Here is a 56,385-nt window from a genome sequence, read left to right as displayed (position 1 = left end):
ATGGCCGAGTTGCAGTACGGGGTGATCCCGGACCTGGAGCGCAGCCTGCAAATGGTCGACCAGCATGGCAAGAGCGAAAACCAGTTGCTGCGCAGCAAGGTAACTGAAGAAGAGATTGCCGAAGTCGTATCGAAATGGACCGGCATCCCGGTGTCGAAAATGCTCGAGGGTGAGCGCGACAAGCTGATGAAGATGGAAAGCCTGTTGCACCAACGTGTGATCGGCCAGAACGAGGCCGTGGTGGCGGTGGCCAACGCCGTGCGGCGTTCCCGCGCCGGGTTGTCCGACCCCAACCGCCCAAGCGGTTCGTTCATGTTCCTCGGCCCGACTGGCGTGGGCAAGACCGAGCTGTGCAAGGCCCTGGCCGAGTTCTTGTTTGATACGGAAGAGTCGATGGTGCGCATCGATATGTCCGAGTTCATGGAGAAACATTCCGTGGCGCGGCTGATCGGGGCACCACCAGGCTATGTGGGCTACGAGGAGGGCGGTTACCTGACCGAAGCGGTACGTCGCAAGCCGTACTCGGTGATCCTCCTGGACGAGGTCGAGAAGGCCCACCCGGATGTGTTCAACGTATTGCTACAAGTGCTGGAAGACGGTCGCCTGACCGACAGTCACGGACGCACCGTGGATTTCCGTAATACGGTGATCGTCATGACGTCCAACCTGGGGTCGGTACAGATCCAGGAACTGGTGGGTGATCGTGAGGCGCAACGTGCCGCGGTGATGGATGCGGTGTCGACACACTTCCGTCCGGAGTTCATCAACCGGATCGACGAAGTGGTGATCTTCGAGCCCCTGGCCCGTGATCAGATTGCCGGCATCACTGAAATCCAGTTGGGCCGTCTGCGCAGCCGTCTGGCTGAGCGTGAGCTGACGCTGGAACTGAGCAGCGAAGCGTTGGATAAGTTGATCGCGGTGGGTTACGACCCGGTCTATGGCGCACGGCCGCTCAAACGAGCGATCCAGCGCTGGATCGAAAACCCGTTGGCCCAGCTGATTCTGTCGGGCAGCTTCCTGCCAGGCACCAGCGTAACGGCCACCGTGGTGAACGACGAAATCGTCTTCAACTAAGGCGTGATTGCTGCAAAAGAGCAAAGGCCTCGCATTGCGGGGCCTTTTTTTTCACAGGGTGTTGAACTGTAAGGAAAAGGCTTGTAAAGTGCGCCCCGCAGTAAGTCGCTCCAAGGGTTTCCACTCCCCAAGTAGAAATCTGAAATAAGTTGCAAATCATTGTCTTGAAAGCAATTTAGGGGGTTGACAGAGGTGTTTAAGGTTGTAGAATAGCGCGCCTCAGACACACGAACGCAGCGATGCGAACGGGTCGAAGAGAACGCAGTAAAGCTTCAAATGTTGTGATTGAAATGTGTAGTTCCGTGATAGCTCAGTCGGTAGAGCAAATGACTGTTAATCATTGGGTCCCAGGTTCGAGTCCTGGTCACGGAGCCAATTTCAAACCGGGGTATAGCGCAGTCCGGTAGCGCGCCTGCTTTGGGAGCAGGATGTCAGGAGTTCGAATCCCCTTACCCCGACCATTTTTGGGTCGTTAGCTCAGTTGGTAGAGCAGTTGGCTTTTAACCAATTGGTCGTAGGTTCGAATCCCACACGACCCACCATTTTTGAAACCAGTTAACGCTGGAATCGAATCTTAAGATCAGAGGCCAAAAGCGCTGATCGAAGAAGGCGACTTGTAAAGGTCGCCTTTTTTTTACCGGGGTATAGCGCAGTCCGGTAGCGCGCCTGCTTTGGGAGCAGGATGTCAGGAGTTCGAATCCCCTTACCCCGACCATATTAAAAATCCTCGTATCGAAAGATACGGGGATTTTTTTTGTCTGTTGAAAATTCAAGCACTGCAAAACCAATGTGGGAGCGAGCCGCTCGCTCCCACAGGTGTTACATCAGTGAAGTTTCAGGCGTGGCTCGGTGCCGCGTCCAATCTTGCTGCCCAGCATCAGCATCGCCGTGCGAAACGGCCCGTACAACGCCACCTGGTGCATGCGGTACAGCGACACGTAGAACATCCGCGCCAGCCAGCCCTCCAGCATCACGCTGCCAGTCAGGTTACCCATCAAGTTACCCACAGCCGAAAACCGCGACAGCGAGATCAGCGAGCCGTAATCGGTGTACTTGTAGGACGGCAGTGGTTTGCCTTCGATCCGCAGTTTCAACGATTTGGCCAGTAGCGAGGCCTGCTGGTGCGCCGCCTGGGCGCGCGGCGGCACATTGCGATCACTTCCGGGCTGTGGGCAGGCGGCGCAATCGCCGAAGGCGAAGATGTTTTCGTCGCGGGTGGTCTGCAGGGTCGGCAATACCTGCAGCTGGTTGATGCGGTTGGTTTCCAGGCCGTCGATATCCTTGAGGAAACCCGGTGCGCGGATCCCGGCCGCCCAGACTTTCAAGCTGGCCTTGATCACATTGCCATCGGCGGTGATCAGGCTGTCGGCCGTCACTTCGCTGACCGCCGCGTTGGTCATGACATTGACCCCCAGTTTCTCCAGGGTTTTATGCACAGGCCCGCCGATCCGTTCCGGTAGGGCCGGCAGTACCCGGGGGCCAGCCTCGATCAGGGTGATGTGCATGTTTTCCGGCTTGATCCGGTCCAGGCCGTAGGCGGCCAGTTCATGGGCCGCGTTGTGCAGTTCGGCGGCCAGTTCGACACCGGTGGCGCCAGCGCCGACGATGGCCACGCTGATTTGCTCGACCTTATCGGTCTGCCCGGCATGGGCGCGCAGGTAATGGTTGAGCAGTTGCTGGTGGAAACGCTCAGCCTGTTTGCGGGTGTCGAGGAACAGGCAGTGCTGGGCCGCGCCCAGGGTGCCGAAGTCGTTGGTGGTGCTGCCCACCGAGATGACCAGCGAGTCGTAGGCCACTTCACGAGCCGGTACCAGCTCCAGGCCGGCTTCGTCGTAGGTGGCGGCCAGTTGGATTTTCTTCTGCGCGCGATCGAGCCCGCTCATGCGCCCCAGCTGGAACTCGAAGTGGTTCCATTTGGCCTGGGCGACATAGTTGAGTTCGTCTTCGGAAGAGTTCAGCGAACCGGCGGCCACTTCATGCAGCAGCGGTTTCCAGATGTGGGTCAGGTTGGCGTCGACCAGCATCACACTGGCCGTGCCACGCTTGCCCAGAGTCTTACCCAGACGGGTAGCCAACTCCAGACCGCCGGCGCCGCCGCCAACGATGACAATACGATGAGTCATGGGGATATCTCGCAAGGCTAAAAGAAATCGGTGCAGTTACCCGAGCGAGCGCCACGCAGCTCATAGCGTCAGGTAACTGATAAAACGGCTCAGCAGGCCCAGGCCAATGGTCACCGCCAGGACAATCACCAGGAGCATCCACGGCCGAAAAGGCCGGCGCTCGACTTGGTGCTGGGACAGGTGCAGGTACTCTTCGACATGCTGTTGGTCGTCCGGGTTCAGGCGGCTGGTCATATCAAGGCCTCGTCAGGTAGACGTTGCTAAAGGTGTAGAAGCTACAGCGCGCGGCCAAGTCAGCCGTCAGCCCGTATTGAACGGAGCATAGCCGCTCGCTGGCACGGGCTCGACACACAGCCTGTCATCCAGGCGAATGATGCCACTTTGTAGCACCCGCGCGGTAATCCCGCCATGGCCGCGCACAGCCTGGAAAGTCCCTGGGCCGAGGTTCTGTTCGAGCCGGGCGCAGGGCTGGCACCAGCCCGTGGTTTCGAAGATGGCCTGGCCGATCCGGAAGCGCCGGCCCTTGAGGCTGAACAGATTGATCCCGCTGACCACGATGTTGCGGCGCAAGTCCTGGGGGTGTATCGGCTGGTCGGCAGGGCGTTCCATCAGGGAGCTGATCACGGCGAGGTGTTCCCACTGGATCAACGTGACCTGTCGCGCATTGCGCACCCCGGGCCGCGCATGATCACCCGTCAGGCCGGCCTCCAGGCGTGCTTCCACGGCGTCGAGCGCGAGCATCGGCCCGCGCGATTGTGGGCGCACGCCCAGCCAGCGCACCCGGCCTTGTTGCGGCACGGCGGCGATCAGCTCCTGCAACGGGCTCACAGGCTGATCCCGACGTCGAAGACGATGCTGCGCCCCAGGTTGCTGCGCAGGAAGTCTGGGGCATCGGGGTGGGCGAACAGCACGCGGGCGAAGGTCGGGCCGACCAGCGAGAGCGAGCGCCAGCCTTGTCGCAGGTATTCGGTGGGGGGCGGGAAGTGGCTGTTGAGGTCCAGCACTTCACGCTTGAGGCTGGCGAAAGCGATGATGTCCAGTTCACCCAGGTCCATGCCGCGCTCTTTGTAGTTGTGTGCTTTCTTGCGCAGGGTCGGCGCCAGCCTGAGCAAGAACTCGTTGGCCGGAATCCGCTTGGGCTTGGCCTCGCGGCGCACCAACTGGCTCAGGGAGAACGCGCTGCGCCGACGCTGCAGTTCATCGCGCCACTCGTCATTGAGCCGCCGACCTTCGTCGAGAACGAAAAACACTTCGAAATTGGCCTCGCGAAACAGCACGTCGGGCGGCTCGCCGGCGGGGCTGAACTCGTCGGCGCGGTAAGGAATGTTCAAGCCCTGCAACAGGCGTTGACACACCCAACGCTCACGCTCCCATTTGCGGGCATTGGAGAGGAACGCGTTGGCCTGCTCGGCCGCAATGGTCAGCAGGCGTAAGTAATCTGAATCATCCATAGGCCAAGCTTAGCGTTCAAATGCGATCACAAAGAACACAGTTTGTCGGACAGACGCAAACTTTTGATTTCCCGTCAGCCTGGCTGACGGGATGTCCTGGCGCGGCCGTGACGATGCTCTAGGCGGCTACCAGCTCATGCGCACGCCCAGATTGCCGGAGACGCCGTCCAGATCGTTGCTGTCCAGATGGGTGTTGTAGTCGGCGCCCATGTAAACACTGACACTCGAAGACAGCTTCGCCACCAGGCCCACGCCCAGGTCCGCCGATGAGGACTTGTGCTCGCTCTTGATCCGGTCGATGTCGTCATAGGTGACGGTGTCGTAACCACCGAACGTTTTCCACAGGTTGGCCCGCAGATAGGGTTCGAGCGGGATGTCCTGCGCCATGAACCGCCCCTTGAGGCGGGCACCGAGGCGGCCGGTCCAGTAATCCTGGGAGTCGAATGCCACATTGGAGATACCGTCGTTCTGCGAGTCCAGGTCAATCTGCTGGTTGATCACTTGCACCTGGGGTTCCAGCACCCAGTCTTGCGCGACGGCAATTGTGTACCCAGCCTCTACGGACAGCGCCAGCGCATGGCCGTCGGTGTCCATCTTCACGCCGCGATCGGAGCGATTGTCGCCGTCCAGGCTCGACCACATCGCCACGGTATCGAAATACCAGCCGCTGGGGTCGACCAAGGTCCAGTAGGCGCCCACCTGATCGCCGTCGAGCTTGACCCGGCCCGAGCGTCGGTCCTGGAAGCCTTCGGCAAACCCATCGACGTCGCCTTGCAGGTGACTGTGGCCGACAAAAAAACCGAAGCGTTGCAATTGTCCGCCGCTGGTCTGCGAGGCATACAGATCATGACCAATCTGGAAGCCCTGGAGCGAGCCGTCAAAACTCGGGGTCACGGTGCCGGACCAGCTTTTTTGCAGATTACTGCCATACAGACGGCCCCATCCGGCGGGTACGGCTCCGATTTCGCTCAGCAGGCTTTGCTCGCCCTGGCGATCATGGAAGGTGCCCAGGGCTTGCATCGTCAGCAGTTGGGCGGCGGGGATGACCACGGAATACACCGGGACTTCCAGGCGATACAGGGGAATCGGATCGGCGCCGGCCACGGCCTTGGGGATCGGCGGTGTGCTGATGGCCGGTGTCGGCGAAGTCTGGGCCAGGGTTTGTGGCGGCGGCACCTGGTTCGGCTCGACGGGCGCCACCGGTTGCGCGGTCGGTGGTTCGACGGCGGGCTCATCCGGGTCAACCACGGGCGCCGGCTGCTGGATCGGTGGTGGGGCCGGGGGCACGACCGGGGGGACAACGGCGGGTGGAACGGTTGGCGGCGGCACTGCCACCACCGATGAGCGCAGGTACCAGTTGTTCTCGGATCCCGCGGTGACCCCGCCCTTGAACAGGTAGTACTGATAGGCGCCGGCGGACAGCGAGCCCTTCAAGGCAAAGGCATCGCTGCGGCTGATGGCGCCGTTACGTGCCTGCACCACTTCGATCCCGTTCTGGCGAGTCAAACCGCCCAGGCCGCCGAGGTTGGTGATGCCCAGTTGGGTGTTACCGCTGAGGGTGCCTTGGGACACCACCAGCTTGTCACTGGCGGAACTGTCGGTACCCAGCACGGTTTGCAGCAACAGTTGCCCGTTGTTGCCAACGTAGTTGCCATGGACCGTCAGTGAATCGCTGGCACGGCTGCTGCCGCTGGTCATGTCGATGATCCCGGCGTTGCTCAGTGTCGTCAGTTGGCCGGCGGTGTAGGGGCGGATAGCGCCTTGGGTCACGGCCAGGGTACTGCTGCCGTCAATGGCCAATACGCCCGTGGCGCTGGCGCTGTCCCCGAGGAAGAAGTCCCCCGCCAGCGAGAAGCGCGAGTGATTGCCCAGCGTCACCGACTCCCAGCCGACATAACGTGCCGCGCCTGCCGAGGTGCTGTTGTCGAAGCTCAGGCGGTCAGTGCCCAGCCCACCGTCCACAGAGGGGGTGGAGGCGAGTGTGGTCTCGGAGAGATTGCTCAACAGGGCGCTGTCGTCGCCGTCACCCATGAGGATGGCGGAATTGATCTGTCCGCCGTTGCGCCAGGTGAGGCGATCGTTGCCAGCGCTGGCGCGGATCTGCCCGGCAATCACCCCGCCGGAGACGCTGATGATGTCATCGCCACCGCTGGTGCTGATGTTGCCGCCGATCGAGCCCTCCGACACGGTGATGGTATCCAGGCCAAATCCGGTAACCAGGTTGCCGAGAATCCGTCCGCCCGACATATCAAAAATATTGTTATCGAGTTTCATGTCGACGCGGCCGATGGTGCCCCCGGTCATCGTCGCCACATCGCCGTCCTCGAAGGCCCCGACGATGGTGCCCGCGCTCATCAGGAAGCGATCCCGCCCGTCGCCCTGGGCCAGCGACTGGACCTGCCCTCCGGTCATTTTGAACTCATCGATACCGTTGCCCTGGTTAACCGTGCCAGTGATCTGTCCGGCGTTGATCTCCAGGGAGTCGTTGCCATCGCTCTGGTCCAGCGATCCGGTAATGCTGCCGGAATCCATCACTACCCGGTCCACTCCGGCCCCGAACGTGACGTTGCCATTGATCGTGCCGGAGCCGTTGGCCGGGAAGGTCAGGGAGTTGTTGCCCAGGGTGTCGGTGAGTGGGCCGCTGGTGCCACTGTCGCACGTATGGCGGGTATCGCCGGGGCCGGGGAGCAGGGTACAAGCCGCCTGGGCGACGGGACTGGCGAGGAGCAAGAGCGAGGCGCACGGCAGGAGCGTGCTTAGCCTTAGGTGATGGAACATGACGTATCCCTACTGAATGAGTGTTGGCATCGTCCTGATGGCTCTCTCTAAGGCCTGGCTCCACTCATATTCATACTCCACAGGCAGCCGTTGCCCTGACACGCTGAAACTGATCCATCAGATAGGTAAAAGGTGTAGACGGATAATTCCGGAAGTGTGGCTGTTTTCCGACCAGCGGACTGTCGCGGCCTTCGGCCTTGCCCCCAGGGGTGTAATGCAATCGACCCGCTGCACAAAACGGATAACGATCTGCGCAAAGCGGATATTGCTGCGCTGCAGGCCTCCCTACCCTCGGTGATACGCACGCTTATCACGTGACCGATGCTCTTAAAAAAACAACAACAAGAGACAGATGCCATGCGCAAGATCGACGTACATGAGCTGATCGACAACGCTCGTTTCAACCGCTTCCACTGGATGGTGCTGTTCTGGTGCGCCCTGATCATCATCTTCGATGGCTACGACCTGGTGATCTACGGCGTGGTCCTGCCGATGCTGATGAAAGAGTGGGGGCTCAGCCCGTTGCAGGCCGGCGCCCTGGGCAGTTACGCGCTGTTCGGGATGATGTTCGGCGCATTGTTTTTCGGCCCGCTGTCAGACCGGATCGGCCGCAAGAAAGCCATTACCCTGTGCGTGATCCTGTTCAGCGGTTTCACGGTGCTCAACGGGTTTGCCCGCAACCCGACGGAGTTCGGGATCTGCCGGTTCATCGCTGGGCTGGGCATCGGCGGGGTCATGCCCAACGTGGTGGCGCTGATGAACGAATACGCGCCGAAAAAAATCCGCAGCACCCTGGTGGCGATCATGTTCAGCGGCTATTCGGTCGGTGGCATGCTGTCGGCCGGGCTGGGCATTGTGTTGATCCCCAGTTTTGGCTGGCAGTCGGTGTTCTACGTCGCAGTGCTGCCCCTGTTGATGCTGCCGCTGATCATGTACTTCCTGCCCGAGTCGGTGGGTTTCATGCTGCGCCAGGGACGCGATGAAGAGGCACGCAAGGTCCTGGAGCGCGTGGAGCCGACGTACGTTGGCCACAGAAGTGATCAACTGCAGATGAGCGAAGTGAAGGGCACGGGCACCCCGGTGCTGCAGTTGTTTCGCGAAGGTCGGGCGCTGCGCACGCTGATGCTGTGGCTGGCGTTCTTCTGCTGTCTGCTGATGGTCTATGCCTTGAGCTCCTGGCTGCCGAAGTTGATGGCCAACGCCGGGTACAGCCTGGGTTCGAGCCTGTCGTTCCTGCTGGTGCTGAACTTCGGCGCGATCTTCGGCGCCGTCGGTGGCGGCGTGCTGGGCGACAAGCTGAACCTGCCGCGGGTGTTGGCGGTGTTCTTCGCCATGGCGGCGGTGTCGATCACCTTGCTCGGTTTCAACAGCCCGATGCCACTGCTGTATGTGCTGATCGCCATTGCTGGCGCCACCACCATCGGTTCGCAGATCCTGTTGTACGCCTGCGCCGCACAGTTCTACTCCATGACGATCCGCTCCACCGGCCTGGGCTGGGCTTCGGGTATCGGTCGCAACGGTGCTATTGTCGGCCCATTGCTCGGGGGGGCCCTGTTGGGGATCAACCTGCCGCTGCAACTCAACTTCATGGCGTTTGCCCTGCCGGGTGCGGTAGCCGCCATTGCCATGACCGTGTTTGCCATCAGTAGTCAGCGCAGCGCATCGAGCGCTACCAGCGCGCTGTCGCCATCGGGTGTCTGAAGCATGAAAGGGCTATTGCGGGACTTTTCGCTGTCGGCGGCAGTCGCCGGTTTTATTGCCACGGTGATTTCCTATGCCGGCCCCCTGGTGATCATTTTCCAGGCGGCCGACGCCGCAAATCTGTCGCGCGAGGTGCTGTCCTCGTGGGTCTGGGCGATTTCCATTGGCAGTGCGCTGCTGGGCATCGGCTTGAGCCTGCGCTACCGCGTGCCGGTGATCATCGCCTGGTCGGCGCCGGGCTCGGCGCTGCTGGTGGCGCTGTTGCCGGGGATCAGCATGGCGGAAGCGGTGGGGGCGTACCTGGTCAGCAGCCTGATCATCTTTTTGATTGGGGTCTCGGGCGCGTTTGACCGGATCATCAGCAAACTGCCGGCCGCCATTGCCGCCGCCATGCTGGCGGGGATTCTGTTCAGCTTCGGCACGGGCCTGTTCGTGTCGTTGCAGGGCAAGCCGTGGCTGGTGCTGGCGATGTTTGCCACCTACCTGATGTGCAAACGCCTGATGCCGCGTTACGCGGTGTTGATGGTGCTGCTGGTGGGGTGCTCCATGGCCATGCTCGCCGGGGACCTGCGGGTCGACGCGCTGGTGATCGGCCTGGCCACGCCGGTCTGGATAAGCCCGCAATTCAGCCTGAGCGCAACCTTGAACATCGCGTTGCCGCTGGTGATGGTGGCACTGACGGGGCAGTTTGTCCCCGGCATGGCGGTGCTGCGGGCCAGTGGTTACTCGACCCCCGCCAGCCCGATCATTGCCAGCAGCGCGCTGGGCACGGCATTGCTCGCGCCCTTTGGCTGCCACGGCTTGAACCTGGCGGCGATCACCGCGGCGATCTGCACCGGCCGTGAAGCCCACGAGGACCCAGGCAAGCGGTATGTCGCCGGGGTCGTTGGCGGCTTGTGTTACCTGGTGCTGGGGATCTTCGGCGCGACCTTGGTCTCGCTGTTTTCGGCCTTCCCCAAAGAGCTGATCGCGGCCCTTGCGGGGCTGGCGCTGTTCGGGGCGATTGCCGGGGCATTGGCCGGTGCAATGGCGGTGCCCAACGATCGCGAAGCGGCGCTGGTGACCTTTCTGGCGACGGCCTCGGGCATGTCGCTGTTCGGTTTGTCCGCCGCGTTCTGGGGGCTGATCTTCGGCATGCTCACCCACCTGCTGTTGAACGCGCGCCGCGCCGCTCCAGGGACCAAGGCAACGCCTGCCCCGCACACCCTGCGCTGACCACACTGGACTGATTCCTACCCGTTTGACCTTCCCCCGCAGCGCCAGCGCTGCGGGCGGATCACTGCACCCTGTCGATCAATAACAATAAGAGCAAAACGATGAAACAGACTCTCGCCACAACCGCTTCGCTGTTGTCCCTGACGCTCGCCTCGGGTTTTTCCGACCGTGCGCTGGCCGCCGACAATGGCTTTGTAAAAGACACCACTGCGACCTTGCAGGCCCGCAATTATTATTTCAGCCGCGACTTCTCGGACATCGTCGGCGCCAATCAGCAGTCCAAGGCCGAGGAGTGGGCCCAGGGTTTCATTTTCAACCTCAAGTCTGGCTACACCCCGGGCACCCTCGGGGTGGGCGTGGACGTCATTGGCCAGTTGGGCCTCAAGCTCGACAGCAGCCCGGACCGGGTCAACACCGGCCTGCTGCCGGTGCAGGACGATGGCCGCGCGGCCGATGACTACAGTCGCCTGGGGGCGGCGCTGAAAGTGCGCTACTCGAAAACCGAGCTCAAGGTCGGCGAGCTGCAACCCAACTTGCCGGTGCTGGCCTTCAGCGACATCCGCTTGCTGCCGCCCACCTACCAGGGGGTGAGCATCAGCTCCAGCGAGTTCAATGGCCTGACCGTGCAGGGCGGTCACCTGAACTCCACCAGCCTGCGCAACGAGTCCGGAGATGAAAAGATGCAGGCCATGCTCGGTCATGTGCCGCAGCGCCAGGTCAGCAGCGACGGCTTCAACTTTGCCGGGGCCGACTACGGGTTCAATGACAAGCGCAGCTCGCTCAGTGCCTGGTACGGGCAACTGGAAGATATCTACAACCAGCGCTTTCTCGGGCTCAAACACAGTGAGCCGCTGGGGGACTGGACCCTGGGCGCGAACCTGGGCTACTACGACTCACGGCAAGACGGCAAAAAGCTGCTGGGCAACATCGACAACCAGGCGTTCTTCTCCCTGCTGTCGGCCAAGCGTGGCGGCCACACCTTCTACCTGGGTTATCAGGGCATGTTTGGTGACAGTGCCTTCCCGCGCGTCTTTGCCAATATCTCGCCATTGGGCAACGAGGTGCCCACCTACGAGTTTGCCTACACCGATGAACGGTCCTGGCAGGTACGTTACGACTACGACTTTGCGGCGCTCGGTGTACCGGGGCTGACCAGTACCGTGCGTTACATCACCGGCAATAATGTCGACACCGGCAAGGGCTATGAAGGCAAGGATCGCGAGCGCGACCTGGACCTGGGCTATGTGCTGCAGAGCGGCAGCCTCAAGGGCCTGGGGATTCGAGTGCGTAATGTGATGGCGCGGTCCAACTACCGCAGTGACATTGACGAAAACCGCCTGATCCTCAGCTACACCTGGAGCCTGTTATGAGCCGCTGCAGTCGCCCATGACCTGATAAGACACCCGGTGTGTCTGGCCCTGGTGGTCGACATAGACCATGCTCGCCGGCACTACGCCACAGCCGCCGGCGGTGTCGGAGACCGAAACCACCTTGGCGATATCCAGCGGCTGCGCCGGGTCGTAGGGAGTGGCAGGCGGTTCATTACCGGCGGCCAGGGCCGAGGTGGCGACCAGGGCCAGCAACAGGCTGATCAGGCTTTTCATCGTGCGGTACTCCGTGTGGATCTCGATGCCTGAAGTTTAGTCTTCGCCGGCCGCTGAAAAAGGGGGTAAAACCGGATGCAGTCTTGCAGCAGATGTAACAGTCACCGCTCTCGGAGGGCCTGTGGCAGTGCGCCAGGGGGCATCCGGGCGGTGTAGACTGATGGCCTGTTCGGTTTCGCCAAGGAGTCTGACGTGAAGGTCTGCGTAACAGGGTGGATGGAGGTCCCGGCATGATCGGTGCCGAACTGCTGTCACCGTTCACCCTCACCGTGGGGTGGTTGCTTTACGTGCCGGTGTTGCTCTGGGCGATAGCGCGCGCGCCCTGGGTCGAACTGTTCAGCGACAGCCGGCGCCAGCACCTGCTGTTCGGCACGGTGTTCGCGTTGTTCCTGCTCTGGCTGGTGCGGCGTGACTTCGACACCGGCGTGTCCTATCACTTCATCGGCATGACCGCCGTCACCCTGCTGCTGGACTGGCCCCTGGCGATCGTCGGCGGGCTGGTCGCCCAGATCGGCCTGGTGCTGCTGGGGCGCCAGGACCTTGCGGCGATGGGAGTCAACGGTGCCTTGCTGATCCTGCTGCCGGTACTGGTCACCGAAGGCTGCGCCCTGCTGGTGGAGCGCGCGCAACCGCGTAATCCGTTTGTGTATATCTTTTGCTCGGGTTTTTTTGCCGCCGCCTTGTCGGCGCTGCTCTGCCTGTTGCTGGCGTTGGGCGTGCTGTGGTTCGACGAGCGTTTTGCGCTGCCGGAATGGCTTGAGGATTTTGTCGGCTACCTGTGGCTGATCATCTTTCCCGAAGCCTTTATCAACGGCATGGTGATCAGCGCCCTGGTGGTGTTCTGCCCCGAGTGGCTGGAGACCTTCAACCGCACCCGTTACCTGTCGGCGCCGTGGAAAGACGAAGACAAGTCTTGATCTTTATCAACAGGCTGGCGAACAGACGCACCTATGCTCCGAAAAATCCTCAGGAGCAGCGGCATGAGCGTTTACCAGTGGGCGAGGCAAGAGTTGCGCGACAGTCTGGCATCGGCGGAGGCAGCCGGTTTTGAACCGGGGTTGAGCCTGCGCGCCTTGCTCAGCGCGGTGGTCGAGGAGAGCAAGGCGGTGCGCAGTGTCGAGGACCTGGCCGATGAGCTGCAGTTCCTGGCCGAGAACCTCGATGACAGTGCCGACTACAGCTTCATGCGGCCTTAGTGGCGCGGTTCGAAATCTTCACTGAACAGATCGTCTTCGGCGTCCGGGCTGACCGGGATTTTGTGTTCTTCCGAGGCCCAGGCGCCGAGGTCGATGAGTTTGCAGCGGTCCGAGCAAAACGGCCGGAAGGTGCTGCTGGCGCTCCATTCCACGGGGGCGCCGCAGGTTGGGCAGGTGACGACAGGGGGTTGGCTCATGACTGGCCTCCACGCAAAGTTAGGTAAAAGTGATGCAGGCGTTCGACTTCGCTGTGCAGCCAGGCGAGGTCGCGGTCATTGACCACCACATCGTCGGCATGGCGCAGGCGCTCCTGACGGCTGGACTGCGCCTTGAGGATCGCCTGGACCTGCTGTTCGCTGGTCTGGTCGCGCTGCAGGGTGCGTTCGATCTGGAGGTGTTCGGGGGCATCGATCACCAGCACCCGCTGGGTCATGGCGAACTGTCCGGACTCGATCAGCAAGGGTGACACCAGGATCGCGTAGGGGGATTTGGCCCGCGCCAGGTGCGCGGCGATTTCCTCGGCGATCAATGGATGCAGGAGCTTTTCCAGCCAGCGGCGCTCCTCGGGGATTTCGAAGATCAGCTTGCGCAGTGCCGCCCGGTCCAGTTGGCCATCTGCCTGCAAAACGCCGTCACCGAAGTGCTCGGCTATCTGCGCCAGCGCCGGGCGACCGGGCTCGACCACCCAGCGCGCGGCATGATCGGCATCCACCGCATGGATACCGAGGTCGATGAAATGCTGGGCCGCCGCGCTTTTGCCGCTACCGATGCCACCGGTGAGGCCGAGAATCCAGGGTTGTTCCACAGGGGTATTCATTGCAAACCGACAAACTGCCAATAGAAGTCGGTTATTTGACCACCCCAGAGCAAGGCAATCCAGCCGGCAATTGCCAGATAGGGACCGAAGGGGATCGGCGTCGAGGTTTTCGCCCGTTTCCAGCGCAGCCAGAGCAGCCCGCTGACGGCCCCCACCAGCGAGGCCAGCAGGATCGTCAGCGGCAGGATCTGCCAGCCGCCCCAGGCCCCCAGCATCGCCAGGAGCTTGAAGTCGCCATGGCCGATGCCTTCCTTGCCGGTGATCAACCTGAACAGCCAATACACCGTCCACAAGCTCAGGTAGCCGGCCACGGCGCCCCACACGGCGTCCTGCAGTGGCACGAACAGCTCGAACGCGTTGACGATCACCCCCAGCCACAGCAGCGGCATGACCAGTACGTCGGGCAGCAACTGATGGTCGGCGTCGATCAGGCACAGGGCCAACAGGCCCCAGCTCAACACCAGCAGCCCCGCGGTCTGCCAGCCAAAGCCCAGGTGCCAGGCGATGAACCCGCAGAGCAGCGCGCAACTGAGCTCGACCAGCGGGTAACGGGCACTGATGGGGGTTTTGCAACGTGCGCACCGTCCACGCAGTATCAGGTAGCTGAGCAGTGGAATGTTCTCCCAGGCACGCAGAGGATGGCGGCAGTGGGGGCAATGGGAGTGGGGCAGCATCAGGTTGTAGGTGGGGCCGGGGGGCTCGGCGGGTAGTTCGAGGATGTCCCGGGCCTGCTGGCGCCAATCCCGTGCCAGCATCTTTGGCAGGCGCCAGACCAGGACGTTGAGAAAGCTGCCGACCACCAGCCCCAGCCCGAGGGCCAGGACCACGAAGGCCGTCGGGTAGCTGGTGAGAAATTCACTCAAGGGCATGTTCAGATCGCCGTACCAAGTTGGAAAATGGGCAGGTACATGGCAACCACCAGCCCGCCGACGATTACGCCAAGTACCCCCATGATAAGAGGTTCCAGCAGACTGGTCAGGTGATCGACCAGGGACTCGACTTCGCCTTCATAGTAGCCCGCGACGTTGCCGAGCATTTCGTCCAGCGCCCCGGATTCTTCGCCAATCGCGGTCATCTGGATCGCCAGGTTGGGAAATACCCCACTGTTGCGCATCGCCACATGCAACTGCATGCCGGTACACACCTCCTGGCGAATCATCAGCACCGCCTGTTTGAACAGCCGGTTGCCGGTGGCTCCGGCCACCGAATCCAAGGCTTCCAGCAGCGGCACCCCGGCGGCGAAGGTGGTCGATAACGTCCGGGCATAACGAGCGACCGCCGACTTTCGCAGCAGGGGGCCGACAATTGGCAGATCCAGCCAGCGAGTCTGCAGCCAGTCGCGAAACCTCGAGGAGCGGCGTTGGGCCTGGTGCACGCCCAGCGCAGCAGCGAGCAGCCCACCCAGCAGCAGCCACCCGCTGTGCCGCAGGTATTCGGCGAGCCCGATCACGCTGCGGGTCAGTGCGGGAAGTTCGGCGCCAAAACCGTGGAACATCACTTCGAACTGCGGCACCACCTTGAGTAACAGGATGGCGCTGACGATCACGGCCACCAGGAGCACCGCCAGCGGGTAGGTCATGGCTTTGCGCATCCGCGCCTTGAGTCGTTGACTTTTTTCCCGGTCGCTCGCCACCCGCTCCAGCAAGGTGTCGAGGGCGCCTGCCTGTTCGCCGGCGTCAATCAGGTTGCAGTAGAGCTCGTCGAAGTGTTGCGGCTTTTTGCGCAAGGCACTGGTCAGGCTGCTGCCGGCCATCACGTCCTGTTTCAAGCCCTCCAGCAGGCAACGCATACGTGGGTTATCGAAGCCTTCGGCGATGATGTCGAAGGCCTGCAGCAACGGCACCCCGGCCTTGAGCAGGGTCGCCATTTGCCGGGTGAAGAGCGCGATATCCTGGGCCGTGACCCGCTGGCCTGCGCGGAACAGGGGGGCGAACTTTTTCCGTACCTTGCCCGGGATGATGCCGCGTTGGCGCAACCGGGCCTTGATCTGGGCCGGATTCTGCGCGCTCGATTCACCGGACATTTTGCGGCCTGTTCTATCGGTGCCTTGCCAGGCGTACAGGCTGACCTTTGTTGCTTTGAACGGCATGTCTCGATCCTTGATGACCTATCGGCTGCTTGCGCTGCAAGCCTAGCCAAGGGCGGACGTTGTGCGGGCGCGCTGCAGTGACAAATAGTGTCAGTTAGTGCGGTTTTGCAACGCCTTGGATGGGGGGAACCCGGCTTCGCTGCCCGGTCTGCAAGGGCTGACGGACTTGGCATGGGCTGTGCGTTATCCGCTGCCGAGCATGAGCGTTCGCCTCATGCAAAAAGGGAGTTGCAGCCATGAAGGGACAAAGGGGATTTAGCCTGATCGAACTGCTGATCGTGGTGGCGATCATTGGCATTCTGGTCACGGTGGCATTGCCGCTGTATTCCAAATATCAGGCGCGGGCCAAGGTCACGGCCGGACTGGCCGAGATCTCGGCGCTCAGGGTGTCATTCGAAGACGTCATCAATCAGGGGGCCGATCCGACCCTGGAACGACTCGGCGCCAGCGCGACCACCAGCCATTGCACGATCTCGGCGGCGGGCAAGGGCGCTTCCGGGTTAGGCAACCTCGGCTGCACCCTGGTCAACGCGCCAGGCCCGGTGCTCAACCGCACCCTCACCCTGTCGCGTTCCGAAGCGGGCAGCTGGAGTTGCGCGACCACGGTAGCCGCGGACTATTCGCCCAAGGGCTGTACCACCAGTGAGGGCTGATTCCGGCAACTTGCATGTCGAGAATCTCCGGGTCATGCAAATTGCATGATTCCGGTTTTTTGGTGTTTTTATAAGTTGTTGATTATTAAGGATTTATTGCGTTTCCAAAAGTTGGCACAGTGTTCGCACTATTACCGGTAACCCTGCTGAGAAGGCAAACAGCAGACTTTCTGGAAAAACAGGAGTTACCCGTATGAAGAAGTTCGCTATCGCTACCGCAACTGCTACCGCTCTGACCCTGACACTGGCCAACGCAGCGTTTGCGCAGACCACCCAAAACACCCAGTCGCCAATGGTGCTGGCTGCCGGTGAAGTGACCGAGGCGAAGGAAGCGACTTCCGACACCTGGATCACCACCAAAGTGAAGGCTGACCTGGTCACTGAGAAAGGCATTCCGGGTACCGATATCAAAGTAGAAACCAACAAAGGTGTGGTATCGCTGTCTTCCACCACTGCGGTAACCGAGTCGCAGAAAGAAACCGCGGTGAGAATCGCGAAAAACATCAAGGGCGTTCAGGCGGTATCGGCTGACGGCCTGAAAGCCGAGTAAGGCGCAGGCTTCTCGCCTGGACTGGGAGAAGGAGCGGCAGGTGAGCGCAGTCATGCACCTGCCGCGACTCTAGTGTTCATGCGACCGACCACAGGGATGTGGTCTCCACAGGCCCCGACATTCGTGTCGGGGCCTGTTTTATTGGGCGGCGATAAAGTGGCGCGAGCCTTGGCTACTCGGCGTCCAGGTGCAACGGCGTGATGACCCTGCCATCACTTTCGGCCTGGCCCAGGCTGGCGTCGATGAAGTACACCCGGTCATCGGCCAGTTGGCCCTTGTCCACCAGGTAGTCCTTGATGCTGCTGGCGCGGTCCTGGCCCAGTTGACGCAACAGCACATCGCTGCCCGCCCAGAACTTGATGACCCCTTCACGCATTTTTGCGGCGCGCTCTTCCTTGCCCAGGTCCTTCCATTGCGCCGGCGGTTGGGTTTTCAGGCGAGTGCGGTAGATACCTTCGAGCAACGGGGTTTTTTCCCCTTCCGGGACTTCCAGCAACGAAGCCTGGGCCGGTACCTTGTCGCCGCGACGCTGGAGAATCTTGTAGTAGTTGTACTGGTATTCGCGCTCCAGGCGCTGCTCGGCAATCAACGGGCCGTCGCTGCTTTGCGCGGCGGTGCCTTCGATTTCCAGGCGCAGGGCCGGACGCTCCTTGAGGGCACCGGCCAGTTTGATCAGTGCGCCTTCGGCGTCCTTGCTCAACTCACTGGAGCCCGGTGCGAAGGACACGGTGCCCAGGTCTTCGGAACCGCCGCCGGCGACCAACCCGCCGATCAGTTTGAATGGCGCAGCCGCCGCTTTTACGATCAGGTTGCGCAGGGTTTGCCAGACAATCGGCATCACACTGAACTGGGGGTTGTTGAGGTCACCAGTGACCGGCAGTTCGATGGAAATCTTGCCGTCGACGTCCTTGAGCAAGGCCACGGCCAGTTTCAGCGGCAGGCTGACGGCATCCGGGCTGTCGACTTTCTCGCCCAGCTCCAGTTGCTCGACCACCACCTTGTTATCCGCCTTGAGCTGACCCTTGGTGATCCGGTAGTGCAGGTCGAGATTGAGGCGGCCTTTGCGGATCCGGTAGCCGGCGAATTTGCCGGAGTAGGGGGTCAGGGTCGTCAGTTCGACTCGTTTGAAGCTGGTGGCGATATCCAGTGCCGCCATCGGGTCGAACGGATTGACGCTGCCCTTGATGGTCACCGGGGCGTAACGGTCGACTTTGCCTTTGACATCGACCGAGGCCGGCTTGGCCTGGCGGCTGTCGATGGTGCCGATCTGGCCATTGAGTTGCTGGATCGCGGTGGCGAAGTTGGGTGTCAGGCTGAAGTCGGCAAAGTTCGCCGAACCGTCGTTGATCGCAATGCCGCCGATGTGAATGCCCAGCGGCTTGTCCTGGCTGGCAGCAGGTCTGCCCGCCGTGGTTTTCGCCGTGCTGTCGGCCGGTTGCGGGATCAGCAGGTCGTCGATGTTGGTGGTCCGATCATCGTTGATCATGAACCGCACGTAGGGCTGCTGCAGGTTGATTCGATCGATCGACAGGCTGTCGCCGTGCTGATAGTTCAGCCCTTCGACCATGACCTTCTGCCACTTGAGGAAGTCACGGGATTTGAGGGTGTCGAGGGTGTGCAACTGGTCGACCTGGGCCTTGCCGGTGACGTTGAAGGCCAGGGGCTCGGTGCTCTTGAGGTTGACAGCCAGGTCGCTGCCGAGCATCCCGGAGCGCAGCTCCAGCAGAATGAACGGGTTGATGTAGGACTGGGCGACCCGCAGGTCGATGTCCCGGGTCTGTACCTTGAGCCGGGCGCTGACCGGGGCCAGGTTGACTTCGCCATCGGCCATCAGCTTGCCTTGCTTGCCCACGCCGGTATCGAGCTTGAGGGTAAAGGGCGAGCCATTGAGGCTGTCGAAATTTTTCAGGTCCAGGTTCAGCGGACCGACCTCAAGCGCCACCGCCGGTTTGACTTGGCGATCGGCCAGGTGCACCTGGTAGTTGCGCAGCTCGACATCCTTGAGCAGCACCTGCCAGGGTTTGCTCGGCGCAGCGGGCTCGGCTTTAGGTGAGTCGGCCGCGGCCGGCGCATTCACCGCTTGCGGCTTGACCGCCGGCTTGGCGGGCTGGCTGGCGAACAGCTTCTGCCAGTCGAGTTGGCCATCCGCTTCGCGGGCGGCCCAGGTTTCCAGTTTCTGGCTGCGGATCTTGCCGACAATCACTTGTTGTTTGGCCAGGTCGATGCTGGTTTCGCTGATGTCCAGGCGCTCGAGACGGGCCAGCGGCCGGCCATCCGGGGCCTTGATGGCAAAGGGGGCGATGCTGGCCGAGGTGTTGCTCAGCAGCAGTTCGGTTTCCTTGGACAGGTTGAGCTTGTAGTCGGTGCTGAGGCTGACCGTGCCCTCTTCAAGCACCAGTGGCAGGGCGTCGCGCACATAGGGCCAAAAGGCTTTCATCTTGCCGTCGGTGATTTTCAGGCTGCCTTCGGACGCGATGGGCACCAGGCTGATCTTGCCGCTCCAGTCGATCTGGCCGCCGGCCGGACCGATCGCCACCAGGGTCATGTCGGCATTGTCTTCCGGCAGGGTGCTCAGGTGCTTGAGCTCGAAATCCAGTTTGTCGTAGAGGAACTCGATGGGTTCGCTGGGCCGCAGGTCCTGGAAATGGATGTAGCCACGGGCCAGGTCGATACGGTCGATGCGCAGCGGGAAGGGCTTGGCCTCGGGGTCGGCCGGCGTCGGTTCACTGGCGGGCAACTTGAACAGCTGGGTGAGGTTCAGGGTGCCGTCCTTGCTGAACAGCACCGAGGTTTTTGGCTTGTCCAGTTGCACATCGGCCAGGTGCAGGGCGCGGGTCCAGAGACTGTCGATCTGCAGGTCGGCGTACAGACGTTCGAAGCCGACCTGCTCCTTGCCTGGCTCACCGATGTTCAGGCCCCACAAGGTCAGCTCCAGGCTGAAGGGGTTGAACTCGATGCGCTGGATACTGGCCGGCACCGCTGCGTAATGGGCCAATTGTTGATTGGCGATCCGCAAGGCGACACCCGGCAGAATCAGAAAGCCCAGCAAGCTATAGAGGGCCAGAGCAGTCAACAAGGCGCCGATGGCGCGAATCAATCCTTTGGGCATGTGTGGCTTCATCTGTCTGAATCGGAGTGCCTTGGAGTATGGCACGCGATTCTGGTTCCGAAGCAATGACCTCGATCAGGATTATTCAGATTCCGGCGCCGCGACTCAGAGCTGCAGAATCAGGGTTTTGAGCGGTGGTTGCTGATCCATCGAGGGGAAATCGGCGGCCGGCGGCAGCACCGTGCATTCGCGCACCGGGCGCCCGGCTTTTTCCGCGCACCGCAGCACCTGCTCACGCCAGTCGTCCATGCTGACTTTCGCCAGGTTGTTGCAGCAGATCAGTACGCCATTGTCCGCGGTGCTGAGCAGCGCCGGTTTCAGCAGGCTCTGGTAGTCGCGTAGCAGGTCTACGGTGCCGAACGCGCTTTTCGCCCAGGCCGGTGGGTCGAGCAGTACCAGGTCGTATTGGCGTTGTTCCAGGCGCGGGTAGCTGGGCAGCTTTTGTCCACGGCGCTGGCTGATTGGCAGGCCGGCCAATTGACGGATCGCCGGGAAGTAATCGGACTGGACGAACTGCATGCCCGGCAACTGTGGGTTGAGCTGACCGTTCTCCCGGCCGACCGCCAGGTTGCCCTCGGCGAAATCCAGGTTGCACACTTCGCGCGCGCCACCGGCGGCGGCACTCAGGCCGACTCCACAGGTGTAGGCGAACAGGTTCAGCACACTCTTGCCCTGGCTATGTTGCTTGACCCAGCCACGGGCATTGCGCAGGTCGAGAAACAGCAGCGGGTCCTGCCCGGCGTGGCGCCCGCGCACACGGTAGTTCAGGCCCCACTCGTGGCCGACCATGTCTGCCAGCGCGGCCTCGTCGGCGCGGTACACGGTGTCTTCACGGTCGATGCGCGAATTGCCCCGGGAGCGGTCGTTGTAGACCAGCAGGGTGTCGAGGCCCAGCTGTTGATTGACCGTGGCGTGCAACGCCAGCAGGGCGTCGCGCTCCAGCGCCTGGTGAAAACTCTGCACCAGCAACTGCGGGCCGTAACGGTCGACGGTCAGGCCACCGGCACCTTCCTGGCTGCCATGGAACAGGCGATAGCAGTCGGTGCCTTGCTGGTGGAGCTCGGCGAGCAAGTCTTGGCGATGATCGAGGGCGGCGCGCAGCGCCTGATTCAAGGAAGACATGCGTAGCGCCTTGCAGGGGGAATTGGGCGCGAGAGTTTAACAGCTATGGGGCTTCTCTGGAGGGGTGAGCACGTTTGCGCCCGGACCTACAACAGCCCCATACGTCGCTTGGCGCGCTGCACCGAGCCATTACGCACCGCCCAGCGCAGCATCGGCGCACTGCGGTTGATGCTGGCGCGGATCAGTTGCCGTTGCAGCGGGCTCTGGCTGACGTCGAGCATGGCGCTGGCCCAGTCCGGCAACAGGTCGATCCCGGCCTGCATCATCAGCCCGCCAAAGGGTTTGGCGAGACGACTGGGGGCGGGCGCGTTCAACAGCAGGCGCAACACTTCCCGACTGCGTTCGTCGCACAGCAGTTGTGGACGGATCCGTTCCAGGTAATCGGCGACTTGCTGGCGCGAGCGCGGCACCTCACGGGCGCCCAAGCGTTCGGCGATCAGCGCGATCTCGGCGTAATAACGGTCCTGGTCGGCGCCTGAAAGGTGCGGATTGCGGTAGCGCAGGTGAGCGGCGAGGAAGTTGCTGACTTCGGCCACGTGCACCCAGGTCAGCAGGTCCGGGTCGCTGGCGGCGTAGGCGCGGCCATCGGGGGCGGTGCCGACCACTTGCAGGTGGATGGTGCGCACTTTTTCGATCAGCCATTCGGCGTCCTGCCGTGAGCCGAAGGTGGTGCCGGAGATGAACTGCCCGGTGCGACGCAGGCGCCCGAGCATGTCCTGGCGAAAGTTCGAATGGTCCCAGACGCCGGCCAGCGCCAGCGGGTGCAAGGCCTGCAGCATCAAGGCACTGATGCCGCCGATGAGCATGCTGCTGAAGTCACCGTGGACCTGCCAGCTCACCGAGTCGGGGCCGAACAGGCCGGGATCGCCCTTGGGGTTCTCCAGGTCGAGCTTGCCCAGGGACAGTCCGCTCAGGCTCATGATCTGGGTTTCAATGCGGGTACGAATGAATTCCATGACAACTCGTTGGCGACAGCAGAAAAAGGCTGCGGCCCACAGGCCGCAGCGGATTCATTGGTTCAGGCGCTTGTCGATCAGCCCCGCGACCACACTCGGGTCAGCCAGGGTCGAGGTGTCACCGAGGCTGTCGAGCTCATTGCAGGCGATCTTGCGCAAGATGCGGCGCATGATCTTGCCTGAGCGGGTTTTCGGCAAGGCCGGCGCCCACTGGATCAGGTCCGGCTTGGCGAAGCTGCCGATCTCCTTGCTGACATGGGCCAGCAATTGTTGTTTCAGGGCCGCGTCGGGTTCGATGCCGTTCATCGGGGTGACGAAGGCGTAGATGCCCTGGCCTTTGACGTCGTGGGGGTAACCGACCACCGCCGCCTCGGCGATGCTGTCGTGCAGCACCAGGGCGCTTTCGACTTCGGCGGTGCCGATGCGGTGCCCGGAAACGTTGATCACGTCGTCGATGCGCCCGGTGATCCAGTAGTCGCCGTCTTCGTCGCGCCGGGCGCCGTCACCGGTGAAGTAGTAGCCGGGGTAGGGCTTGAAGTAGGTATCGACCATTCGCTGCGGGTCGCCGTAGACGCTGCGGATCTGTGCCGGCCAGCTGGATTTGAGCGCCAGCACGCCACTGCCGGGGCCGGTGATTTCCTGGCCTTGCTCATCGAGCAGCACCGGCTGTACGCCGAACATCGGTTGTGTGGCGCAGCCCGGCTTGATCCGTTGTGCGCTGACCAGGGGGCTGAGCATGATGCCGCCGGTTTCGGTCTGCCACCAGGTGTCGACGATTGGGCAGCGTTGTTCGCCGACTGCATTGAAATACCATTCCCAGGCTTCCGGGTTGATCGGCTCGCCGACGCTGCCCAGCAGGCGCAGGCTGCTGCGCGAGCTGTCCTGCAAGGGACCGGCGCCTTCACGCATCAGGGCCCGCAATGCGGTAGGGGCGGTGTAGAAGATATTGACCTGGTGCTTGTCGATGACGTGCCAGAAGCGCGAGCTGTTGGGGTAGTTGGGCACGCCTTCGAAGATCAGGGTGGTGGCGCCGTTGGCCAGCGGGCCATAGACGATGTAGCTGTGGCCGGTGACCCAGCCGACGTCGGCGGTGCACCAGAACACTTCGCCGTCGCGGTAGTCGAGCACGTACTTGAAGGTCATCGCCGCTTGCAGCAGATAACCACCGGTGGTGTGCAGCACGCCCTTGGGTTTGCCGGTGCTGCCAGAGGTGTAGAGGATGAACAGTGGGTCCTCGGCGTCCATCGGCTGGGGCGCGCACTGCTCGCTGGCACCGCCGACGGCCTGGTGATACCAGAGGTCGCGGCCCTCGTGCCAATTGACCTGGCCCTGGGTGCGTTGGACCACGATCACCGTACTGACCGCCGGGCAACTGAGCAGGGCCTGGTCGACGTTGTGTTTGAGTGGCACGTTTTTGCCGCCGCGCACGCCTTCGTTGGCGGTGATCACCGTGCGGCAGTCGGCATCGAGGATGCGGTCGCGCAGCGAGTCCGGGGAAAAACCGCCGAATACCACCGAATGTACGGCACCGATGCGCGAACAGGCGAGCATCGCATAGGCGGCTTCAGGGATCATCGGCATGTAGATGCACACCCGGTCGCCTTTTTTCACGCCACGGCTTTTCAGTACGTTGGCCAGGCGGCAGACGTGCTGATGCAGTTGCTGATAGGTAATCTGTTGCGAGTCGGCGGGGTTGTCGCCTTCCCAGATGATCGCGGTCTGTTGACTGCGTGTGGCCAGGTGACGGTCGATGCAGTTGTAGCTGACGTTGAGCTGGCCGCCGGCGAACCATTGGGCCTGGCCAGTCTTGATGTCCGAGTGCTGGACGCTCTGCCAGGGGTGGGACCAGTCGAGAAACTGCCTGGCCTGTTCGGCCCAGAAGGTATCGGGATGATCGATGGACTGGCGATACAGGCGTTGATAGTCGTCCTGACTCAATTGCCCAGCCCGGCGGACGGCATCGGCTTTGGGGAACGTGCTGATATCGAACATGACGGTTCCTTATTCTTGTCTTGGCCACAAGAGATAAAGATGCGCCGAGTGATCAGTGGGTTCAAGTCATGGGCTAAAACGACTGTGGGAGCGAACAGACGGAGGACCGCCCGACTCGCTCCCACAGGGTTAGCCGTGTGGCTTCAGATCAACCGCGGTGACGCCCGCGGAAGTAGTTGATCAAGCCCTGGGTCGAGGCATCGTCGGCAGGGGCTTCTTCGCTGCCCACCAGACGGTTGTAGACGCCTTTGCCCAGTTCCTTGCCCAGCTCCACGCCCCATTGGTCGAATGCGTTGATGCCCCAGATCACGCTCTGCACGAAGACCTTGTGCTCGTACATCGCTACCAGTGCGCCGAGGCGCCGTGGGCTGATGCGCTCGACCACCAGGGTGTTGCTCGGACGGTTGCCCGGGATCACCTTGTGCGGTGCGAGTTTCTCGATCTGCTCTTCGCTCATGCCCTTGTCACGCAGCTCGGCTTGCGCTTCGGCCAGGGTCTTGCCCAGCATCAGCGCCTGGCTTTGCGACAGGCAGTTGGCGTACAGCCACTGATGGTGATCCGCTACCGGGTTGAAGCTGACGATCGGCACAATGAAGTCGGCCGGGATCAATTGGGTGCCCTGGTGCAGCAACTGGTGGTAGGCGTGCTGTCCGTTGCACCCCACGCCGCCCCAGATCACCGGGCCGGTATCGGTGGACACGGGCGTGCCGTCCTGGCGCACGCTCTTGCCGTTGGATTCCATGTCCAGTTGTTGCAGGTGCTTGGTGATGTTGCGCAGGTAGTGGTCGTACGGCAGGATCGCGTGGCTCTGTGCGCCCCAGAAGTTGCCGTACCACACGCCCAGCAGGGCCAGGAGCACCGGCATGTTCTGCTCGAACGGCGCGCTCTGGAAGTGCTGGTCCATGGTGTAGGCACCGGACAGCAGTTCCTTGAAGTTGGACATGCCGATCGCCAGGGCAATCGGCAGGCCGATGGCCGACCACAGCGAATAACGACCGCCAACCCAGTCCCACATCGGGAAAATGTTTTCTTCGCGAATACCGAAAGCCACGGCGGCGGCGTTGTTGCTCGAGACCGCGATGAAGTGGCGATACAGCTCGGCTTCCGAGCCACCCTGGGCCAGATACCAGGCGCGAGCGGCCTGGGCGTTTTTCAGGGTTTCCAGGGTGTTGAAGGATTTCGACGAAACGATGAACAGCGTGGTTTCGGCGCGCAGCTTCAGGGCCAACTCGTGGAACTCACTGCCGTCGATGTTCGCCAGGTAGTGGCAGCGTACGCCTTTCTGTGCGTAGGACAGCAGGGCCTCGGAGACCAGCTCCGGGCCGAGGAACGAGCCGCCGATACCGATGTTCACCACGTCGGTGATCGGTTTTTCGGTGTAGCCGCGCCACAGGCCGTCATGGATACGCCCGACCATGTCGGTGATCTGGTTCAGTACCTTGTGCACTTCCGGCATCACGTTGACGCCGTTGACCGACAGCTTGTCGCCCACCGGACGGCGCAGGGCGGTGTGCAGCGCCGGACGGCCTTCGGAGGCGTTGACGATTTCGCCGCTGAACAAGGCCTTGATGGCGTCCTGCAGGCCGGCTTCGTTCGCCAGGTCCACCAGCAGGTTGCGGGTTTGCTCGTTGATCAGGTTTTTCGAATAGTCGAGGAACAGCCCACAGCTGCTCAGGGTGAACTGGGTGAAACGCTGCGGGTCGGCATTGAACGCTTCACGCATGCTGAAATCCTGCATGGCTTGGCGGTGATCATTCAGCGCCTGCCAGGCTGGCAGAGCGGTAACGTCTTGAGGGTTGCGGTAGTACGCCATCGCTGCGGGTTTCCTTTTACTTGAACTGCCTTTAGGACACTGAAAAGCCCGGAACATCCTGCCGGGCGGCAGATATTATCCGGTAATACGACGAAGACACGATTAAAAAACGCAGGCCGATAACAGTAAACCTTGAGGGGGGCATCTGTCTTGGCTTTGTGGTGGGCGCGAGCTTGCTCGCGATGAGGCCGTCAGATTCTACAGCTCATTGACTGACATGCCGTCATCGCGAGCAAGCTCGCTCCTGCAGGGGGGGGCGTGCGGGGTTCAGGCGGGTGTATCGAGGTTCAGGTGCAGGTTGTCGATCAGGCGGGTGGTGCCGAGGAAGGCTGCCACCAGGATCACCAGGTCGCGATCTTCGGGGGTCGCCGGGCGCAGGCTCTGCGCGTGGCGAATCTCCAGGTAGTCAGGACGCAAGCCAGCCGCTTCGAGCTGCTGGATCTGTGCCTGCAGCAACGCCGGGTAATCGCGTCGCCCCTGCACGATGGCATCGGCAATGTTCTTCAGGGTGCGATACACCACGGGGGCCACGGCCCGTTGTTGCTCATCGAGGAAGCCATTGCGCGACGACAGGGCCAGGCCATCGGCGGCGCGAACGGTGGGCTCGCCAATGATCTGGATCGGCATGTTCAGGTCGTGCACCAGCGCGCGGATCACCGCCAGTTGCTGGAAGTCTTTCTGGCCGAACACGGCGAGGTCCGGCTGGACCATGTTGAACAGCTTGCTGACCACCGTCGCCACGCCGTCGAAATGCCCGGGACGGCTGGCGCCGCACAAGCCTTCTGCCAGGTTCGGGACACTGACGCGGGTCTGACTGGCCATGCCGTCGGGGTACATTTGCTCGACGGTCGGCGCGAACAGCAGGTGGCAACCGGCTTGCAGCAGTTGCTCCTGATCGGCGGCCAGGGTCCGCGGGTACTTGTCCAGGTCTTCGCCCGCGCCGAACTGCAACGGGTTGACGAAAATACTCGCGACCACGAAATCCACCCGCTGGGCGGCCTTGGTGATCAGGGCCATGTGGCCGCTGTGCAGGTTGCCCATGGTCGGGACGAAGCCGATGCGCTTGCCTTCGCTGCGCGCGCGGGCAACCGCGGCCCGCAGTTCACGTACGGTCTTGACGGTGTTCATGCAGAAAATCCGTGTTCAGCGCCCGGGAAGGTCACGGCTTTGACTTGCGTGACGTAAGCGCTGAGGGCTGCGTGGATGCTCTCCTGGCCGGCCATGAAGTTCTTCACGAACTTGGGCGCACGGCCGGTGAGCGACAGGCCGAGCATGTCATGCAGGACCAGCACCTGGCCGTCGGTTCCGCTGCCGGCACCGATACCGATTACCGGGATCTTCACCGCCTGGGAGATTTCCAGGGCCAGTTCGCTCGGCACACATTCGAGCAACAGCATCGAGGCACCGGCCTGTTCCAGGGCAATGGCGTCGGCACGCATCTGCCGCGCCTGGTTCTCGTTGCGACCCTGGACCTTATAGCCGCCCAGGATGTTCACCGCCTGTGGAGTCAGTCCCATGTGCGCGCACACCGGAACCCCACGCTCGGCCAGCAAGCGAATCGAATCGGCCAGCCACAGTGCACCTTCGACCTTGACCATGTGTGCGCCGGCCTGCATCAGCTGGGCGCTGTTGATCATGGTTTGCTCGATCGTGGCGTTGGCCATGAACGGCAGGTCGGCGAGGATCAGCGCATCGGTGTTGCCGCGCTTGACGCAGGCCACGTGGTACGCCATCTCGGCCGTCGTGACGGGCAGGGTGCTGTCATGGCCTTGCAACACCATGCCAAGGGAGTCGCCCACCAGTAACACTTCTACACCGGCCTCATTGCAGGCGTGGGCAAACGTGGCGTCGTAGCAGGTCAGCATGGTGATTTTTTCACCTTTCTGCTTGAGGGACTGCAGGGTGGTGAGAGTAATAGCTGGCATGAAAAGGATCCTCGTTCAGGCGCTTGGGAAACTACTGCGAGTAACGCGCGTGATTCTTCATGGACTCAGGCGCACGGTCTTTTGTCGTGCTTGAAAAGCCTGGATTGCGCCCTTGGTGCCGGGTTGGCGGCAGCGGGACGCCTATAGTCGTGATGAGAACTCGGGAAGTCAATTGGATGTGTTACCGCCTGGGTGTTACCGGCGTTACTGATGCGATTCAGCAGAGAGCGGAGTTCTCTGTAGGATTAATCGCCAGTGGCCAGGCGATCCAGGCCGACAAATGGGCAAGCCGCCAGCAGGTCGCTCAAGCGCCGGCCGTCCGCCAGTTCCAACTGGGCGGGCGCCAGTTCGGCCAGGGGGTAGAGCACAAAGGCCCGTTCCTGCATCTGGTAGTGGGGGACTTTGAGGCGAGGCTCGTCAATGAGGCGGTCACCGAACAGCAGGATGTCCAGGTCGAGGGTACGCGGGCCCCAGCGCTCAAGGCGTTCGCGGCCCTGCTGGTTTTCGATGGCTTGCAGCGCATCGAGCAGCTCCAGAGGCGTGAGGGCACTCTCCAGCGCCGCCACGGCGTTGGTGTAGCGGGGCTGGCCCGGCAGCAGGGAGTCGCTTTGATAGAAGGCCGAGACGCCAGTCAGCTGGGTCTTGGGTAACTGCGTCAACGCCTGTACAGCGTTGCGCAGTTGCTCTTGTGGGGCCGCGAGGTTGCTGCCCATGCCGATGTAGATACGTTCCATCGACTTACTCGCCTGAGGCGCTCGTGCTGTCCGCGGAACGTTTGCGCTTGGCGCCACCGGTACGGCGACGTTTGCGTGGGGCGGCGCCGGTCCCTTCATCCTTGCCGCTGAGGTCACGGATCATGTCACGGCGTTCGCTGTCGTTGGCGTCCTGATAGTCCGTCCACCACTCGCCCAGGCCGTTGGTCTGTTCGCCAGCGCTTTCGCGCAGCAGCAGGAAGTCGTAGCCGGCACGGAAGCGCGGGTTGTCCAGCAGCAGGTCGGCGCGTTTGCCACTGCGACGGGGCAGGCGTTCCTGCATGTCCCAGATCTCGCGGATCGGCATGGTGAACCGTTTAGGAATGGCAATCCGCTGGCACTGCTCGGCGATCAGTTCGTGCGCGGCTTCCTGCATGGCCGGGATCGGCGGCATGCCACGGTCTTGCAAGCGCAGGACCCGGGCGGGCAGCGCGGGCCACAGCAGGGCGGCGAACAGGAAGGCCGGGGTCACCGGCTTGTTCTGCTTGATCCGCAGGTCGGTGTTGATCAGCGCTTCACTGATCAGGGTGTGGGTGTAGGTCGGGTTGTGCTCCAGTGCATCGGCGCTGGCCGGGAACAATGGATCGAACAATTGCAGGTCGACCAGCATTTCAAAGGTGTCAGCCGCGTGCCCCGAGAGGAATAGCTTCAACACTTCTTCGAACAGGCGTGCCGACGGGATTTCCCGCAGCATGGGGGCCAGGTCGCGGATCGGCGCAGCCGTGTGCTTCTCGATACCGAAGTTCAGCTTGGCGGCAAACCGCACCGCACGCAGCATGCGTACCGGGTCTTCCTGGTAGCGCTGGGTCGGGTCGCCGATCAGGCGGATCAGGTGGTTGCGAATGTCGTGTACGCCGTTGGCGTAGTCGAGGATGCGTTCACTGACCGGATCGTAGTACAGGGCGTTGATGGTGAAGTCGCGGCGTTGCGCGTCTTCTTCCAGGGTGCCGTAGACGTTGTCGCGCAGAATGCGCCCGCTTTCGTTGCGCGAGGACTGGTTGCTGTCTTCCTCTTCGTCGTTTTGCGGGTGATTGGCGCGGAAGGTCGCCACTTCAATGATTTCACGGCCAAAGTGGATGTGCACCAACTTGAAGCGACGGCCAATGATGCGCGCGTTACGAAACTCGGCGCGAACCTGTTCCGGCGTGGCGCTGGTGGCGACGTCGAAATCCTTGGGGGTGATGCCGAGCAACATGTCACGCACACAGCCACCGACCAGGTAAGCCTGGTAACCGGCGTTCTGCAGGCGCTCGACGATATTCACTGCGTAACGGCTGAATTGGCCCTTTTGCAGCGAATGTTGGCCGCTGTTGAGCACTTCAGGCGTGCTGCGAATGTGTTGCGTATGACGCTTGGGAGAACGGAATGACTGGAACAGCTTCTTCAGCATGGGATGCACTGTTTGAAGGAATGTTCGGCCATAACCAAGAATGACCGCATGATGGGCCGGGATTCTAGCATTTAGTCGAGGGATGGTGTAGGAAGCTGCGCGGTTCTCTGTGGCAGCTGTCGAGCCGTGGGAAGCAGCGTTCGCCGGCGAAGCCGTCGTGAAGGCGGGAACTGCGCAGTCTCAGGCGGCTAAACGCCAGAAACTACAAGGGGAGCCGAAGCTCCCCAAGAAGTAGTTGCATGCTCTATTTTTATTATGGATTTCGGGCTTCTTGTTTTTGTGTCGCGCCCACGTCATGAGGTTTTCCCTGCATGACCCTCCCAATCGGGAGCCAAGAGCAAACGGATTGCTTTGATCGCTGTGCTGCAATGATCTATCGATCCAACCAGTTCAGGCTCTGCCTTAGGGCAGTTTTTGTTGTTCTCGGCCTGGTTGTGGGGCAAGCCCCAAATACAACGCCTCTCCAAAAGAATCAGTTAGCTACGCCTCTCGCCGTCTTGTTTTTATTGTGCGTGAGTCGATTCGTCTTATTTTTATTGTCTTGTGCATTGCTTGTTATTGTTCTTGTACCAAACATATAGCAGAAGCCGTGCCAACTTTTGCGATCCCCAGTAAAACAAGGGGTTAGCCCGGTAGAGGGCTTTCTTCGAGGCGAAAAAAAGCCGGGGCTTCGTTACCTTAAGCCCCGGCTTTTGTTACGAAAAAAGCTGCGGTAACAGTTTTTTCACATTTTCAGCTGTTACCTGCACAGTCGACAGGTAACGTTCAGCCCTCGCTGGTGACCCCGGTCTTGCGCCGCGGGATGCCCAGGCGCTGGCGGCGTTCCCACAGGCATTTGCGGCTGACCCCGAGTTTGCGGGCCAGTTCGGTTTCCGTCATGTGGTCCTGGTGTTCGAGGACGAAGTGCTGGAAGTAATCTTCCAGGGACAGGTCTTCGGTCGGTTCGTGGCTGGCATTGCTGGTGCTGCCCTGATGCGGTGCCAGGCCAATGAATTCGTCCTCTTCCAGGTCACTGAGCTCGATGTCGATGCCCAGCAACTCGGCAGAGATTTCCGGGCTCTCGCACAGGATCACCGCACGCTCGACGGCGTTTTCCAGTTCGCGCACGTTGCCTGGCCAGCTGTAATGACGAATCGCCTGCTCGGCGTCAGGGGCGAACTTCAGGTCGGTACGGTTGACCCGCGCACTCTGCCTGGCAAGGAAGGCATTGGCGATTTCGTTGACGTCGGCACCGCGTTCGCGCAACGCCGGTAGTTTCAGGGCGATCACGTGCAGGCGGTAAAACAGGTCTTCACGGAACTGGCCGATTTTCGCCAGGCTCTTGAGGTCGCGGTGAGTGGCCGCGATCAGGCGCACGTCGACTTTTTGCGATTGCACCGAGCCAACACGGCGGATCTCGCCTTCCTGCAGCACGCGCAGCAAGCGTGCCTGGGCCTCGAGTGGCAGCTCGCCGATCTCGTCGAGGAACAGGGTCCCGCCGTCCGCCGCTTCCACCAGGCCGGCACGCCCGGCGCTGGCGCCGGTAAAGGCGCCTTTCTCGTGGCCGAACAATTCGGACTCGATCAGGCTTTCCGGAATGGCCGCGCAGTTCACCGAGATCATCGGCGCCTTGGCGCGCTTGGACAGGTTGTGCAGGGCGCGGGCCACCAACTCCTTGCCGGTCCCGGACTCACCCTGGATCAGCACATTGGAATCGGTTGGCGCCACTTTACGGATCTTGCCGTAGAGGTCCTGCATCGGTGGGCAGGAGCCGATGATGCCGATCTCGCCGTTGCTGTTGTCCACCCCTGGCTTGTCACTGCCATTGGCGACCTTGCCGGCCGGTCGCTCACTGGGGTTGCTCTGTGCCGTCTGTCGGTCGCGCAGGATCCGTGCGACGGCCTGGAGCATTTCGTCGTGATCGAAAGGCTTGGCGATGTAGTCCACCGCGCCCATCTTCATCGAGTCCACTGCCGAGCGCAGGCTGGCGTAGCTGGTCATGATCAGCACCGGCGTGCCTTGGCCGAGCTTGATCAGTTCAGTCCCCGGAGCGCCGGGCAGGCGCAGGTCGCTGACAATCAGGTCGAACGTGGGGATGCTGAAGCGTTCTTGTGCTTCCTGCACGGAACCGGCTTCGCTGACCTGGTACTGGTTGCGTTCCAGCAGGCGGCGCAAGGCGGAGCGGATAATGGTTTCGTCTTCGACGATCAAAATGTGCGGCATTGATTCGATTCTCTCGACGGTCTCAGTTCACAGCGGACGTCGCTTCGACATGACGCGGTAAGGTCACCCGAATACGGGTGCCGCGCTGGCTTTGGATGTCAGCCGGGCTGTCGATGGTGATTTGTCCATAATGCTCTTCAACGATGGAATAGACCAGTGCAAGGCCCAGACCGGTGCCTTCGCCAGGATCCTTGGTGGTAAAGAAAGGTTCGAACAAGCGGTCCTTGATGTTCGCGGGGATGCCACTGCCTTCGTCTTCCACGATCAGATCGACCGTGTGTTCGCTGGCTTCGCTTTTTACCCGCACCGCACTGCCGGCCGGTGTTGCATCGCGGGCGTTGGATAGCAGGTTGATCAGGACCTGGGCGAGCCGCTGCGGGTCACCCACGACCCAGTGGTCGGGATCGCACAGGTTGAAGAACTGCACTTCGAAGTTGCGTCGGTTCAGTGCCAGCAGGCCAATGGCGTCCTGCGCCACCTCGGCCAGGCACACCGGTTCGTCGTTGTGCTGGTGGCTGCCGGCGTGGGCGAAGCTCATCAGCGACTGTACGATGCGTGACACCCGTTTGGTCTGCTCGAGAATCTGCCCGCTGATTTCTGTCAGCTCGCCATCCTCTTCCCGCTCTTCGCGCAGGTTCTGCGCCAGGCAGGCGATGCCGGTGATCGGGTTGCCAATTTCATGGGCCACGCCGGCCGCCAGGCGACCGATGCTCGCCAGGCGTTCGGAGTGCACCAGCTTGTCTTCGAGCATCTGGGTTTCGGTCAGGTCCTCGACCAGCAACACCAGGCCACTGTTGCCCGGCGCCAGCGGTTCGTCGATGGCCGCCTTGTGCAGGTTCAACCAGCGGGTCTGGCCATCGAGGGCCAGGTGCTGTTTGTGCAAGTGTTCGTCGGGCAGGTTGATGAAACCTTGCAGCAGTTCCTTCCACGGCTCACCCAGGGTACTCAGGCGTGAACCCACCACGCGCTGCGCGGCGATGCCGGTCAGCTCTTCCATGGCTTTGTTCCACATGAGGATTTCCTGGTCCTTGGCCAGCGAGCAGACGCCCATCGGCAATTCTTGCAGGGTCTGGCGGTGATAGCGGCGCAGGGCGTCGAGTTCGGCGGCAAGGCCGGTGAGGCGCGAGTGGTAGTCCTCGAGCCGGCTTTCGATGAAGTGAATGTCTTCGGTGACATAGTTTTCGCCGCCGGCCTTGTAAGGCAGGAAGGTCTCGACCATGTCTTGTGCCACGCTGGGGCCCATCAGGCCGGAGAGGTTGGCTTCGATGCGGTCGCGCAGACGGCGCAAGGCATAGGGCCGACGTTCATCGAACGGCAGGTAGAGGTCGCGCAGCGCTTGCTCGACTTCCTTTTGCGCGGCCTTGGCACCCAGAGGCTTGGCCAGTTGGGTGGCGAACTCCTGGGGGGAGGCGGCATGCAGTTCGCGTCGTTGCGGACGCCGCACGTTGTCCACGGCACAGGCTTCGGCGGCGCTGGCTTCCTCGGTGCTGGCATTGGTGAACAGCGAGATCAGGGTGAACATCAGCACGTTGGCCGCCAGCGAGGCGATGGCTGCCATGTGCCAACTGGTGTCGTCGAGCACGTAGATCATGTTCAGCAGCGGGATATAGAACCCCTGCAGATTGCCCACCAGCGGCAGCAGCATGGTCACCAGCCAGACCAGGATGCCCGCCAGTAATCCGGCGATGAAGCCGCGTCGGTTGGCGGTCGGCCAGTACAGCACCGACAACACGCCCGGCAGGAACTGCAAGGTGGCGACAAAGGCCACAATGCCCAGGTTGGCCAGGTCCTGTTCGGCGCCCAGCAGCAGGTAGAAGCCATAACCGGCCATGATGATCGCGACGATCAGCGCACGGCGGGTCCATTTCAGCCAGCGGTAGATGTTGCCTTCGGCGGGCGGCTGGTACAGCGGCAGCACCAGGTGATTCAGGGCCATCCCGGACAGCGCCAGGGTGGTGACGATGATCAGGCCGCTGGCGGCGGACAGCCCGCCGACATAGGCCAGGAGGGCCAGGGCCTTGCTGTTGGCGGCGATGCCGATCCCGAGGGTGAAGTATTCCGGGTTGGTGGTGGCGCCCAGTTTCAGCCCGGCCCAGAGAATCAGTGGCACGGCCAGGCTCATCAGCAGCAGGAACAGCGGCAAACCCCAGCTGGCACTGACCAGCGAGCGCGGGTTGAGGTTTTCGGTGAAAGTCATGTGGTACATGTGCGGCATCACGATCGCCGAGGCGAAGAACACCAGCAACAGCGTGCGCCATGGACCTTCCTGCAGCGGTGTGTGCAGGGCGGCGAGGGCGGTCTGGTTCTGCAGCAGCCACAATTCAAGCTGTTGCGGGCCGTCGAACACACCGTACAGCGCGTACAGGCCAACACCACCAATGGCGATCAGTTTGATCACCGACTCAAAGGCAATGGCGAACACCAGGCCCTCGTGTTTCTCGCGGGTGGCGATGTGCCGTGAGCCGAAGAAAATCGTGAACAGGGTGATCAGCGCGCAGAAGCTCAGCGCCACGCGATGCTGCACCGGCTCGCGGGTGAGGATGCCAATGGAGTCGGCCACGGCCTGGATCTGCAGGGCCAACAACGGCAGCACGCCGATCAGCATGAAAATGGTGGTCAGCGCGCCGGCCCAGGTACTGCGAAAGCGAAAGGCAAACAGGTCGGCCAGGGACGACAATTGATAGGTGCGGGTGATCTTCAGGATCGGGTACAGCAGCACCGGTGCCAGCAAAAAGGCCCCGGAGACCCCAAGGTAACTGGACAGGAATCCATAGCCGTACTGATAGGCCAGGCCGACCGTGCCGTAGAACGCCCAGGCACTGGCGTAGACCCCAAGCGACAGGGTGTAGGTCAGCGGGTGGCGAATGATCGCCCGTGGGATCATTCCACGTTCGCTGATCCAGGCAACGCCGAACAGCACCGCCAGGTAGGCGGCGCTGATCAGGATCATCTGGGTCAGGCTAAAGCTCATCGGCATCTTTTTGGCTCTGCAGGATGAAGGTCACGACGATCAGGATCAGCCACAGCAGATACGGGCGATACCAGGCGCCAGTGGCGTCGATCCACCAGTCCATGATGGCGGGGGAGAACAGATAGATCCCCACTACCAACAGCAGGACCAAGCGATAGATGTACATCCCGGCCTCTCTTTATTGTGTGCGTGCCCGAAAACGTGCGGCGATGGTAACGGATGGGCGCCAACCTGCAAGCTTAGTCAGCGTAATAACGCTTCGGGCAGTGTCAGCGTGCGTGGGATCAGCGTTGCGTCCCAGTGGGCGCTGCCCCATTTGAGCACTTCGGCGGGTGTCGCATCGTCCAGGTCGGCAGGCGGCGTTTGCCCCAGGGCCCGCAATGCGCGCAGCAGCAAGGGCGTGGCCTGGTCTGCGCGCAGCGGTGGCGAGCGGTAGGATTTGCCGAGCTTGTTGCCATCGGGCTGGGTGATCAGGGGCAGGTGCAGGTAACGCGGTTGGCGCAAGCCGAGCAGTTCCTGCAGGTACAGCTGGCGCGGGGTGGAGTCGAGCAGGTCGGCACCGCGCACGATGTCGGTGATGCCTTGCCAGGCATCGTCGAGCACCACCGCCAATTGATAGGCGTAGAGCCCGTCGCGGCGACGAATCACAAAATCGCCGACCTCACGGCCCAGGTGCTGGCGGTACTGGCCTTGCACGCGGTCATTGAAATGGTATTCCAGCTCGGGTACCCGCAGGCGGATCGCCGCGTCTTCGCCCGGGTGGCCGGCGTTGCGGCACAGGCCCGGGTAGATGCCGTGATAGGGCTCCAGCTGTTTGCGCGAGCAGGTGCAGGCGTAGGCCAGGCCGTGGTTGAACAGTTGGTCGAGAACCTGGGCGTAGGCAGCGTGCCGTTCGCTCTGGCGAATCATCGTGCCGTCCCATTCAAAGCCGTAGCTTTCCAGGGCCTTGAGAATCGCCGCCTGGGCACCGGGTTCTTCCCGGGGCGGGTCAAGGTCTTCCATGCGCAGCAGCCAGCGCCCACCGACCGAACGGGCGTCGAGGTAGGAGGCCAGGGCGGCGACCAGCGAACCGAAGTGCAGGTGGCCACTGGGGGTCGGGGCGAAGCGCCCGATATAGTCGGGGGAGGTGAGGCTGGTCATGAGGGCATTGTTACTTGGTGGGGCTGGCGACAATCACATTGTAGGAGCGGGCTCGCTTGCGAAAAACTCCTGAACACCGCGTGCCTTCAACCAGTGCGCGTTATCGTTGTCGTTCTTCGCGAGCAAGCTCGCGCCTGCACGGAAATCAGAAACAAAAACGGAGCGTTCGCACGCTCCGTTCCTGGTTCAAGTCGAGGCTTATTTGCCGACTTGCTTTTCCTTGATTTCCGCAAGGGTCTTGCAGTCGACGCACATGTCGGCGGTAGGACGTGCTTCGAGACGGCGAATGCCGATTTCGACGCCGCACGACTCGCACCAACCGTATTCTTCGTCTTCGATCAGTTGCAGGGTCTTGTCGATTTTCTTGATCAGCTTGCGCTCGCGGTCGCGGGCGCGCAGTTCGAGGCTGAATTCTTCTTCCTGGCTGGCACGGTCGGCCGGGTCAGGGAAGTTGGCCGCTTCGTCTTTCATGTGGTCAACCGTACGGTCGACTTCCTGCATCAAGTCCTGTTTCCACTTGTTCAGGATCTTGGTGAAGTGAGCGCGCATGGGCTTGCCCATGTACTCCTCGCCCTTGGACTCAACGTAGGGTTCGAAGCCGCTGATCGACTGATTTGCCTGTTGCTTTGCTTGGGTGGGCATGAAATGGACCGCCTCTACTCTTGTAATCCATTGCGCAGGATTGCTCCATCACCGACACCTGCCGGCCCTGCGGCTGCAAGCGGGCGAACTTACCAGATCAAATCAGGCCGCGCTACTCCCTCATGTCGAGGCTGCGGCCCGGAAGGCTTGCAAAGGGTTGCAAAGCCTGGTCTGGCGGCTCTGGAGACCTGATCAAATATTGATTTTAGTCAATCCTGCGCCTCGCGTATGGCTCTATGACACATGAACCTTGGTCTTGTGACCGCATTAGCTTCTCGCTCGTTCCTGGCCTTGGGTAGAATCGTTTCTTTTTTACCCCGTTGAAGGAAGGCTAATGGCTCAGTCCTACAGTGCGCGCAGCCGCGCTATCGAACCTTTCCACGTCATGGCCCTGCTGGCGCGCGCCAACGAGCTGCAAGCCGCCGGGCACGACGTCATCCACCTGGAAATCGGCGAACCGGACTTCACCACTGCCGAACCGATCATCCAGGCTGGCCAGGCGGCGCTGACGGCGGGTAAAACCCGTTACACCGCGGCGCGCGGCATACCTGAGCTGCGTGAGGCCATCAGCGGCTTCTACGAGCAACGCTACGGCTTGAACATCGATCCGCAGCGCATCCTGATCACCCCGGGCGGGTCGGGCGCGCTGTTGCTGGCCAGTGCCTTGCTGGTGGACCCAGGCAAGCACTGGTTGCTGGCCGACCCCGGCTACCCGTGCAACCGCCACTTCCTGCGATTGGTGGAGGGTGCGGCGCAATTGGTGCCGGTCGGGCCGGAGGTGCGTTATCAACTGACCCCGGACCTGGTGCAGCGTTATTGGGACCAGGACAGCGTCGGCGCACTGGTGGCATCCCCGGCCAACCCCACCGGGACCATTCTGACCCGCGACGAACTGGCGGGCCTGTCGACGGCGATCAAGGGGCGCAACGGTCATCTGGTGGTGGACGAGATCTACCACGGCCTGACCTACGGCACCGATGCCGCCAGCGTGCTGGAAGTGGATGACAGTGCCTTTGTCCTGAATAGTTTTTCTAAATATTTCGGCATGACCGGCTGGCGCCTGGGCTGGCTGGTAGCGCCGCAAGGGGCGGTCAGTGAATTGGAGAAGCTCGCCCAGAACCTGTATATCAGCGCACCGAGCATGGCCCAATACGCGGCGTTGGCCTGTTTCGAACCGGCAACCTTGAGCATTCTGGAAGAGCGCCGCGCCGAATTCGGCCGGCGCCGCGATTTCCTCCTGCCGGCATTGCGTGAGCTGGGCTTCGGCATCGCGGTAGAGCCGGAGGGCGCGTTCTATCTGTATGCGGACATCAGCGCCTTTGGCGGCGATGCCTTTGCGTTCTGCCGGCATTTCCTGGAAACCGAACACATCGCCTTTACCCCGGGGCTGGACTTCGGTCGGCACCAGGCCGGGCATCACGTGCGGTTTGCCTACACCCAGAGCCTGCCGCGGTTGCAGGAAGCGGTGGAGCGGATTGCCCGTGGCTTGCGGAGCTGGCAAGGCTGATGCGCTTCGATCCCCCTTTGGAAGAAGGTCGGTTGATCCGACGATACAAGCGTTTTCTTGCCGATATCGAAACCGTTACCGGCGAGATGCTCACCATTCACTGCCCTAACACCGGCTCGATGTTCAATTGCATGGTCGAAGGCGGGCAGGTGTGGTTCAGCCGCTCCAACGACCCCAAGCGCAAATTGCCCGGTACCTGGGAAATCAGCGAAACCCCGCAAGGGCGCCTGGCGTGCGTCAACACGGCGCGGGCCAACCCGTTGATCGAGGAAGCGCTGCGCGCCGGGTTGATCAGCGAGCTGGCCGGCTTTACCGGGCTCAAGCGGGAAGTGCCGTACGGGCAGGAAAACAGCCGGATCGATTTCCGTCTGGATTACCCCCACGGACCGGCTTTCGTCGAAGTCAAAAGTGTCACCCTGGGGTTCGACGGTTCGGCTGTCGCGGCTTTTCCCGATGCGGTGACTCAGCGCGGGGCCAAACACTTGCGCGAGCTGGCGTGCCTGGCCCGGGATGGGGTTCGCGCCGTGCAGTTGTACTGCGTGAACCTGACCGGCATCGAAGCAGTGCGCCCGGCGGTGGAGATCGATCCGGGCTACGCCGCCGCCCTGGCGGAAGCCAAAGCGTCCGGGGTCGAAGTGTTGGCCTATGGCGTGACCCTGACCGCCGAGGAGGTCAGGGTCGAGCGGCGTCTTGAGGTGCTGCTCGGCGTTTAGCCTTGGACCCAGATGCCTTGGGCGTCTTCGCGGCACTTCAGGGCCGTGAGGGATTGGCCGGCGCAGGGACCGGCCACGCATTCACCGCTCTCGATCAGGAACAGTGCACCATGGGTGGCGCACTGGATCAGGCTGGCGCTGGGGTCGAGGAACTGGTCCGGCTGCCATTCCAGGCCGACGCCACGGTGCGGGCAACGGTTCTGGTAGGCGTAGACCCGGCCTTCGCGGCGCACGGCAAAGACCTTTTGTCCGGCGATGTCGAAGCCACGGCTGCTGGCATCGACCAGTTCGGCGCTGGTACAAAGAAACTTCATGACTATCCTCAGGTGCCGAAGGCGCTGACCTGCGGCGGTTATGGGCTGCGTGCGCTGGTTAGCAAATGTGTCTGTGCTTGACGTGCAAATGCTAACAATTATCAAATGCCGGCTTCGTCCGCGAAGGTGCATAAGCCAAAGCGCCTGGGATTGTGCGGGAAAACGCCTGAAAGGAAACCCTGTTATGCGCCTGAGTACCAGCGCTATCGCGCTCTGTGTCGGACTACTGGTTGCCCGTGGCGCCGCCGCGGTCGAATTGCCGCAACGCTGGGTCAGTGCCGGGGGCGCGCTGTCGGAGTGGGTCAGTGCCCTGGGCGCGCAAGCCAGGCTGGTGGGCGTGGACACCACCAGCCAACACCCGGAGTCACTCAAGGCCTTGCCGAGTATCGGTTATCAACGCCAACTGTCGGCCGAAGGCATTCTGAGCCTGAGTCCGCAGATTCTGATCGGTACCGAAGAAATGGGCCCGCCGCCGGTGTTGTCGCAGATTCGCAGTGCCGGGGTCCAGGTTGAACTGTTCTCGGCCCAGCCGGACTTGCCCACCCTGCAGAACACCTTGCAGCGCCTGGGGCGTTTGCTGGGCAGCGAGGCGCAGGCCACTGCACTGTTCGACGGTTATCAACAGCAACTTGTGCAGCAGCAGGCCTGGGTCAGCCAGGCCCAGACCACGGCCAAGGCGCCGGGTGTGCTGCTGTTGCTCGGCCACGCCGGGGGCAAGCCGTTGATCGCGGGTAAAGACACCGCCGCCGATTGGCTGCTGCAACAGGCCGGCGGGCGTAACCTGGCGACCCACAGTGGCTACAAGCCGTTTTCGGTGGAGTCCCTGGCGGGGCTGACGCCGGATGTCCTGGTGTTTTCGGACCGGGCGTTGACCGGCGATGCCGCACGCGAAGCGTTGTTCAAGCAGAACCCGATCCTCACCTCGACGCCAGCGGCCAAGACCGGCCGCGTACTGGAACTGGACCCGACGCTGCTGGTCGGCGGCCTGGGCCCGCGCTTGCCGCAAAGCCTGGTCAAACTGTCTGCCGGTTTCTATCCCGCTGAATCCGCCAAGGCCACCGCCGCCCAATGAGCACTCTGGTAAAACCGCGCTCGTTGTTTATTGGCCTGGGGCTGCTGTGTGTGTTGGCGACCTGGCTGTCCCTGGCGCTGGGCCCCGTCAGCCTGCCGCTGCTGGACACCTTGCGGGCGGCCCTGCGCATGCTTGGGCTGCCGATTGCCGGTGATGGCCTGGAGCAGGCCGAGCTGATTCTCGGGCAGATCCGTTTGCCGCGCACCCTGCTCGGGCTGGCGGTGGGTGGCGTCCTGGCCCTGTCCGGAGTGGCGATGCAGGGGCTGTTCCGCAACCCACTGGCGGACCCGGGGCTGGTGGGAGTGTCCAGTGGCGCGGCCCTCGGCGCGGCTGTCGCGATTGTCGGGGGTTCGCTGTTCGGCGGTTTGCCGGAGGCGATCGGTCCGTACTTGTTGTCGATCTGCGCCTTTCTCGGCGGCCTGGGGGTGACGGCGCTGGTTTATCGTCTGGGCCGGCGCAATGGCCAGACCAATGTCGCGACCATGTTGCTGGCGGGCATCGCCCTGACGGCCCTGGCGGGTTCTGCGGTGGGCTTGTTCACGTATTTGGCCGACGATGCGACCCTGCGTACCCTGACGTTCTGGAATCTGGGCAGTCTCAATGGCGCCAGCTATGCGCGGCTGTGGCCGTTGCTGCTGGTGACGACCGTGGTGGCGCTGTGGTTGCCGCGTCGGGCCAGGGCCTTGAATGCGCTGCTGCTTGGCGAGTCCGAAGCCAGTCACCTGGGGATCAACGTCGAGCGGCTCAAGCGCGAACTGGTGTTCTGCACCGCGCTGGGGGTTGGCGCCGCCGTCGCGGCGGCGGGGATGATCGGCTTTGTCGGCCTGGTGGTGCCGCACTTGGTGCGGTTGCTGGCCGGGCCCGATCACCGGGTGTTGTTGCCGGCCTCGATCCTGGCGGGTGCCAGCCTGTTGCTGCTGGCCGACCTTGTGGCGCGCCTGGCGCTGGCACCGGCGGAATTGCCGATCGGCATCGTCACCGCGTTCATTGGTGCGCCGTTCTTTCTGTTCCTGTTGTTGCGAGGTCGTGCCTGATGCTGCGAGTGGAAAACCTGCAGATCCGTCGAGGCGGCACTATCGTCCTGGCGGACATCGACCTTGCGCTCAACCCGGGCGAGGTGCTGGGTGTGTTGGGCCCTAACGGTGCTGGCAAAAGCACCTTGCTCGGCGCCCTGTGTGGAGAGCTGCGCGCCGATCATGGACACGTCTGGCTGGACCAGCGCCCCTTGGCTGAATGGGACGGCGCGCGGCGCGCGCAACGCCTGGCCGTGCTGCCGCAAAGTTCGACCCTGGATTTTGCCTTTCGCGTCGAGGAGGTGGTGGGCATGGGTCGCTTGCCCCATCAGACCGGACGCCAGCGAGATGACGAAATTGTCGCCGCCGCCTTGCAGGCCGCAGATGTTGGCCACTTGAGCGGCCGCAGCTACACCGCACTGTCGGGTGGTGAGCGCCAGCGAGTGCACCTGGCGCGGGTGCTGGCGCAACTGTGGCCGGGCGAAGCGGGGCAGACCTTGCTGCTCGATGAGCCGACCTCGATGCTCGACCCCTTGCATCAACACACGACGTTGCAGGCCGTGCGCCAGTTTGCCGATCGCGGCGCGGCGGTGCTGGTGATCCTGCATGACCTGAATCTGGCGGCGCGCTACTGTGACCGCATTCTGCTGCTGGAAAACGGTCGCCCCCATGCCCTGGACACCCCGCAACAGGTGCTGCGCCCCGAGTCGCTGAAGGCGGTGTTTGGCCTGGAGGTGTTGGTGCAGCCGCACCCGGAGCGTGGGCATCCGCTGATCATTGCGCGCTGAGGTGAGTTCATGGGTCGCATCCTGATTGTGCTGTGTCTGCTGCTGGTGGCCTGCCAGAGCGGGGTGCCGACTGGCGTAGGCCAGCCTGCTGGGGAGATTGTCGATCTGCGCAGCGGGCAGGCACTGACCGCCCAGGCGCTGGTCGAGCGGTTGGCGGGAGCGCCTCGGGTGATCGTGGGCGAGCAGCATGACAACCCTGATCACCATCAGGTCCAGCTATGGCTGTTGCAAGCGTTGGCCCAGCGCCGAGTGCAAGGCAGTCTGTTGCTGGAAATGCTCACCCCGCAGCAACAGGCCGCAGTCGATCAACTGCGCGCACGCAGTCCCGGGCAATGGCCGGCCGATCTACCGGCAGCGCTGGCCTGGCAGCCGGGTTGGGACTGGAATCTGTACGGTCCGATCGTGCGTTACGCCTTGGCCCAGCCTTATCCCTTGCTGGCAGCCAATCTTGATGGGCCTGAGGTGCGGCGCCTCTACAAAGAGGCGCCAACCCTGAGCGGTGGGCGCTCGACTGCGGAGGCGGTCAAGGCGCCGTTGCTGGCGCAGATTGCACAATCCCATTGCGGTCTGCTGCCCGAGAGTCAGATGCCCGCGATGCTGGCCGTGCAGCAGCATCGGGATCGGCGAATGGCTGAGCGCCTGATGACCGCGCCGACGCCGGCCATGCTGTTTGCCGGTGGTTATCACGCTCGCCTGGATCTCGGGGTGCCGGTGCACCTGGAGGACCTCGGTGCTCGCCCGCCAGCAGTGGTGCTGATGCTGGCGGAGAAAGGTGAGTCGGTGGCAGCGGCCTCGGCGGATTATGTCTGGTACACGGCCGTTCGGCCGGTGCAGGACTATTGCGCTTCAATGCGTCAGTAAACGGCTGCCTGCGGGCTGATCGACAGGCAAAAAAAGACCCGGCAAGAGCCGGGTCAAATAACCGTGATTAGCCTGATGAGGAGATAATCTGAGAGTCCGAACCAAGGGTCTTTCAGAAGATCGGCTGATCTCGCGACCAGTTGTGGCAATCATAACGATTCTCATTTCGATGTCAACGAATGTTTCTCGAATTCTTTTTCATTTCGCTAAACACGTGTTTGAACCCCCGCAAATCCTGGGGTTGACGGGTGTCTAGGGTGCTCAATTCTTTTGCCGGGACGAGATGGCTTCCAGTTGTTTGTTGAGGGCGTCTTTGCGTTCGGCGGGAATATCGTTCCAGTGCATGTCCATCAGCGCTCCCTCGATCGCGTACAGCAGCACTTTCGATGCGCGGAATCCGCGGGTGCGTACCGCCCTGTATGCATCCACCGCCCCTAATCGGCGCAAATCCGAAGCGCTGTGAATGCCTACGGCATGCAGCCATTGCGCCGACGTCTTGCCAAGATTCTTCAGGTGTTGCAGTTCGTCATTCATCAAGCCTCCTTGCGATGGGCGAAGAGTGCGTTGGGCGGACCTTTGAGGAGTGTAGCGGTCAGTAGGAAAAGCGTGGTTCTTTGGTCGGTTTGAACGCAAAAGCTTCTAAGGCTATGTGCCAGATAGCTCTGCAGGAGGCGGGGGCGGGGAGGCGTGTCGCGAAACGACCCCTGAAGTCCGGCCGTGCGGCGGTGCCGGACTTCAGGGGCGTGAGGGGATCAGCGAGTGCGGTAGCGCAGGCGGGTGCCGAAGTTCATCGACATGAGGATTTCGTCTGCCGAGAGTTCGGGCGGGAAGTAGGCGCCGGAGATTTGCGCATGGGCCAGGCTCGCGCCTTCCAGGGACGCCTGGCGAAAATCGATGCCGCGCAGGTCGGCGGAGCGGAAGTAGGCATCGCTGAAGTCGATGCCTTCGGCGTTCAGTTCGCGCAGGTCGAGGCCACGAAAGTCACCGCCCACCATATCGATGGGGCCGTTCTTTGGGCGTTCGCGGTTGAAGCCCTGAATGTCGTCTTTGTGCAGCAGGGCATAGAGCGGGGTATCGAGTAGTGTGGGCTGGCTCATGGGCGTCACCGTGTTGGATTTATGACGCCAGTATAGTGCCACTAGGCGACTGGCGTGAGGCTGTCACAGCCCCACGTCAGTTGCCCCATGTGCTTACAGGCCCGGCAGGCGTTGGCGAATCTGCGCGACGACGGTGTCCAGGGTCCCGCTTTCGTTGGTTTGGACACGTTTGCTGCAGAGGATTTCTGCAGGCGTCAGGGCTTCGCGATTGGCTTGTTGAGCCGCGATAACGGCCAGGTTGGCGTCGGAGGGATCGTTTTTGTCTGCCTGACGCTGCGCCAGCCAGCTCTCGATCACGGCCTGGGGGGCGTTGCAGTCGAGAATCAGGAAGGGGGCGCCGGTGGCTTCCGCAACGAGCGCCGCACCATCGCGCTGCTCGCGCTTGAGGTACGTGGCGTCGAGCACCACCGGGAAGCCGGCACGCAGGATCACGTCGGCAATCTCATGCAGGCGTGCATAGGTCGCTGCGCTGGCGTCGGCACTGTAGATGCCGGCTTGCGGATCGTTTGGTACCTGCTGCTCGCCGAACAGGCGCTTGCGTTCGACATCGGAACGCAGGCGGATGGCGCCCAGGGCTTCGACCAGACGCATGGCCACGCGGCTTTTGCCGACTGCCGAGACGCCATGGGTGATGGCCAGGAAGCGCGACGGGATGGTGCTGTAGCTCTCCGCCAGGTTGGCGTAGTTGCGGTACTGGCGCAAAGTGGTGGCCCGCTGCACGGGGGTGGCATCGGCAGGCATGCTGAACAGGCTGACCTTGGCGCGCACCAGGGCGCGGTAGGCTTTGTAGAAGTTCAGCAGTTCCAGGCCCTGGTAATCGCCGGTCAGCTCCAGGTATTGGCTCATGAAGCGTCGAGCGAGGCTTTTCAGGCCGCGGTCTTCCAGGTCCATCGCCAGGAAGCCGGTATCGGCATAGACGTCGGTGAAGCGGAATGGCTCGTTGAATTCGATGCAGTCGAAAATCACCACGTTGCCATCGATCACGGTGGCGTTGCCCAGGTGGATATCACCGTGGCATTCGCGGATGAAGCCCTCGGCCTTGCGTTGGGCCAGCAGTGGCTTGAGGCGCTCGAAGCTGCTTTGCGCCCAGGCTTGCAGGGCCTCGAGTTGCAGCAGGTCGGCCTTGTCATTGAGGAACGGGCGAATCTGGTCGAAGTTCTGCAGTACCGGCGCCATGACGCTGTCCGGCGTGCCGGCTTCGTGGTCGGCCGGAACCCGCGGCGCTTCGAGGTGGAAGCGGGCGATCTGTTGGGCCATCGCGTCGATGTGCGCGGTGGTCAGCTCGCCGTTGGCCTGCAGGGTGCTGAGCAGTTGGCTTTGCGGGAACTGGCGCATTTTCAGCGCGTAGTCGAGTACCGGACCGCTGCCGCCCAACTGGGGGGCTTCGGCGCTGCCGGTGATCGGCAAGACTTCCAGGTACAGGTCATTGGTCAGACGCTGGTTGAGGCGCAGCTCCTCGGCGCAGAAGTGCTCGCGAGCTTCAAGCGTGGTGAAGTCGAGGAAGCCGAAGTTCACCGGCTTTTTCACTTTATAGGCGTAGGGGCCGGTGAGCAGCACCCAGGAGATGTGCGTCTCGATGACCTGGAATCCGTCTACCGGATGGGGGTAGAGGGCCGGGTTTTGCAGGGCAGCGATCAGGGATTGGCTCACGGGCGATCCTTCAGAGTCTGGGAAAATTCAAGGGCGCCATTATGGCCGCAAGCGGGGCCAACGCAAACCTCGCGGGGCTCATGTTGATCAGGAATAAAGTGCGTATAATCCGCCGCCATGACTCGTACCCGATCCCCCCGCACTGCAAAAAAACGTCCCTCCAAAGGCCTGAGCCCTTGGCTGGGCTGGGCCCTGAAGCTCAGTCTGGTCGGCCTCGTGGTGCTGGCAGGCTTTGCCGTTTACCTTGATGCCGTGGTCCAGGAGAAGTTCTCCGGCAAGCGCTGGACCATTCCCGCCAAGGTTTATGCCCGTCCGTTGGAGCTGTTCGTCGGACAAAAGCTCAGCAAGGAAGATTTCCTGACGGAACTCGATGCCCTGGGCTATCGCCGCGAAAGCGTGGCCAACGGCCCTGGCGCAGCTGCGGTCAGCGGCAATACCGTGGACCTGAACACCCGTGGTTTCCAGTTCTATGAAGGCATGGAGAAGGCCCAGCCGGTGCGTGTGCGCTTCTCCGGTGACTATGTGGCCGAGCTGTCTGCGCTGAACGGGTCGAAGCTCTCCGTGGTGCGGTTGGAGCCGCTGCTGATCGGCGGGATCTACCCGAAAAATCTCGAAGACCGGATTCTGATCAAGCTCGATCAGGTCCCGCCTTACTTGCTGGAAACCCTGGTCGCGGTTGAAGACCGGGATTTCTATAGCCACTGGGGGGTGTCGCCCAAATCGATTGCCCGGGCCGTCTGGGTCAACACCTCTGGCGGCAAGATGACCCAGGGTGGCAGTACGCTGACCCAGCAATTGGTCAAGAACTTCTACCTGACCAACGAGCGCAGCCTGAGCCGCAAGCTGACGGAAGCCATGATGGCGATGTTGCTTGAGCTGCATTACGACAAACGCGAAATTCTTGAGGCGTACCTCAATGAAGTGTTCGTCGGTCAGGATGGCCAGCGCGCGGTGCACGGTTTTGGCCTGGCCAGTCAGTTCTTCTTCGGCCAGCCGTTGTCCGAGCTGAAACTGCATCAAGTGGCGATGCTGGTGGGCATGGTCAAGGGGCCGTCCTACTACAACCCGCGACGCAACCCCGAGCGGGCGCTGGAGCGGCGCAACCTGGTGCTGGATGTCCTTGAGCAACAGGGCGTGGCCACGGCCGAGCAGGTGGCGGCCGCGAAAAAACTGCCGCTGGGTGTCACTACCCGCGGCAAGCTGGCCGACAGTTCGTTCCCGGGCTTTATCGACCTGGTCAAGCGCCAGTTGCGCGAAGACTACCGCGACGAAGACTTGACCGAAGAGGGCCTGCGGATTTTCACCAGCTTCGACCCGATCCTGCAGATGAAGGCCGAAGCCTCGGTTAACGATACCTTCAAGCGCCTTTCCGGACGCAAGGGCGCGGACGAGGTTGAGGCGGCGATGGTGGTGACCAACCCGGAAACCGGGGAAGTGCAGGCCATGATCGGCAGTCGCCAGGCCGGTTTTGCCGGGTTCAACCGGGCGCTGGATGCGGTGCGGCCGATCGGCTCGCTGATCAAGCCGGCGGTGTACCTGACGGCGCTGGAAAAACCGAGCAAGTACACCCTGACCAGTTGGCTGTCCGACGAGTCGTTCTCGGTGAAGGGCGCCGATGGCCAGGTCTGGAAACCGCAGAACTATGATCGGCGGTCCCACGGCACGGTCTTCCTGTATCAGGGCCTGGCGCACTCCTACAACCTCTCGACCGCGCGCCTGGGTCTGGAAGTCGGGGTGCCGAATGTCCTGAAGACTCTCGGTCGCCTGGGGGTCACCCGGGAGTTCCCGGCCTTCCCGTCGATGTTGTTGGGGGCGGGCGGCTTGACGCCGATCGAAGTGGCAACCATGTACCAGACCCTGGCCAACGGTGGTTTTAATACGCCGATGCGCGGGATTCGCAGCGTGCTGACGGCCGAGGGCGAGCCGCTCAAGCGGTATCCGTTCCAGATTCAGCAGCGTTTTGATCCGGCTTCCATTTATCTGATCCAGAGCGCCATGCAGCGGGTGATGCGTGAGGGTACCGGCAGTTCGGTTTATAACGTGCTGCCCAAGACGTTGACCCTGGCAGGCAAGACCGGCACCAGTAACGATTCTCGCGACAGCTGGTTCGCCGGTTTCAGCCAGGACCTGCTGGCGGTGGTGTGGCTGGGCCGCGATGACAACGGCAAGACGCCGTTCACCGGTGCCACCGGTGCGCTGCAGGTCTGGAGCAGTTTCATGCGCAAGGCCGATCCGCTGCCGCTGGACATGCCGCAGCCGGATAACATCGTGCAGGCGTGGGTCGATTCGCGGACCGGGCAGGGCTCGGATGCCAGTTGCCCAGGCGCGGTGCAGATGCCGTATATTCGCGGCAGCGAACCGCCTCCCGGCGCTGCCTGCGGTGGCACAGACCCCGCGTCAGGCGAATCGGTGATGGACTGGGTCAAGGGCTGGATGAATTAAGCAGAGAGGGTTTCAAGTGAACAAGTGGTTTATTCCAGCGGTAACGCTGACGGCTCTGACTTTGCTCAGTGGTTGCTCGACCGTGCAGCGCGGTTCGATTCCGGTGGTCGATTCGGGCACCGCGGTGTCCAACAGCGAGCGGCTCTCTGCCAACGGCGGCTTTCGCAAGACTACGGTGACCCGCCCTGCACAGGGTCAGGTCCAGGCCATTCCACAGGGTGATACCGGTGTGGTGGTGATGGTGCCAGGTGGCGGCGCCACGACCTCGACGCCGATCAGCACTCAGCCGATCACCCCAGGCCCGATCAGCTCCGGACCGATTACTCCGGGGCCGGTCGACAGTGGTCCGCTTGTGCCGAGCACCAGCTACAGCCTGCCGCCGACGCCAAGCGGCGTGCCTTCTGCCAGTAGCGCGGCCGGTGGTCTGTCGGCTGATGAACAGTTGGACGGCCCGGTACTGGCCTTGCTCACCACGGCCCAGCAGCAACAGGCAGGCGGTGACCTCAATGGCGCCTCGTCGAGCCTGGAGCGGGCCCAGCGGGTAGCCCCGCGTGAGCCGCAAGTGCTCTATCGCCTGGCGCAAGTGCGCATGGCCCAGGGCGATGCCCCTCAGGCGGAGCAGTTCGCCCGTCGCGGCCTGACCCTGGCCAATGGCCGTCCTGACCTGCAGGCCAGCCTGTGGGGGTTGATCGCCCAGGCGCGTGAGCAGCAGGGCGATGCCGCCGGTGCCGCCCAGGCACGGCAGAAGGCCAAGGTTACGCTGTGATGGATCAACGTTTTCCGAAGATTGCCGAGCAGTTGCTGCTGATCGAGCGCGAGTTGCGGGTCCAGGGCTGGTGGGACGAGGTCTCGCCTTCTGCGCAGGCACTGTCCAGTGTGGAGCCGTTCTCGGTCGACACCCTGGACTTCGAGCAGTGGCTGCAATGGATCTTCCTGCCACGGATGAAGTTGATCCTCGAACAGGATCTGCCCTTGCCCAACGCCTCGGGGATTCAGGAGATGGCCGAAATGGTCTTCGCCGCCCGCGATGTCCAGGGCCGGGATCGTCAGTTGCAGGTTCTGCTCAAAGAGTTCGACCAGCTGATCAGCGCTTCCCGTTGATATGATCACTGCCAGCGTCCTGCTGGCAGTGACGCTTAACCCCTCAAGAAAATCCACTCTGTGCGCTGCGACAGGTGCGTTCGTATGCCATTTTCTTGCCAAAACTGCGCAATTGAAATAATCCGACCTGGGGTTTGGCGGTTTTTTCTTGCGTTCTCATGCGCTTAGTTCGAATTAAGCACATTGACGGCTTGACTTGCAGAGGGCGAAACAGAAGAATCCAAAGTCCGCTGTAGAGGGACTGCCAGAAGCAGGCCCGCTCAGCAGATCATGAGGCGCACATCCGCGCCGACCTGTTACACCCGCAACGCGTTACCTCGCGCTGGGTGGGAAAGTCCCGCAACACTTGGGACGCTCCCAATACTTGCTCAGTCAGTGCTGACGTAGTCGGCGACCACCGTCGCTCATGCTCTGCTGAGAAGTAAACCTATTAAGACCCGTCCCCTTATGTGGGCGGTATTCTGGCGTTTTAGAGGTGAACAACGTGGAGCTTTTATCTGGCGGTGAGATGCTCGTCCGCTTTTTGCGTGACGAAGGCGTCAAATATATCTACGGGTACCCGGGTGGTGCTCTCCTTCATGTATACGATGCCCTGTTCAAAGAACCGGAAGTGACTCACATCCTGGTTCGCCACGAACAAGCGGCTACCCATATGGCTGACGGCTACGCCCGTGCCACCGGTAAAGCCGGCGTGGTATTGGTGACTTCCGGTCCAGGCGCCACAAACGCCATCACCGGGATTGCCACCGCCTATATGGACTCGATTCCAATGGTGATCATTTCCGGTCAGGTGCCTAGCACCATGGTCGGCACCGACGCGTTCCAGGAAACCGACATGATCGGTATCTCCCGGCCGATCGTGAAGCACAGCTTCATGATCAAGCACGCTTCGGAAATCCCGGAAGTCATGAAGAAGGCGTTCTACCTGGCGCAATCCGGTCGTCCTGGTCCGGTGGTTGTCGATATTCCAAAAGACATGACCAACCCGGCCGAGAAGTTCGAATACATCTTCCCGAAAAAAGCCAAGCTGCGTTCCTACAGCCCGGCTGTTCGTGGTCACTCCGGGCAAATCCGCAAGGCGGCAGAAATGCTCCTGGCGGCCAAGCGTCCTGTGTTGTACGCAGGTGGCGGCGTGATCCTCGGTGGCGGCTCCGCGCCGCTGACCGAACTGGCCCAGATGCTCAATCTGCCCGTGACCAATACCCTGATGGGCTTGGGTGCCTACCCTGGCACCGACCGTCAGTTCATTGGCATGCTCGGCATGCACGGCAGTTACACCGCCAACCTGGCCATGCACCACGCTGACGTGATCCTGGCGGTCGGCGCCCGTTTCGATGACCGTGTGATCAACGGCCCGGCGAAGTTCTGCCCGAATGCCAAGATCATCCACATCGATATCGACCCGGCTTCGATCTCCAAGACCATCAAGGCCGACGTGCCAATCGTGGGCCCGGTGGAAAGCGTCCTGAACGAAATGGTCGCGATCCTCAAGGAAATCGGCGAGACCCCGAACAAGGAGTCCGTTGCCAGTTGGTGGAAGCAAGTGGACGAGTGGCGCGGTGATCGTGGCCTGTTCCCTTACGACAAGGGTGATGGCAGCGTCATCAAGCCACAGACCGTGATCGAGACCCTGTGCGAAGTGACCAAGGGCGATGCCTTTGTGACCTCCGACGTGGGCCAGCACCAGATGTTCGCGGCGCAGTACTACAAGTTCAACAAGCCAAACCGCTGGATCAACTCTGGCGGCCTGGGCACCATGGGCTTCGGTTTCCCGGCGGCCATGGGCATCAAGTTGAGCTTCCCGGATGTCGATGTTGCCTGCGTCACAGGCGAAGGCAGCATCCAGATGAACATCCAGGAACTGTCCACCTGCCTGCAGTACGGCTTGCCGGTCAAGATCGTGATCCTCAACAACGGTGTGCTGGGCATGGTTCGCCAATGGCAAGACATGAGCTACGGCAGCCGTCATTCGCACTCCTACATGGAGTCGTTGCCTGACTTCGTCAAGCTGGCCGAGGCCTATGGCCACGTCGGCGTGCGCATCACCGACTCGAAAGACCTCAAGTCGAAGATGGAAGAAGCGTTTGCCATGAAGGACCGCCTGGTGGTGATCGATATTTCGGTCGACACCAGCGAGCACGTCTACCCGATGCAGATCAAAGACGGCTCCATGCGCGATATGTGGCTGAGCAAGACGGAGCGTACTTAATCATGCGGCACATTATTTCCTTGCTTCTGGAAAACGAACCGGGCGCTCTGTCTCGTGTGGTCGGGCTGTTCTCGCAGCGTAACTACAACATCGAAAGCCTGACCGTGGCACCTACCGAAGACCCGACCCTGTCGCGTCTGACGCTGACTACCGTGGGGCACGATGAAATCATCGAGCAGATCACCAAGAACCTGAACAAGCTGATCGAAGTGGTCAAGCTGGTCGACCTGTCGGAAAGCGCGCACATCGAGCGCGAGCTGATGCTGGTCAAGGTCAAGGCCACCGGTGCCCAGCGCGCCGAGATCAAACGCACTACCGATATTTATCGTGGGCAGATCGTCGATGTCAGCGCCAGCGTGTATACCGTTCAACTGACCGGTACCAGCGACAAGCTCGACAGCTTCATCCAGTCCATTGGCACCGCCTCGATCCTGGAAACCGTCCGTAGTGGCGTAACCGGTATTGCCCGCGGCGACAAAGTACTCAGCATCTAAACCAAATTAGCGAATGGCCTGAACGGCCTGGATATATAGGGGAATTTCATGAAAGTTTATTACGAAAAAGACTGCGACCTGTCCATCATCCAGGGCAAGAAAGTTGCCATTATCGGTTACGGCTCCCAGGGTCACGCTCAAGCGTGCAACCTGAAAGATTCCGGCGTTGACGTTACCGTTGGCCTGCGTAAAGGTTCGGCTACCGTTGCCAAGGCTGAAGCTCACGGCCTGAAAGTGACTGACGTGGCTTCCGCTGTTGCCGCTGCCGACCTGGTCATGATCCTGACCCCGGACGAGTTCCAATCTGCCCTGTACAAGAACGAAATCGAGCCGAACATCAAGAAAGGCGCCACCCTGGCCTTCTCCCACGGTTTCGCGATCCACTACAACCAGGTTGTGCCGCGCGCTGACCTCGACGTGATCATGATCGCGCCGAAGGCTCCAGGTCACACCGTGCGTTCCGAGTTCGTCAAAGGCGGTGGTATCCCTGACCTGATCGCCATCTACCAGGATGCTTCGGGCAACGCCAAGAACGTTGCACTGTCCTACGCTGCGGGCGTTGGCGGTGGTCGTACCGGCATCATCGAAACCACCTTCAAGGACGAGACCGAAACCGACCTGTTCGGCGAGCAAGCCGTTCTGTGCGGCGGTACCGTTGAACTGGTCAAAGCCGGTTTCGAAACGCTGGTTGAAGCTGGCTACGCGCCAGAAATGGCCTACTTCGAGTGCCTGCACGAACTGAAGTTGATCGTAGACCTCATGTACGAAGGCGGTATCGCCAACATGAACTACTCGATCTCCAACAACGCCGAGTACGGCGAGTACGTGACCGGCCCGGAAGTTATCAACGCCGAATCCCGTCAGGCCATGCGCAACGCCCTGAAACGCATTCAGGACGGCGAGTACGCCAAGATGTTCATCAGCGAAGGTGCTACCGGCTACCCTTCGATGACCGCCAAGCGTCGTAACAACGCTGCGCACGGTATCGAAATCATCGGCGAGCAACTGCGTTCGATGATGCCGTGGATCGGTGCCAACAAGATCGTCGACAAAGCCAAAAACTAAGTCACGACCCTGTACGAAAAACGCGGCTTAGGCCGCGTTTTTTCGTTTGGTGGGCAGGTTCTGGTATAAAGCTGCATCGTTTGTGCTGCGAACCGTTGGCGCAGACACCTGTCGAAACTTTCCACACCGTTGCAAGGTACTGTCCATGAGCGAACGTCCCGAAGAGCCAAACCAGGCTTCTGACGCCGAAAGCCTGCTGCCCATCGATGAACACATCGAAGAAGGGCATGACGCTGAAGGCCGTAAAGTCCGGCATCGTGGTATCTATCTTCTGCCGAATCTGTTCACCACCGCGAACCTGTTCGCGGGGTTCTACTCCATCATCAACTCGATGAGCGCCCAGAGTGCCTTGAGTGCCGGTGATGCTGCCGGCGCGAGCAAGTATTTTGCTTTCGCGGCAATCGCGATCTTTGTTGCCATGGTGCTCGATGGCCTCGATGGTCGGGTGGCGCGGATGACCAACACCCAGAGCGCCTTTGGCGCCGAGTACGACTCGCTGTCGGATATGGTCGCCTTTGGCGTTGCACCGGCGTTGCTGGCCTTCGGCTGGGCCCTGGGCGACATGGGCAAGGTCGGCTGGATGGTTGCCTTCATCTATGTAGCGGGTGCGGCCTTGCGTCTGGCGCGCTTCAACACCCAGGTGGGGACCGCGGACAAGCGTTACTTCATTGGCCTGGCCAGCCCGGCTGCCGCGGGTGTGGTGGCGGGTATTGTCTGGGCGTTCAGCGACTACGGGATCCAGGGCTCAAAAATGTCCTTCCTGGTGGCGCTGATGGTGGCCGCGGCCGGCATGCTGATGGTCAGCAACATCAAGTACAACAGCTTCAAGGAGCTGGACCTGAAGGGGCGCGTGCCTTTTGTGGCGATCCTGGCGGTGGTGCTGGTGTTTGCCGTGGTGTTCAGTGATCCGCCGCGCATCTTGCTGCTGGTGTTCCTCGCCTACGCCGCCTCTGGCCCGGTGCAGTACTTGTTACACCTTCGCCGGCACAAAAAAGCCGAGTGATGTAATTTCCCCCATACTCCGCAGTCTATTGGTGCATCAACCCTCCAATGCTGCGGAGTTGTCATGTTATTCAAATTCCCCAAGTCGTCTGACTGCACTGAGTCGGACGTCACGCCTGAATCCCTCTATCTCTCTCGCCGCAGCGTGCTGGGCAGTGCTGTCGGCGTAATAGCTGCCAGCAGTCTGCCGCGCTGGGCCAGCGCCGATGACGTTGCGCGTTACCCGGGCGTCGAGCCTGGCAAGGCGCCTGCCTGGTTCAACGAGAAACTCCCTGCGACGCGCTGGGGGGCGGTCAATGTCAAGGATGAGTCGATCACGCCCTTCAAGGATGCGACCCACTACAACAACTTCTATGAGTTCGGTACCGACAAGGGGGATCCAGCGGCCAATGCTGGCGCCTTGAAAACCGAACCCTGGAGCGTGGTGGTGGACGGGGAGGTGGGGAAGCCGGGGCGCTATGCCTTGGAAGACTTGATGAAACCCTATCAGTTGGAGGAACGCATTTACCGCCTGCGCTGTGTGGAGGCCTGGTCGATGGTGATCCCCTGGATCGGTTTTCCTCTTTCGGCGTTGCTCAAGCAGGTCGAGCCTACTTCCAAGGCTCGGTACATTCGCTTCGAAACCTTGCAGGATCCTAAGAGTATGCCGGGCCAGCGCTCCGGGTTTGCCCTGATCGACTGGCCTTATATAGAAGGGCTGCGCCTGGATGAGGCGATGAATCCGCTGGCGATACTGGCGGTCGGGATGTACGGGCGCGAATTGCCGAACCAGAACGGTGCGCCATTGCGTCTGGTGGTGCCGTGGAAGTATGGGTTCAAGAGTGTGAAATCCATCGTGCGGATCAGCCTGGTCAGCGAGCAGCCGAAAACCACTTGGCAGAGCATTGCCGCGGATGAGTACGGCTTCTTCGCCAATGTGAACCCCACAGTGGATCATCCGCGTTGGACTCAGGCGCGGGAGCGGCGTTTGCCCAGCGGATTGTTCAAGCCCAATGTGCGCGACACTCAGATGTTCAATGGCTACGCGGATGAAGTCGCCGACCTGTATGCAGGGATGGACTTGAGGACTCACTACTGATGCGCTTTGTGTTTTGGCGCTGTGCCGTCTTTATAGCGGCGGCGGTGTGGCCGCTACTCTGGTTGTATGAGGCCTGGAGTTCGGCGCTGGGGCCGGACCCGGGCAAGGTGTTGGTCGATCGCCTGGGGTTGGGAACCTTGACGCTGCTCTTGATTACCCTGGGTATGACGCCTTTGCAGAGACTGAGCGGGTGGCCGGGCTGGATAGCGGTCAGGCGGCAGCTGGGGTTGTGGAGTTTTGCCTATGCTGCGCTGCATCTGTCTGCCTATCTGGTATTTGTTCTTGGATTGGATTGGTCGCAGTTGGGGGTGGAGCTGAGCAAGCGGCCATACATTATTGTTGGCAGTCTCGGCCTTGTGGGGTTGCTGGTGCTGGCGGTGACTTCCAATCGATACAGTCAGCGACGTTTGGGGGGGCGCTGGAAGAAGTTGCATCGCCTGGTCTACGGGATTCTGGGGCTTGGTTTGCTGCATATGTTGTGGATAGTTCGTGCAGATCTGAAAGAGTGGGCGATCTATGCCTCTATAGGTGCGCTGTTATTAGTCTTGCGTGTACCTGCCATTGCTCGGCGAATTCCGCGTTTAAAGGGCAAAAAGGCACCTTCTGCAACAAAAGCTTAATTAAAGGTTGACGGCAGATTCCAGGTGTCTATAATTCGCCCCACTTCCGGCGCAGTCGAAACGGAAAACTACTTGGTAAACAATGAGTTACGCG

At 61.8% G+C, this 56,385-nt stretch carries 51 protein-coding genes and 4 tRNA genes (1 of these 55 only partly in view); 27 read left to right on the top strand and 28 right to left on the bottom strand.

Features of this window, described 5'->3' with window-relative positions:
• The 5 genes from clpB to H7995_RS20300 all read left to right on the top strand — a co-directional run.
• Nucleotides 1–1,074: the 3' end of an ATP-dependent chaperone ClpB gene (clpB, locus tag H7995_RS20320; protein ID WP_166593097.1), read on the top strand. The gene continues 1,491 nt to the left of window position 1, outside the view; only the last 1,074 of its 2,565 coding nucleotides appear in the window; its start codon lies beyond the left edge, outside the window; it ends in the stop codon at nt 1,072–1,074.
• 299 nt (nt 1,075–1,373) lie between these two features.
• Nucleotides 1,374–1,449: transfer RNA gene (locus H7995_RS20315), tRNA-Asn, on the top strand.
• A gap of 9 nt (nt 1,450–1,458) precedes the next feature.
• Nucleotides 1,459–1,535: transfer RNA gene (locus H7995_RS20310), tRNA-Pro, on the top strand.
• 5 nt (nt 1,536–1,540) lie between these two features.
• Nucleotides 1,541–1,616: transfer RNA gene (locus H7995_RS20305), tRNA-Lys, on the top strand.
• 96 nt (nt 1,617–1,712) lie between these two features.
• Nucleotides 1,713–1,789: transfer RNA gene (locus H7995_RS20300), tRNA-Pro, on the top strand.
• Nucleotides 1,790–1,898: 109 nt separating this feature from the next.
• Here the strand turns inward: H7995_RS20300 and H7995_RS20295 are convergent.
• From H7995_RS20295 to H7995_RS20275, 5 genes are all read right to left on the bottom strand, one after another.
• Nucleotides 1,899–3,197, bottom strand: coding sequence for an NAD(P)/FAD-dependent oxidoreductase (locus tag H7995_RS20295; protein ID WP_182342379.1), 1,299 nt, complete (start codon nt 3,195–3,197; stop codon nt 1,899–1,901).
• A 60-nt stretch (nt 3,198–3,257) separates the two neighbouring features.
• On the bottom strand, nt 3,258–3,431 hold the full coding sequence (locus H7995_RS20290) for a DUF3094 domain-containing protein (protein WP_095166525.1): 174 nt from the start codon (nt 3,429–3,431) through the stop codon (nt 3,258–3,260).
• Between the two features lie 66 nt (nt 3,432–3,497).
• Nucleotides 3,498–4,025 (bottom strand): MOSC domain-containing protein, encoded by a 528-nt coding sequence (locus tag H7995_RS20285; protein ID WP_182342376.1) that lies wholly within the window; start codon nt 4,023–4,025, stop codon nt 3,498–3,500.
• A complete protein-coding gene (locus tag H7995_RS20280; RefSeq protein WP_095166529.1) occupies nt 4,022–4,648 on the bottom strand; it encodes a DUF1780 domain-containing protein in 627 nt (208 codons plus the stop codon). Before H7995_RS20280 ends, H7995_RS20285 begins: the two co-directional genes overlap by 4 nt.
• A gap of 126 nt (nt 4,649–4,774) precedes the next feature.
• The gene (locus H7995_RS20275; protein ID WP_185818775.1) at nt 4,775–7,426 is read right to left on the bottom strand and encodes an autotransporter family protein; all 2,652 of its coding nucleotides are present in this window, start codon (nt 7,424–7,426) and stop codon (nt 4,775–4,777) included.
• A gap of 357 nt (nt 7,427–7,783) precedes the next feature.
• Here H7995_RS20275 and H7995_RS20270 point away from each other — a divergent pair, with 357 nt between their 5' ends.
• The 3 genes from H7995_RS20270 (at nt 7,784) to H7995_RS20260 (ending at nt 11,712) form a co-directional block, all read left to right on the top strand.
• The gene (locus H7995_RS20270) at nt 7,784–9,127 is read left to right on the top strand and encodes an aromatic acid/H+ symport family MFS transporter (RefSeq protein WP_166593121.1); all 1,344 of its coding nucleotides are present in this window, start codon (nt 7,784–7,786) and stop codon (nt 9,125–9,127) included.
• A 3-nt stretch (nt 9,128–9,130) separates the two neighbouring features.
• Nucleotides 9,131–10,342 (top strand): benzoate/H(+) symporter BenE family transporter, encoded by a 1,212-nt coding sequence (locus H7995_RS20265; RefSeq protein WP_185818774.1) that lies wholly within the window; start codon nt 9,131–9,133, stop codon nt 10,340–10,342.
• A gap of 101 nt (nt 10,343–10,443) precedes the next feature.
• Complete coding sequence (locus H7995_RS20260) at nt 10,444–11,712, top strand: OprD family porin (RefSeq protein WP_185818773.1); 1,269 nt, start codon at nt 10,444–10,446, stop codon at nt 11,710–11,712.
• Here the strand turns inward: H7995_RS20260 and H7995_RS20255 are convergent.
• A complete protein-coding gene (locus tag H7995_RS20255; RefSeq protein ID WP_166593124.1) occupies nt 11,707–11,946 on the bottom strand; it encodes a DUF2790 domain-containing protein in 240 nt (79 codons plus the stop codon). The two genes, H7995_RS20260 and H7995_RS20255, sit on opposite strands and share 6 nt — an antisense overlap.
• Before the next feature lie 230 nt (nt 11,947–12,176).
• Here H7995_RS20255 and H7995_RS20250 point away from each other — a divergent pair, with 230 nt between their 5' ends.
• Together H7995_RS20250 and H7995_RS20245 are read left to right on the top strand one after the other, a co-directional pair.
• Entirely contained in the window at nt 12,177–12,863 is a 687-nt protein-coding gene (locus H7995_RS20250; protein WP_166593125.1) for an energy-coupling factor ABC transporter permease, read from the top strand.
• Between the two features lie 63 nt (nt 12,864–12,926).
• Nucleotides 12,927–13,142: a hypothetical protein gene (locus tag H7995_RS20245; protein WP_166593126.1), complete on the top strand. Its 216-nt coding sequence runs from the start codon at nt 12,927–12,929 to the stop codon at nt 13,140–13,142.
• Here H7995_RS20245 and yacG read toward each other — a convergent pair.
• The 4 genes from yacG to H7995_RS20225 are packed head-to-tail and all read right to left on the bottom strand — an operon-like array spanning nt 13,139 to nt 16,048.
• Entirely contained in the window at nt 13,139–13,339 is a 201-nt protein-coding gene (gene yacG, locus H7995_RS20240) for a DNA gyrase inhibitor YacG (RefSeq protein WP_095166544.1), read from the bottom strand. The two genes, H7995_RS20245 and yacG, sit on opposite strands and share 4 nt — an antisense overlap.
• A complete protein-coding gene (gene coaE, locus H7995_RS20235) occupies nt 13,336–13,959 on the bottom strand; it encodes a dephospho-CoA kinase (protein ID WP_166593127.1) in 624 nt (207 codons plus the stop codon). Before coaE ends, yacG begins: the two co-directional genes overlap by 4 nt.
• A complete protein-coding gene (locus tag H7995_RS20230) occupies nt 13,956–14,828 on the bottom strand; it encodes a prepilin peptidase (protein ID WP_185818772.1) in 873 nt (290 codons plus the stop codon). Before H7995_RS20230 ends, coaE begins: the two co-directional genes overlap by 4 nt.
• Before the next feature lie 2 nt (nt 14,829–14,830).
• Nucleotides 14,831–16,048 (bottom strand): type II secretion system F family protein, encoded by a 1,218-nt coding sequence (locus H7995_RS20225; RefSeq protein ID WP_185818771.1) that lies wholly within the window; start codon nt 16,046–16,048, stop codon nt 14,831–14,833.
• Nucleotides 16,049–16,284: 236 nt separating this feature from the next.
• On the opposite strand from H7995_RS20225, the gene H7995_RS20220 reads away from it, so the two are divergent.
• Nucleotides 16,285–16,701: a pilin gene (locus H7995_RS20220; RefSeq protein WP_185818770.1), complete on the top strand. Its 417-nt coding sequence runs from the start codon at nt 16,285–16,287 to the stop codon at nt 16,699–16,701.
• Between the two features lie 193 nt (nt 16,702–16,894).
• Nucleotides 16,895–17,251 carry a BON domain-containing protein gene (locus H7995_RS20215; protein WP_182342362.1) on the top strand — a complete coding sequence of 119 codons (357 nt, stop codon included), beginning with the start codon at nt 16,895–16,897 and terminating at the stop codon, nt 17,249–17,251.
• A 172-nt stretch (nt 17,252–17,423) separates the two neighbouring features.
• On the opposite strand, the gene H7995_RS20210 is transcribed toward H7995_RS20215, so the two are convergent.
• The 14 genes from H7995_RS20210 to dksA all read right to left on the bottom strand — a co-directional run bounded on the left by H7995_RS20210 (nt 17,424) and on the right by dksA (nt 37,265).
• Entirely contained in the window at nt 17,424–20,372 is a 2,949-nt protein-coding gene (locus tag H7995_RS20210) for a DUF748 domain-containing protein (RefSeq protein ID WP_185818769.1), read from the bottom strand.
• A 93-nt stretch (nt 20,373–20,465) separates the two neighbouring features.
• Nucleotides 20,466–21,482, bottom strand: a complete 1,017-nt coding sequence (locus H7995_RS20205; RefSeq protein ID WP_185818768.1) for a class I SAM-dependent rRNA methyltransferase — start codon at nt 21,480–21,482, stop codon at nt 20,466–20,468.
• Nucleotides 21,483–21,568: 86 nt separating this feature from the next.
• On the bottom strand, nt 21,569–22,438 hold the full coding sequence (locus tag H7995_RS20200) for an oxygenase MpaB family protein (protein ID WP_166592409.1): 870 nt from the start codon (nt 22,436–22,438) through the stop codon (nt 21,569–21,571).
• Between the two features lie 54 nt (nt 22,439–22,492).
• The gene (gene acs / locus H7995_RS20195; RefSeq protein WP_166592410.1) at nt 22,493–24,430 is read right to left on the bottom strand and encodes an acetate--CoA ligase; all 1,938 of its coding nucleotides are present in this window, start codon (nt 24,428–24,430) and stop codon (nt 22,493–22,495) included.
• A 148-nt stretch (nt 24,431–24,578) separates the two neighbouring features.
• Nucleotides 24,579–26,243, bottom strand: a complete 1,665-nt coding sequence (gene pgi, locus H7995_RS20190; protein WP_166592411.1) for a glucose-6-phosphate isomerase — start codon at nt 26,241–26,243, stop codon at nt 24,579–24,581.
• A 267-nt stretch (nt 26,244–26,510) separates the two neighbouring features.
• Nucleotides 26,511–27,371 (bottom strand): pantoate--beta-alanine ligase, encoded by an 861-nt coding sequence (gene panC / locus H7995_RS20185; RefSeq protein WP_166592412.1) that lies wholly within the window; start codon nt 27,369–27,371, stop codon nt 26,511–26,513.
• Nucleotides 27,368–28,168, bottom strand: a complete 801-nt coding sequence (panB, locus tag H7995_RS20180; RefSeq protein WP_166592413.1) for a 3-methyl-2-oxobutanoate hydroxymethyltransferase — start codon at nt 28,166–28,168, stop codon at nt 27,368–27,370. The genes panC and panB overlap by 4 nt, the downstream gene beginning before the upstream one ends.
• A 245-nt stretch (nt 28,169–28,413) precedes the next feature.
• Entirely contained in the window at nt 28,414–28,902 is a 489-nt protein-coding gene (gene folK, locus H7995_RS20175) for a 2-amino-4-hydroxy-6-hydroxymethyldihydropteridine diphosphokinase (protein ID WP_166592414.1), read from the bottom strand.
• 4 nt (nt 28,903–28,906) lie between these two features.
• On the bottom strand, nt 28,907–30,310 hold the full coding sequence (locus H7995_RS20170; RefSeq protein WP_166592415.1) for a polynucleotide adenylyltransferase PcnB: 1,404 nt from the start codon (nt 30,308–30,310) through the stop codon (nt 28,907–28,909).
• Nucleotides 30,311–31,075: 765 nt separating this feature from the next.
• Entirely contained in the window at nt 31,076–32,512 is a 1,437-nt protein-coding gene (locus H7995_RS20165; protein ID WP_182342353.1) for a sigma-54-dependent transcriptional regulator, read from the bottom strand.
• Nucleotides 32,513–32,534: 22 nt separating this feature from the next.
• A complete protein-coding gene (locus H7995_RS20160) occupies nt 32,535–35,489 on the bottom strand; it encodes a sensor histidine kinase (RefSeq protein WP_166592417.1) in 2,955 nt (984 codons plus the stop codon).
• Nucleotides 35,473–35,649 carry a hypothetical protein gene (locus tag H7995_RS20155; protein WP_003176118.1) on the bottom strand — a complete coding sequence of 59 codons (177 nt, stop codon included), beginning with the start codon at nt 35,647–35,649 and terminating at the stop codon, nt 35,473–35,475. Before H7995_RS20155 ends, H7995_RS20160 begins: the two co-directional genes overlap by 17 nt.
• A 77-nt stretch (nt 35,650–35,726) precedes the next feature.
• Nucleotides 35,727–36,623, bottom strand: coding sequence for a tRNA glutamyl-Q(34) synthetase GluQRS (gene gluQRS, locus H7995_RS20150; protein ID WP_166592418.1), 897 nt, complete (start codon nt 36,621–36,623; stop codon nt 35,727–35,729).
• A 198-nt stretch (nt 36,624–36,821) separates the two neighbouring features.
• Complete coding sequence (gene dksA, locus H7995_RS20145; protein WP_095166579.1) at nt 36,822–37,265, bottom strand: RNA polymerase-binding protein DksA; 444 nt, start codon at nt 37,263–37,265, stop codon at nt 36,822–36,824.
• 334 nt (nt 37,266–37,599) lie between these two features.
• On the opposite strand from dksA, the gene H7995_RS20140 reads away from it, so the two are divergent.
• Together H7995_RS20140 and sfsA are read left to right on the top strand one after the other, a co-directional pair.
• A complete protein-coding gene (locus H7995_RS20140; protein WP_166592419.1) occupies nt 37,600–38,772 on the top strand; it encodes a pyridoxal phosphate-dependent aminotransferase in 1,173 nt (390 codons plus the stop codon).
• Nucleotides 38,772–39,485 (top strand): DNA/RNA nuclease SfsA, encoded by a 714-nt coding sequence (gene sfsA, locus H7995_RS20135; RefSeq protein ID WP_166592420.1) that lies wholly within the window; start codon nt 38,772–38,774, stop codon nt 39,483–39,485. Before H7995_RS20140 ends, sfsA begins: the two co-directional genes overlap by 1 nt.
• Here the strand turns inward: sfsA and H7995_RS20130 are convergent.
• Entirely contained in the window at nt 39,482–39,799 is a 318-nt protein-coding gene (locus tag H7995_RS20130) for a Rieske (2Fe-2S) protein (protein WP_166592421.1), read from the bottom strand. The genes sfsA and H7995_RS20130 overlap by 4 nt on opposite strands.
• A gap of 184 nt (nt 39,800–39,983) precedes the next feature.
• Between H7995_RS20130 and H7995_RS20125 the strand changes: the two genes are divergently transcribed.
• From H7995_RS20125 to H7995_RS20110, 4 genes are read left to right on the top strand one after another with little or no spacing between them, the layout of a single operon-like run.
• Nucleotides 39,984–40,871 (top strand): heme/hemin ABC transporter substrate-binding protein, encoded by an 888-nt coding sequence (locus tag H7995_RS20125; protein WP_166592422.1) that lies wholly within the window; start codon nt 39,984–39,986, stop codon nt 40,869–40,871.
• Nucleotides 40,872–40,921: 50 nt separating this feature from the next.
• Complete coding sequence (locus H7995_RS20120) at nt 40,922–41,905, top strand: FecCD family ABC transporter permease (protein ID WP_182344810.1); 984 nt, start codon at nt 40,922–40,924, stop codon at nt 41,903–41,905.
• Nucleotides 41,905–42,672, top strand: a complete 768-nt coding sequence (locus H7995_RS20115) for a heme ABC transporter ATP-binding protein (protein WP_182342339.1) — start codon at nt 41,905–41,907, stop codon at nt 42,670–42,672. Before H7995_RS20120 ends, H7995_RS20115 begins: the two co-directional genes overlap by 1 nt.
• Before the next feature lie 9 nt (nt 42,673–42,681).
• Nucleotides 42,682–43,533 carry a ChaN family lipoprotein gene (locus H7995_RS20110; protein WP_182342336.1) on the top strand — a complete coding sequence of 284 codons (852 nt, stop codon included), beginning with the start codon at nt 42,682–42,684 and terminating at the stop codon, nt 43,531–43,533.
• Between the two features lie 261 nt (nt 43,534–43,794).
• Here H7995_RS20110 and H7995_RS20105 read toward each other — a convergent pair whose 3' ends face one another.
• The 3 genes from H7995_RS20105 to H7995_RS20095 all read right to left on the bottom strand — a co-directional run bounded on the left by H7995_RS20105 (nt 43,795) and on the right by H7995_RS20095 (nt 46,280).
• Nucleotides 43,795–44,067 carry a TfoX/Sxy family protein gene (locus tag H7995_RS20105; protein WP_166592425.1) on the bottom strand — a complete coding sequence of 91 codons (273 nt, stop codon included), beginning with the start codon at nt 44,065–44,067 and terminating at the stop codon, nt 43,795–43,797.
• Between the two features lie 218 nt (nt 44,068–44,285).
• Nucleotides 44,286–44,630: a pentapeptide repeat-containing protein gene (locus H7995_RS20100; RefSeq protein WP_166592426.1), complete on the bottom strand. Its 345-nt coding sequence runs from the start codon at nt 44,628–44,630 to the stop codon at nt 44,286–44,288.
• Nucleotides 44,631–44,723: 93 nt separating this feature from the next.
• Complete coding sequence (locus H7995_RS20095) at nt 44,724–46,280, bottom strand: bifunctional aminoglycoside phosphotransferase/ATP-binding protein (protein WP_166592427.1); 1,557 nt, start codon at nt 46,278–46,280, stop codon at nt 44,724–44,726.
• A gap of 117 nt (nt 46,281–46,397) precedes the next feature.
• Here H7995_RS20095 and mrcB point away from each other — a divergent pair, with 117 nt between their 5' ends.
• The 9 genes from mrcB to msrQ all read left to right on the top strand — a co-directional run bounded on the left by mrcB (nt 46,398) and on the right by msrQ (nt 56,291).
• Nucleotides 46,398–48,722, top strand: coding sequence for a penicillin-binding protein 1B (mrcB, locus tag H7995_RS20090; protein WP_182342334.1), 2,325 nt, complete (start codon nt 46,398–46,400; stop codon nt 48,720–48,722).
• Nucleotides 48,723–48,738: 16 nt separating this feature from the next.
• Entirely contained in the window at nt 48,739–49,488 is a 750-nt protein-coding gene (locus tag H7995_RS20085) for a tetratricopeptide repeat protein (protein ID WP_166592429.1), read from the top strand.
• Nucleotides 49,488–49,823 carry a YqcC family protein gene (locus H7995_RS20080; protein WP_095166606.1) on the top strand — a complete coding sequence of 112 codons (336 nt, stop codon included), beginning with the start codon at nt 49,488–49,490 and terminating at the stop codon, nt 49,821–49,823. The genes H7995_RS20085 and H7995_RS20080 overlap by 1 nt, the downstream gene beginning before the upstream one ends.
• Before the next feature lie 484 nt (nt 49,824–50,307).
• A complete protein-coding gene (locus H7995_RS20075) occupies nt 50,308–52,032 on the top strand; it encodes an acetolactate synthase 3 large subunit (protein WP_166592430.1) in 1,725 nt (574 codons plus the stop codon).
• A gap of 2 nt (nt 52,033–52,034) precedes the next feature.
• Complete coding sequence (ilvN, locus tag H7995_RS20070; protein WP_003205610.1) at nt 52,035–52,526, top strand: acetolactate synthase small subunit; 492 nt, start codon at nt 52,035–52,037, stop codon at nt 52,524–52,526.
• A 48-nt stretch (nt 52,527–52,574) separates the two neighbouring features.
• A complete protein-coding gene (gene ilvC, locus H7995_RS20065) occupies nt 52,575–53,591 on the top strand; it encodes a ketol-acid reductoisomerase (protein WP_007948647.1) in 1,017 nt (338 codons plus the stop codon).
• 145 nt (nt 53,592–53,736) lie between these two features.
• Complete coding sequence (pssA, locus tag H7995_RS20060) at nt 53,737–54,594, top strand: CDP-diacylglycerol--serine O-phosphatidyltransferase (RefSeq protein ID WP_095166608.1); 858 nt, start codon at nt 53,737–53,739, stop codon at nt 54,592–54,594.
• A gap of 63 nt (nt 54,595–54,657) precedes the next feature.
• Nucleotides 54,658–55,671, top strand: a complete 1,014-nt coding sequence (gene msrP / locus H7995_RS20055; protein WP_166592431.1) for a protein-methionine-sulfoxide reductase catalytic subunit MsrP — start codon at nt 54,658–54,660, stop codon at nt 55,669–55,671.
• Nucleotides 55,671–56,291, top strand: coding sequence for a protein-methionine-sulfoxide reductase heme-binding subunit MsrQ (gene msrQ, locus H7995_RS20050; RefSeq protein WP_185818767.1), 621 nt, complete (start codon nt 55,671–55,673; stop codon nt 56,289–56,291). The genes msrP and msrQ overlap by 1 nt, the downstream gene beginning before the upstream one ends.
• The last annotated feature ends 94 nt before the right edge of the window (nt 56,292–56,385 follow it).

Origin of the sequence: Pseudomonas kielensis (genome assembly GCF_014236655.1) — a bacterium.
Taxonomy (GTDB): domain Bacteria; phylum Pseudomonadota; class Gammaproteobacteria; order Pseudomonadales; family Pseudomonadaceae; genus Aquipseudomonas; species Aquipseudomonas kielensis.
This window is presented reverse-complemented; position numbering and strand designations above follow the sequence as displayed.

What these genes read in the sequence shown, in the direction of transcription:
- H7995_RS20295 (WP_182342379.1), bottom strand. Translation starts at nt 3,197, where the DNA reads ATGACTCATCGTATTGTCATCGTTGGCGGCGGCGCCGGCGGTCTGGAG.
- H7995_RS20290 (WP_095166525.1), bottom strand. Translation starts at nt 3,431, where the DNA reads ATGACCAGCCGCCTGAACCCGGACGACCAACAGCATGTCGAAGAGTAC.
- H7995_RS20280 (WP_095166529.1), bottom strand. Translation starts at nt 4,648, where the DNA reads ATGGATGATTCAGATTACTTACGCCTGCTGACCATTGCGGCCGAGCAG.
- H7995_RS20275 (WP_185818775.1), bottom strand. Translation starts at nt 7,426, where the DNA reads ATGTTCCATCACCTAAGGCTAAGCACGCTCCTGCCGTGCGCCTCGCTC.
- H7995_RS20270 (WP_166593121.1), top strand. Translation starts at nt 7,784, where the DNA reads ATGCGCAAGATCGACGTACATGAGCTGATCGACAACGCTCGTTTCAAC.
- H7995_RS20265 (WP_185818774.1), top strand. Translation starts at nt 9,131, where the DNA reads ATGAAAGGGCTATTGCGGGACTTTTCGCTGTCGGCGGCAGTCGCCGGT.
- H7995_RS20260 (WP_185818773.1), top strand. Translation starts at nt 10,444, where the DNA reads ATGAAACAGACTCTCGCCACAACCGCTTCGCTGTTGTCCCTGACGCTC.
- H7995_RS20255 (WP_166593124.1), bottom strand. Translation starts at nt 11,946, where the DNA reads ATGAAAAGCCTGATCAGCCTGTTGCTGGCCCTGGTCGCCACCTCGGCC.
- H7995_RS20250 (WP_166593125.1), top strand. Translation starts at nt 12,177, where the DNA reads ATGATCGGTGCCGAACTGCTGTCACCGTTCACCCTCACCGTGGGGTGG.
- H7995_RS20245 (WP_166593126.1), top strand. Translation starts at nt 12,927, where the DNA reads ATGAGCGTTTACCAGTGGGCGAGGCAAGAGTTGCGCGACAGTCTGGCA.
- yacG (WP_095166544.1), bottom strand. Translation starts at nt 13,339, where the DNA reads ATGAGCCAACCCCCTGTCGTCACCTGCCCAACCTGCGGCGCCCCCGTG.
- coaE (WP_166593127.1), bottom strand. Translation starts at nt 13,959, where the DNA reads ATGAATACCCCTGTGGAACAACCCTGGATTCTCGGCCTCACCGGTGGC.
- H7995_RS20230 (WP_185818772.1), bottom strand. Translation starts at nt 14,828, where the DNA reads ATGCCCTTGAGTGAATTTCTCACCAGCTACCCGACGGCCTTCGTGGTC.
- H7995_RS20225 (WP_185818771.1), bottom strand. Translation starts at nt 16,048, where the DNA reads ATGCCGTTCAAAGCAACAAAGGTCAGCCTGTACGCCTGGCAAGGCACC.
- H7995_RS20220 (WP_185818770.1), top strand. Translation starts at nt 16,285, where the DNA reads ATGAAGGGACAAAGGGGATTTAGCCTGATCGAACTGCTGATCGTGGTG.
- H7995_RS20215 (WP_182342362.1), top strand. Translation starts at nt 16,895, where the DNA reads ATGAAGAAGTTCGCTATCGCTACCGCAACTGCTACCGCTCTGACCCTG.
- H7995_RS20210 (WP_185818769.1), bottom strand. Translation starts at nt 20,372, where the DNA reads ATGAAGCCACACATGCCCAAAGGATTGATTCGCGCCATCGGCGCCTTG.
- H7995_RS20205 (WP_185818768.1), bottom strand. Translation starts at nt 21,482, where the DNA reads ATGTCTTCCTTGAATCAGGCGCTGCGCGCCGCCCTCGATCATCGCCAA.
- H7995_RS20200 (WP_166592409.1), bottom strand. Translation starts at nt 22,438, where the DNA reads ATGGAATTCATTCGTACCCGCATTGAAACCCAGATCATGAGCCTGAGC.
- acs (WP_166592410.1), bottom strand. Translation starts at nt 24,430, where the DNA reads ATGTTCGATATCAGCACGTTCCCCAAAGCCGATGCCGTCCGCCGGGCT.
- pgi (WP_166592411.1), bottom strand. Translation starts at nt 26,243, where the DNA reads ATGGCGTACTACCGCAACCCTCAAGACGTTACCGCTCTGCCAGCCTGG.
- panC (WP_166592412.1), bottom strand. Translation starts at nt 27,371, where the DNA reads ATGAACACCGTCAAGACCGTACGTGAACTGCGGGCCGCGGTTGCCCGC.
- panB (WP_166592413.1), bottom strand. Translation starts at nt 28,168, where the DNA reads ATGCCAGCTATTACTCTCACCACCCTGCAGTCCCTCAAGCAGAAAGGT.
- folK (WP_166592414.1), bottom strand. Translation starts at nt 28,902, where the DNA reads ATGGAACGTATCTACATCGGCATGGGCAGCAACCTCGCGGCCCCACAA.
- H7995_RS20170 (WP_166592415.1), bottom strand. Translation starts at nt 30,310, where the DNA reads ATGCTGAAGAAGCTGTTCCAGTCATTCCGTTCTCCCAAGCGTCATACG.
- H7995_RS20165 (WP_182342353.1), bottom strand. Translation starts at nt 32,512, where the DNA reads ATGCCGCACATTTTGATCGTCGAAGACGAAACCATTATCCGCTCCGCC.
- H7995_RS20160 (WP_166592417.1), bottom strand. Translation starts at nt 35,489, where the DNA reads ATGCCGATGAGCTTTAGCCTGACCCAGATGATCCTGATCAGCGCCGCC.
- H7995_RS20155 (WP_003176118.1), bottom strand. Translation starts at nt 35,649, where the DNA reads ATGTACATCTATCGCTTGGTCCTGCTGTTGGTAGTGGGGATCTATCTG.
- gluQRS (WP_166592418.1), bottom strand. Translation starts at nt 36,623, where the DNA reads ATGACCAGCCTCACCTCCCCCGACTATATCGGGCGCTTCGCCCCGACC.
- dksA (WP_095166579.1), bottom strand. Translation starts at nt 37,265, where the DNA reads ATGCCCACCCAAGCAAAGCAACAGGCAAATCAGTCGATCAGCGGCTTC.
- H7995_RS20140 (WP_166592419.1), top strand. Translation starts at nt 37,600, where the DNA reads ATGGCTCAGTCCTACAGTGCGCGCAGCCGCGCTATCGAACCTTTCCAC.
- sfsA (WP_166592420.1), top strand. Translation starts at nt 38,772, where the DNA reads ATGCGCTTCGATCCCCCTTTGGAAGAAGGTCGGTTGATCCGACGATAC.
- H7995_RS20130 (WP_166592421.1), bottom strand. Translation starts at nt 39,799, where the DNA reads ATGAAGTTTCTTTGTACCAGCGCCGAACTGGTCGATGCCAGCAGCCGT.
- H7995_RS20125 (WP_166592422.1), top strand. Translation starts at nt 39,984, where the DNA reads ATGCGCCTGAGTACCAGCGCTATCGCGCTCTGTGTCGGACTACTGGTT.
- H7995_RS20115 (WP_182342339.1), top strand. Translation starts at nt 41,905, where the DNA reads ATGCTGCGAGTGGAAAACCTGCAGATCCGTCGAGGCGGCACTATCGTC.
- H7995_RS20110 (WP_182342336.1), top strand. Translation starts at nt 42,682, where the DNA reads ATGGGTCGCATCCTGATTGTGCTGTGTCTGCTGCTGGTGGCCTGCCAG.
- H7995_RS20105 (WP_166592425.1), bottom strand. Translation starts at nt 44,067, where the DNA reads ATGAATGACGAACTGCAACACCTGAAGAATCTTGGCAAGACGTCGGCG.
- H7995_RS20100 (WP_166592426.1), bottom strand. Translation starts at nt 44,630, where the DNA reads ATGAGCCAGCCCACACTACTCGATACCCCGCTCTATGCCCTGCTGCAC.
- mrcB (WP_182342334.1), top strand. Translation starts at nt 46,398, where the DNA reads ATGACTCGTACCCGATCCCCCCGCACTGCAAAAAAACGTCCCTCCAAA.
- H7995_RS20080 (WP_095166606.1), top strand. Translation starts at nt 49,488, where the DNA reads ATGGATCAACGTTTTCCGAAGATTGCCGAGCAGTTGCTGCTGATCGAG.
- ilvN (WP_003205610.1), top strand. Translation starts at nt 52,035, where the DNA reads ATGCGGCACATTATTTCCTTGCTTCTGGAAAACGAACCGGGCGCTCTG.
- ilvC (WP_007948647.1), top strand. Translation starts at nt 52,575, where the DNA reads ATGAAAGTTTATTACGAAAAAGACTGCGACCTGTCCATCATCCAGGGC.
- pssA (WP_095166608.1), top strand. Translation starts at nt 53,737, where the DNA reads ATGAGCGAACGTCCCGAAGAGCCAAACCAGGCTTCTGACGCCGAAAGC.
- msrP (WP_166592431.1), top strand. Translation starts at nt 54,658, where the DNA reads ATGTTATTCAAATTCCCCAAGTCGTCTGACTGCACTGAGTCGGACGTC.
- msrQ (WP_185818767.1), top strand. Translation starts at nt 55,671, where the DNA reads ATGCGCTTTGTGTTTTGGCGCTGTGCCGTCTTTATAGCGGCGGCGGTG.